The organism is Reyranella sp., assembly GCF_052439685.1.
Lineage (GTDB): Bacteria > Pseudomonadota > Alphaproteobacteria > Reyranellales > Reyranellaceae > Reyranella.
This window is the reverse complement of record NZ_JBQVQG010000033.1, coordinates 1-55503: the sequence shown is the minus strand read 5'-3', so window position 1 is coordinate 55503 and position 55503 is coordinate 1. Positions and strand designations below refer to the sequence as shown.

Below are 55503 nucleotides of genomic sequence, written 5' to 3'. Positions count from 1 at the left end.
CAGTCCGCCGCCACGAACATGCCCCACACCGACAGGTCCTTCGGCAGCACTGCCTGGGCCGGCGCCGCAGCCGGCGTTCCCGCGGGAGGGGTGATCGTCGGCGCAGCCGGATCGGCAGGCGCAGTCGTGGCCGCGGACGGCGCAGTCGGATCAGCCGATACGCCGGCGGCCGGGGTGGTCGTAGCAGCAGCAGGCGGCGCCGCGGGAACCGCCGAGCCGGCGGGAGCGGGTGACGTGGCGGCGGGCGGCGCCGCGGGAGTCGGCGTCGATCCAACCGACGGCTCTGCCGCTGGTGGAGAGGCCGCTGGCGGGGAGGCCTGCGTCGTCGTCGAGGCTTGCGCCCACGCCAGCGACGGGAAAAGCAGAAGGAGAACCAGCAGACGACGAAGCAGCATTACCCGATACCTTGAAGAGTGCGAACGACGGGACGCAGCCAGTTGGCGCGCCAGGTGAGAGTGCAGGTCACGGCGACCGCGCCGACGCTGAGCATGGTTGCCCAGACGAGCGAGCCGAAGCTCGGGCCGTCGCGCCACAGAGCGAGCGCCAGCGAGGCCAGCAGGAAGGCATAGCCCGCAATCCGCATCGGCAGGACGAGCCGGCCCGGGCAGTCGCGCCCACCGCCGGCGCGCTCCCAGTGGCGATCCTGGCTCAGCGCCAGAAGGGCAAAACCGAAATAGGAGGCGAGCGCCAGCGCGATCAAAAGAGCGGGCGCCATTTCAACCGCCCGCGGTCAGGCGCAGCAGGCCCCAGGCGCCGCTCCACGAGGCGATCCCGGCAGCGGCCATGACCAGACAGAGACGTGCCAGTCGCCGGTCTGCAAAGGCCCAGATCAGCAGCGCCAGATAAACGAGAAAGGCCAGCATCGACGCCAGGACGACCGCCTCGCTGCGCACCATAAGTCCGGCCGCCGGAAGGGCGACCGCCGCCAGCGCGGCAAGGCCCGCCGCCACGGCATAGCCACCCCCGACCGCCGCGACGAGGCGAACGAATACTGACAGACCGGTCTTGGACGGAATCACGCTGCGACTACCTCTCATTCATAAGACGAACGAGAGGGTCCGTTTTCTCCCCGGCCGGACGGCTGAGCGCGATTTATTTTCGCCCTACCCTGCCCGCAGGGTGCGTATTCTCACGGCACAGGCGAAATATTGCCTCAGGATCCGGCGTAGACGGTCGGTGTGCGCTGCCGCCAGCCGAAGTGCTTCTCCAAGGCCGCGCAGAACTGCAGCACTTTCTCGTCGGCAAACCGTCGCCCAATCACCTGCAGGCCGACCGGCAGCCCGGAGGGCGACCAGCCGCAGGGGATGGAGGCCGCCGGCTGGCCGGTCAGGTTGAAAGGATAGGAGAAGGGCGTCCATCGCGCCCAGGGCACCGGCTTGTCCATATCCATGTCCGGCGGTCCATCGGCCTCGGCCGCAAACGGCTCGATCGGAACCATCGGCATCACGAGCAGGTCGAAGGTCTCGAACGCCTCGGCCACCGAGCGATTGAAGGCCGCCCGCGCCTGCAGGGTCCGGAAATGATCTTCGAGCCTGATCGACGCCGAGCCCGCCACCATGCGGGCAAACCCCGGATCGATGCGCGCCACGTCTTCCGGCCTCAGGCCGGCATAGAGCGCGCCTCGCGCCACCCAGAGCGCGTCGAAGATGTCGATGGGATCGGGCCAGTCGAGCTTCGTGTCGACGATCTCGACCGGCAGACGCGCCGCGATCTCGCCGAAGGCCTTCGCTATCACCGCCGCGATGCCCGGGTCGACAGAAGCGCCGAACAGGGTCGGCGCGAGCACGCAGCGCAGCTTCGGCAGCTCGCCCAAGGCCTCGTGGTAGGACAGGCCCGGCGGCGGCAGCGACTGCGGGTCGCGCGCATCCGGTCCCTGCACGACGTCGAGTGCCAGCGCATAGTCCTCGACGCTGTTGGTCATAGGCCCGGCATGCGACAGATGCTCGGTCGGGCTGAGCGGATAGGTCGGCACGCGCGCCAGCGTCGGCTTCAGCGAGAAGATGCCGCAGAACGAGGCGGGCACTCTCATCGATCCACCACCGTCGGAACCGAGCGTCAGCGGCACGGTCCCGTTCGCCACGGCGACGGCCGACCCCGAGCTCGATCCGCCGGCGGTCTTCGAAAGGTCCCAGGGATTGCGCGTCACGCCATAGAGCGGTGAGTTGGATGCCGCCTTCCAGCCCAGCTCGGGCGTCGTCGTCTTGCCGACCATGACCGCGCCGGCCGCAAGAAGCCGCTCGACAGACGGGGCGGTCTCGGTCGCGACCGAATCGACGTAGAGCTTCGAGCCGCGCTGCGTCTTGTAGCCATTGACCAGGAAGAGATCCTTGATGCCGACCGGCACGCCGTGCAACGGACCGCGGAAGGAGCCGGCGCGCGCCTCCTTCTCCAGCTCTGCCGCCCGCGCCTTGGCATCCTCGGCAAAGACGGCGCTGTAGGCGTTCACCCGCGCCTCGGTTTCCTCGATCGCATTCAGTGACGACTGAACCAGTTCCACGGGCGAGACCTCGCCCTGTCGCACCAATCGCGCCATCTCGACCGCTCTCAGGGCTGCGTACTGACGCAGTTCCATCGTCTTCCTCCTGATCCTGCTTTTCCTAGAGGCGCTCGCCCGACCTGGCGTCGAACACGTGCACGTCCTTGCCCCGCACGATCACGCCGTGCTGCATGGCCTCACCCAACTCCGTGTCCGGCGGCACCGCGACCACGAACCCGCCCCTGCCATCGTCGAGATGAAGAAGCTTCACGCTGCCCAGATCCTCGACCAGCTCGACCCGGCCCCCGAGGCCGCCGGCCTGCGGCGGCGCCAGGGTGAGGGCATCGGGCCTGACGCCGATCACGACCTCCCGCCCCGGCGTGCCGATCCGCTCGCCCTCGCCCGCGATCGACGCGCCGCCCACGAGAACGATCGCGCGCCCGTCTGCGCCCACTGTGCCTTCGAAGAAGTTCATCGGCAGCGAGCCGATGAAGCCCGCCACGAACAGGGTCGCGGGCCGCGCATAGACCTCGCCCGGCGAACCCACCTGCTCCACCCGACCGGCGTTCATCACGATCAGGCGGTTGGCGAGCGACATCGCCTCGACCTGGTCGTGCGTCACGAGGATCGAGGTGGCGTCGAGCCGAAGATGCAGGCGCTTCAGCTCGGTGCGCATCTGGTGACGCAGCTTGGCATCGAGGTTCGACAACGGCTCGTCGAACAGGAAGACCTTGGGCTCGCGGATGATGGCGCGGCCCATGGCGACCCGCTGGCGCTGGCCGCCGCTCAATTGCGTGGGCTTGCGGCCGAGGAAGTCGCCGATGCCGAGGATGCCGGCGACGCCCGCCACCTTGTCGCGGATCGTTGCCTTTGAGGCGTGAGCGATCCTGAGCGAATAGGACATGTTCTCCTCGACGCTCATGTGCGGATAGAGCGCGTAGTTCTGGAACACCATGGCGATGTCGCGCTCGCGCGGCTCGAGCCGGTTGACCACCCGGCCGTCGATGGCGATCTCGCCGCCGGTGATTTCCTCGAGGCCGGCGATCATGCGCAGGAGCGTGGATTTCCCGCAGCCGCTCGGCCCCAGGATGACCGCAAACTCACCGTGGCGGATTTCGAGGTCGATGCCGTGCAGCACCTGGGACGTCCCGTAGGACTTCTCTACTTTGCGAATGTCGACGGTGGCCAAGGAATGCTCCGCTATTTTTCCGAGTCGACGAGGCCTTTGACGAACCAGCGCTGCAGCACGATCACCACCATCACCGGCGGCAGCGTGATCACCAGCGCCGAAGCCATCAGCGTGTTCCATTTCGGCACGGCCTCGGGCGCGGCGGAGATCTGTTTGGACAGGCCGATCACTGCGGTCGTCATGCTGGCCTCGGTGGTGATCAGCAGCGGCCACAGATACTGGTTCCAACCGAACACGAAGAGAATGACCGTGAGCGCCACGACGTTGGTGCGCGACATCGGCCACAGAACGTCGATCAGGAAGCGCATGGGCGACGCGCCATCGATCTTGGCGGCCTCCAGCAGTTCCTCGGGGATCGTGAGAAAGAGCTGGCGGAACAGGAAGGTGGCGGTGGCCGAGGCCATCAACGGCAGGATGAGGCCGGCATAGGAATCGAGCAGGCTCCATTTCACGACGGCTTCGATATTCCAGCCCGTCAGGCTCTCCAGCGGCCCGCGCAGGCCCGTCTCGTCGAGCAACCAGCCCAGCCCCTGCAGCGGATGGGCGGCCACGGCGTATGTCGGAACGATACGGACCTCGATTGGCAGCATCAGCGTCGCGAAGATCAGCCAGAAGGCCGTCATCCGGAAAGGAAAGCGGAAATAAGTGATGGCGAAAGCCGACAGTATGGACACTGAGATCTTGCCGACCGTGACGCCGACCGAAACGATCAGCGAATTGAGGAGTTGTCGGCCGAGATCGCCGCGCGCCATCGCCGTTTCGAGGTTGGCCAGCAGCTCGTTGCCCGGCGTGAGCGGCATGGGGACCTGCAGCACGTCGGGCAGCGTGTGCGTCGCCGCGATCAGCGCGTAGTAAAGAGGCAGGCAGACGGCCACGACACCCGCGATCAGCAGCAGGTGACAGAAGAGGTCGAGCTTGGGGGTCCGCTCGATCATTGGGCGTACTTCACACGCCGTTCGAGATATCGAAACTGCACCGCCGTCAGCCCGATCACCAGGATCATCAGGATGACCGACTGGGCCGAGGACAGGCCAAGATCGAGGCCGAGGAAGCCGTCGGCATAGACCTTGTAGACCAGGATGTCCGTCGCGCCTCCGGGCCCCCCCTGGGTCAGGGCATGGATGATGCCGAACGTATCGAAGAAGGCATAGACGACATTGATGACGAGCAGGAAGAAGGTGGTCGGCGAGATCAGCGGGAAGACGATGCTGACGAAACGCCGGATCGGGCCCGCCCCGTCGATCGCCGCCGCCTCGATCAGCGAGCGCGGGATCGCCTGCAGGGCGGCGAGGAAGAACACGAAATTGTAGCTCACCTGCTTCCAGGCGGCGGCCACGATGACCAGCAGCATGGCGTCGCTGCCGTCGAGCAGCGGGTTCCACGGAATGCCGAAGCCCTGCTTCAGCATCAGCGCGATGGCGCCGTAGATCGGATGGAAGAGGAACAGCCAGAGCACGCCCGCCAGCACGGGCGCGACGGCATAGGGCCAGATGATCATCAGCCGATAGACCGACTTGCCCCTCGCGACGCGGTCGACCAGCACCGCGAAGCCGAGGCCCGCCAGCACGGCCGACGCGGTCGTGCCGGTGCTGAAGATGGCGGTGCGGTAGATCGAATTGAAATATTCCGGACTGGTCAGCACGTCGCGGAAATTGTCGAACCACACGAAGGTCGAGTGCTGGCCGAACGGATCGCTAATGGTGAAGGCCTGGTAGAGAGCCTGCGCCGCCGGCCAGAAGACGAAGATGGCGAGGACGAGCATCTGCGGCGCAAGGAGCAGGAACGCCAGCGGCTTGTGCCGCTGGAAGTTCACCCGTTTGATCACGGCGTCAGCTCCTCGCGACGGCGCGTCACCTCAGTTGCCGCGCTGCCGCTCGAAGCGGCGCAGGATCTCGTTGCCGCGCCGCACCGCGTCGTCCATCGCCTGCTGCGCCGTCTTCTTGTTGGCCCAGACGGCCTCCATCTCCTCTTCGAGGGCGGCGACGTACTGGTTGGCATTGCCCAGCCGCACGGTCATCGTGTTGAGCGTCGGCGTCCCGCGCTGCACCTGGGTAATGGCCACCTCCTGCTGCGGGTATTTTTCGTAGTAGCCCTCGGCCTTGACCTTCTCGTACGCGGCCTTGGTGATCGGCATGTAGCCGGTATCCTTGTGCCACTTGGCCTGCTGGTCCGGGCTGGCGAGGTGCGCCAGGAAGGCGGCAACGCCCTTGTACTCTTCGGGCTTGTGACCCTTCAGCACCCAGAGCGCCCCGCCGCCGATCAGGCTGTTGTGCGGAGTCGTGCCGGCTTCGTAGGGCAGGGGCGCGGCCTCGAAGGCGAACTTGGCACTGGCCTGCAGCGAAGAGAAGACGGCCGAGGAATGGGTCATCATCGCACAGCGGCCCGACGCGAAGGCCGGCGTGGCGCTGCTACCCTGGCGGCCCGAATAGACGTAACGGCCGTCGGCGACCCACGACTGCAGCCGCGCGATGTTCTTCACCACATCCGTCTTGTTGTAGGTGAAGGTGGCAGCGAGCCCGTCGAGGCCGTTATGCAGGGTGGCGATCGGCAGGTCGTGGATCGTCGAATAGTTGTCGACATGCACCCACTGCTGCCAGCCCGAAGTGTAGCCGCACTCGAATCCTGCGGCGCGCAGCTTCGTCAGGTACTCACCCATCTCGTCCCAGGTCACCGGCGGTCGCGTGAGCCCGGCCTTGGCGAAGCCGTCCTTGTTGTACCAGAGGATCGGCGTCGAGACGCTGAACGGCAGCGACAGGAGCTTCATGTCCTTGGTGCGATAGTAGTTCAGCACCGGCTGGATGTAGTTGTCCCAGTCGATCTTGTAGCCCTCGGCCGCCAGCAGGTCCTGCACCGGATAGACCGCGCCCGACAGCAGCATGCTCTGCGTGCCCTGGCCGATCACGACCAGCAGGTGCGGGCTCTTGTTTGCCCGGAAGCCCGCGATCGCGGCATTGAAGGTCTCGTCGTAGGTGCCGCGGCCGGACGCCACGACCTTGTAGGCGGTCTGGGAATTGTTGAAGCTCTCGATCTGCTGCTTCAGCGCATCGTCGATCGGTCCCAGCGTCGGGTGCCAGAACTGGATCTCGATCGGTGCGGCCGCCGCGACCGATGCAGCAAAGGCGGCGACCATTCCGGCGAGGGCGCCGAACAACCTGTTCCTCATGACGGTTTCCTTCTCCTGATCACGGGCGGACGTGGAGGCCCTTGGATGAAACGTGCATGCCGGTGAAATCGCGGGCGCTCGAAACGATCCGCCACGACAGCATCTTCTGCGCGTAGGCCAGCATCGCGGGCGCCGCGGCGGGATCGCGCGACAGGTCGGTGAAACAGTGCGGGTCGGCTGCGAGATCGAAGAACAGCGGCGGCAAGGCAGCGAAATGGACGTACTTGAAGCGTTCGTCGCGAACGACGGCGAGCGAGCAGGCATCCATCGGCACGCCCAGCGCCGTTTCGGAATCGGCCGCGCCGAGGCCGCGGAAGTCGAACTCCCAATGCACTTCGCGGCGCCAGTCCTCGACCGCGCGTCCGTGCAGCAGCGGCAGCAGAGAGCGGCCATCGCACTGCCGCGGGATGTCGAGGCCGAGCCACTCGAGAACCGTCGGCATTACGTCGACCGCCTCGGTGAAGCGCTCGATCGCCGTGCCGCGGCTCGCATTCGCCGCCGGCCGCGGATCGCGCACGATCAGCGGCACGTTGTAGGCCTCGTCGAAATAACCCTGCTTGCCGAGCATCCAGTGGTCGCCCAGCAGCTCGCCGTGGTCCGCCGTCACGACGATCAGCGTATCGTCGTACAGTCCCCACTCCTTCAACTTGTCGATCAGGCGGCCGACCTGGTCATCGACTTCCTGCACCATGCCGTAATAGGTCGCCCGCAGCTGCGCGATGTCCGACGCGCTGAGATCGGCGACCCGCCCCCGCCCGGTGACGAAGTAGCTCGCCTGGTTCTGCGACTCGAGATAGCTCGCCAGCAGCGGATGCTGTGCGGCCTCCACTTCGACCGTGGCGGCACGGCGGGGCGGCGGCATGTCGGCCGGATCGTAGAGCGTGTTGTAAGGCTCGGGGGCGATGAACGGCGGATGCGGGCGGATATAGGCCGCGTGCGCGAACCATGATCCGTTGCGGCGCACCGAGATGTAATCGAGCAGGCGATCCGTCAGGAAGGCGGTGATGCTGTCCTGCGCCTTGAAGCGCGCCGGCGGAAAAGTCGGCCCGCGGTCGCCCGCCGGATTGGCCGGGCGGTAGATCTCGGTGACGTCATCGGCGAAGGAATAGCCCTTGGCCTTGAGGTCGGCCATCCACGGATAGGGCAATTCCGGCAGATGCAGTTCGGCCGCGAATCCGGGCATGACCGATTCGTAGGTCCGCAGCGCCGGATCGACGGGCGGCAGGCCGGTCGGGTCCGCCGTCGTGTCGGTATAGCCGAACAGCGCCGGGTCGTAGCCGGCCTTGCGGCATTCCAGGGCGATGTTGGTGAAGCGGCGCGCCAGCGGCGTGCCGTTCCGCATGACGCCGTTATTGTGCTGGTAGGTGCCGGTCAGCAGCGCCGCGCGTGACGGGCCGCAGGGGGCCGCCTGTACGAAATGGCGGCGGCAGAGCACGCCATCGGCGGCAAGACGATCGAGATTGGGTGTCTTCAGGACGGGATTGCCCGCACAGCCAAGTGCATCGGCCCGCCACTGATCGATGACGATGAAGAGGATGTTCCTCCGCGCGACCATCACTTGCCCCCTTCTCCTGCAAGGATCATCGGCGGCGCGGACTGATAGGACAATTTAATATTACTTCTGTAACTTAAAAAATATTAATACTAGACCATGTTGCACACACAGATCCGCGCCTTCGATGCCGTCGCCCATCACGGCAGCTTCTCCCGCGCCGCCGAAGCGCTCGGACTGACCCAGCCCGCCGTCACCATCCAGGTGAAGGCGCTCGAGGAGCGCTACGGTGTGAAGCTGCTCGAACGCTCGCGCCGAGCGGTGCGCCTCACCGAAATGGGCGAACGCCTGTTCCGGATGTCGCGCCGCTATTCGAGCCTCGAAGAGCAGATGCGCGAGATCCTGACCGAGTCGTCCGAGCTCGAGAGCGGCCAGCTCAGCCTGACCGCTGACGGGCCGCATATCGCCATGGGCGTGTTCGCCCGCTTCCTGGCACGCCATCCCAACATCGAGCTCTCCGTCGCCATGGGCAACACGCGTTTCGTGCGCGAGCAGCTTCTGGAGCGGCGGACCGACCTCGCCATCCTGCCCGGCGTGGAACGACACCCACAGATCCATGCCATGCCGCTGTGGCGGCATACCGCCGTGCTGATCGTGGCCAACGACCATCCCTGGGCAGGACGCGAGAGCGTGCGGCTGGCCGAGCTCCACGACCAGCCCATGATTTCCCGCGAGGAAGGCTCGAACACCCGGCGCATCACTCACGCGGCGATGGCGAAGGCCGGCGTCCGGCCCCGCACCGTGCTGGAGCTGGGCAGCCGTGAGGCGGTTTGCGAAGCGGTCGGCGCCGGCCTCGGCTTCAGCATGATCTGGGAATTGGAAGCCAGCGCTTCGACGCGTTTTCGCACCCTCCATATCCGCGACACGAAGATCACCAGCAGCGACTACGTCGCCTGCCTGAAGAGCGAGAGCATGCGCCGCAGCATCAAGGCTTTCTTCGCGGTGGCGGCGGGCCTGTCCAATCAGCGCGCGGCGACGCGGCGCGGTCTGCCCTGAGGTGCTGCGTGGCGTGCGCCATCTGATGCTACACTCTGCCCCCTCATGCTCGAACCCCACTCCCTTTTTCTAGGCTTCGTCGTCGCCCTTGGCGTCGGCCTGCTGATCGGCATCGACCGCGAGCGCAAGAAGGGCGAAGGACCGGGCCGCGGCGCCGCAGGCCTGCGAACCTTCACCCTCGCCTCGCTGGCCGGCGCGACGGGTGCCGCGGCCGGAGGAAATGTCCTGCTGGCCGCCGTCGTGTTGGGCATGGTGGCTTTCGCTGGCCTGTCCTACTGGCGAGCGCGCGACAACGATCCGGGCCTCACGACGGAGACGGCGCTGGTGGCAACCACGCTGCTGGGCGGGCTCGCCATTCGCGAGCCCACCTTTGCCGCGGGTGTGGGCGTGGTCGTCGCCCTACTGCTCAACGCCCGCGTCGCCCTGCACCGCTTCGTCCGCTCGATATTGACCGACGACGAGATCCACGACCTGCTGATCTTCGCCGGCGCCACCCTGGTCGTGCTGCCGCTGCTGCCAGACCATCCGATCGGCCCCTATGGCGCGCTGAACCTGCGCACGATCTGGCTGGTGGTGATCCTGGTGATGGGTGTCGGCGCACTGGGCTACATCGCCGTCAGGGTCGTGGGGCCACGCTTCGGCCTACCGCTGGCGGGCTTGGCCTCCGGCTTCATCTCGAGTTCGGCGACGATCGGGGCCATGGGCGCTCGTTCGACTCGCGATCCGCATCTGATGAAGCCCGCGGCCGCCGGCGCGGCGATGTCCTCCATCGCTACGGTCGTGCAACTCGGCATCCTGATCGCGGTCACCGACCTCGCCGCTTTCCGGGCGATCCTGATGCCGCTGCTGTTCGCGGGGGCGGCGGCGATCCTCTATGGCGGGGCTTTCACCCTATGGGCGCTGCAGACGGACAGCGGCAAGGTCGAGGAGGCGCAAGGCAGCGCCTTCAGCCTGCGCACGGCTCTGCTCTTTGCCGGGCTTCTGGCAGGCGTGCTGCTGCTGGCTGCTGCCCTTCAGGACTGGTTCGGCGAGGCCGGCGTGATCTTCGCGGCCGCAGCGGCGGGCTTTGCCGATACGCACGCCCCCGCCATCTCCGTCGCGTCTCTCGTTGCCGATGGCAGATTAACGCCGGCCGCCTCCGTGATCCCGGTCCTCGCCGCCTTCTCGACCAACACCGTGACCAAGACGCTGTTCGCCCTTACCGCCGGCGGTCGGCGTTTCGCGTTCTACGTCGTTCCAGGCCAACTCTTCATGCTGGCAGCAGCCTGGGCCGCCCTGCTGATCGCATGAGCCGCACGACCTTAGGGAGCAGCCACGTGAGATCCCTCGTCTTCCTGCCCGGCTTCATGTGCGATGCCGATCTGTGGAGCGACATGCTCCCGCAACTCGAGCCGTTGGGCGCCCTGCATTTCGGCAACGTCTACGAAGACGATACCCTCGAAGGCATGGCCGCACGCGTGCTGGCGGAAGCGCCGGAACGCTTCGTGCTGATCGGCTTCTCGATGGGTGGGTTCGTCGCGCGCATCCTAACGCTGATGGCACCGGAGCGCGTGGCCGGCGTGGCCTTCGTCGCTTCGTCGGCGCGCGGCTATTCGGACGAGGAGCGGGCGCGACGGATCTCGGGCTTCCGGCCCGGCGACCGGCCACCGCGCGCGGCGGGCACGGTAACGACGGCGATGGGCCTGCATCCCGACCGCGAGACCGACCCGGTGCTGCTCGACCGTCTGCGGGGCATGCAGCGGCGGCTGGGGCCGGAAGTACGCAAGCGTCAGGCCGCCCTGGTGCGCCGCGACGGCTATGCCGATCTCGAACGCATCACCTGTCCGTCCCTGGTCATCGCCTGCCGCCAGGATCGGCTGCGCACCCTGGGCGAGACCGAACGCATGGCGCAGGCGTTGCCGAACTCCCGCTTCAGCATCATCGAGGATTGCGGGCACATGGCGCCGCTCGAGAAGCCGCACGAGCTCTCGGCACGGCTCACCACGTGGATCGAGAGCACCGGTCTGTAGCGCGGCGGGGTTTCAGCACGAAGCGCCCCGACGCCTCGACCTACTCGAGCTTGAGGTTGGCTTTGCCGATGACAGGGATCCAGGTGTCGGCCTGTGTCCGCATGATCTCGTAGAACGCCTCAGGCGTGGTAAAGCGCGCCTCTGTGCCGAGTTCGTCGAACCGGCGGATGACGGCGGGATCCTGCAGCACGATCTTCATCGAGGCGCTCAGCTTCGCCAGCACCGGCGCGGGAAGCCCCGCGGGCGCGATGAGCCCGAGCAGGTTGATCGCCTCATAACCCGCGATCGTATCTGCGACCGTCGGCACATCGGGCAGCGCCGGCGCACGCTGCAGCGACGTGACGGAGAGCGCCCGCAGCTTGCCGTCCCTGATGAGCGGCAGCGCCGTCGCGATCGGCTCGAACTGGAATTGGATCTGTCCCGCCATCAGGTCGACCAGGCCGGGGGCCGTACCGCGATAGTGCACGGGCTCGAAACGCACGTCGGCGCGTTGCTCCACGAGCAGCCCGGCGAGATGCGTGAACGAGCCGGCGCCGGCCGTGCCCATCGTCATTTTGCCGGCTTCCTTCCGCGCAAGCTCGAGGAACTCGGGCATCGTCTTCGCCGGCATCGACGGGTTCACCAGCAGGACCAGCGGCTGGAACGAGACGGCGGTGACGAAGGTGAAATCCTTGCGCCAGTCGTAGGGTGCGCGGCCGAACAGGGCCGGGCTGTTAGTCAGCGAGGCCGAGGTCATCAGCAACGTGTAACCATCGGGCGCCGAGCGTGCCACGAACTCCGAGCCGATCATGGCGCCCGCGCCCGTCTTGTTCTCGACGACGACCGGCTGGCCGAGTTCGGCCTGCAGGCGCGCAGCGACGATCCGGGCCGTGACGTCGACGTTTCCGCCGGCGGCGAACGGCGCCACGATCTTGACCGGCTTGGTGGGCCAATCCTGTGCCTCCGCCGGCGCGACGATCATCTGGAGAGCCAGGACAGCGAGGCCTAACGAAAGGCAGCGCAGGACGTGCGCGAGATATGATGTTTGCATCGGCCGACTTTGCGCAAAGCCTGCGGTCCAATCCACCGGCCCTGTGCAATGGAAACCATGCAGCGGAATGAGCGTCGTCAGGCGTTGCGTCGGCGCAGACGGTCGATCAGCTCGGCCAGACGGCTGCCCTGCGGCGAGGTGGGATCTAGCAGGCGCTCGCGCGGCGTGTCGCGCGCCAGGCGGCTGATCTCGGTCAGCGCGCGGATATGCTGGCGGCGCGTCAGCCCGTATTCCGACGAGCGGTGATGGAAGAAAAGGCGCCGGAGCTGGCCATCTCCGACCAGCGCATTGAGTTCGCTGGCGGTCACGTAGATCAGGAAGCAGACGAAGATCCAGACCTGAACCGCAACGAAGCGATGCCAGGTGAAGTCGTTGAGCATCATCTGGTAGATCTGCTCCAGGCTGTGCGCCTCGAACGCGACATCCACGAGATTTTCCAGAAAGCGCGCCACCAGCACGACCACCGAATAGAAGATGGTCTTGTAGAGGATCGGCTGGATCAGCGGCGCGCCGCGGAATTTGTCGATGATGCGAACATGGTCGACGACCAGCACCACCTTGCCCACGACCAGCGCCGTCGTGCTGGCTAACAGAAAACTGCTGAGGTTGAACCAGTAGTTATGCGCCAGCAGGTTGGTGGTGAAGACGATCAGATTGAACGCGACGAAGAAATAGGTGGTCGGCGGCAGCAGGTGGCGGAACAGCGCCACCCAGCCATGGAAAAAGCGTCGCGGCAGCGTGGCAATCGTGGCGCTGTTCACACCCGGCCTCCGTCGACGACGAAATTCTGCGCCGTTACCAAGCGGCTGTCGTCGGACGCCAGCCACAGCACCATGCGGGCAATGTCGGGCGCGTAAAGCAGCTCCTTGAGACATTGCGCCTTGAGCTGGGCCGCCTTGGCCTCCGGCGTCACCCAGAGATCGAGCTGGCGCTGGGTCATGATCCAGCCCGGCGTCACGGCATTGAGGCGAATGCCGTCGACGCCGAGGTCGCGTGCGAGGCCGCGCGTCATGCCGATCACCGCCGCTTTGGCCGCCTGATAGACGGAAAGGTTCGGTGTCATCGTGTGGTAGCTGACCGAGCTGAAATTCACGATCGAGCCGCCGCCCGCCTTCTTCATGCCGGGCGCCACCGCCTGGATGGCGAAGTAGGCATGCCGCAGATTGACCGCGATGCGCTCGTCCCAGAAGTCCGGCGTCACCTGATCGAGCGTATGGCGATCATCGCGCGCGGCGTTGTTCACCAGCACCGTGATGGTCCCGACCTTCGCCGCCACGGTTTCGATGGCGCTCTGGTAAGCGGCTACGTCGCGGATATCACAGCGCACGAAAAGAGGCGCCGGATGGCCGGCCGCCCGGATACTCTCGACCAGCGCCGTCGACGAGGCTTCATCGATATCGACAAAGCCGACCCGCGCGCCCTGCGCGGCGAAATGCTCGACGATCGAGGCGCCGATACCCGACCCGCCCCCGGAGACGAAGGCGGTCCGGCCCGACAGGCTCGGATAGGAAGCGAAGGGCGGCATGACACTCCTCTAGATCTGGACCGGCCGGAAAGAGATCTCGCCGCCGAGCGTGGCGCCGGCGGCGAGCCGCGTCTGCCCGATCGCGCCGTTGGCGTGGCTCACCGGCTCGACGCAGAAATGACGTTGGCCGTCGGGAACATAGATGACCAGATGACGAAATGCCTCCGTCGCCGAAAGGACGAGCCGAAGGCCGCGCTCTGGCCAGGTGATGGTGGCCTCGCCGTCCCAGCCGTCGAAGCAGTGATCGAGGCCCATTCCGGCGACGCGGCGCGACGCGGAGAAATCCCATTCGGGCGGCACCGGCACGCGCTGCAGGGGGAGGACCTCGGCATCTGTGCGCCAGACACCCGCGAGGCGGCAGGCGAGCTCGGTATCGGCATCGCGCAAGAAGAAAGGATGCAGGCCGAGGCCCGCCGGCACCTCGCGGTCTTCGAGGTTCTCGATCGAAAGCCGGACGGTCAGGGCCGTCTCGTCGAGCCTGTAGATCTGGCGCGCGCAGTAACGGAACGGCCAGTCGACGCCTATGGCCCCGCGCTGGTGCAGATAGACGAGTTCTGCCCGGGTGCGCTCGTGGTGGAGCACCTGCCAGGGATGTCGCCATCCATCGCCATGCATCGGGTGGCGAATCCCCGGGCAGTTGCGCGCGAGCAGGAACTCCTCCCCGTCGAAGCCGAGACGGCCGTTCGCGATGCGGTTGGAGTAAGGCACCAGCGGGTAGCAGGCCGTATCCATGCCAGTCCCCGAGGCCAGGGCCGAATCGGTTGCGGGCCGCAGCAGGTCGCCGCCCTTCCCGCCGGTGCCCTCGACGGCGAAGCGCGCGATCGAGCCGCCAGCATCGGGCGCCAGATCGACGGCCAGCCGGCCCGCCCGCAGCGACAAAAGCGTCACGCATCCCTCCGTCGCTGTGTAAACTCCCCCGTTCTCAAATGACGAGGAAACGCATCGATGTCGAACATGCTGAAGAAGCGGCTGCAGGCCGGCAAGGCCTGCGTCAATGGATGGCTGGCGATCCCCGATGGCTTCGCCGCCGAGACCATGGCGCAATGCGGCTGGGACAGCGTCACCGTCGACATGCAGCATGGCGTTCAGGACTATCTCTCGATGGTCCGCTGCTTCCAGGCGATGGACAAGCATCCGATCACGCCGCTGGTGCGCGTGCCGTGGAACGAGCCCGGCATCGTCGGCAAGGTCCTGGACGGCGGCGCCTGGGGCGTCATCTGCCCGATGGTGAATACGGCCGCCGAAGCCAAGGCGCTGGTTTCCTATTGTCTCTATCCGCCCAAGGGCAAGCGCTCCAACGGCCCAATCCGCGCCGGCGCCTATGGCGAGGCGACGCCTTATCAGGCGATGGCCAACGATGAAGTGCTGGTCATCCCGATGATCGAAACGCAGGAGGCAATCGATAATATCGACGCCATCCTCGACGTGCCGGGCATCAGCGGAATCTATATCGGACCGTCCGATCTCGGCCTGTCGCTCGGCCTGAAGCCGATGCTCGACCGGGAGGAGCCGCAGATCCTGTCGATCTACGACAAGCTGCTCGCCGCCACCAAGAAGCGCGGCCAGTTCGCCGGCCTGCACAATGGCACCGGCAGCTACGCCGCGAAGATGGTCCACAAGGGCTTCCAGCTCGTCACCATCGCCAATGATGCCGGCCTGATGGCCAAGGCGGCGCGTGAAGCCGTGGACCTCACCCGCAAGGAAGGCGGCCCGACGGCCGCCAAGTAAGGCGAGGACGGGCGTGCGCTTCACCAACGCCACACTGCCCGACGGCAGCCGGCACGATATCGAGGTCGGAGGAGGGCGGATCGCCGCCCTCCTCCCGGCTTCGGCAAAGGCTGCCGCCAGCGACACCGTCGATCTCGGCGGCACGATCGTCCTGCCGCCGCTGGTCGACGGCCATATCCATCTCGACAAGACCCTGCTCGGCCTGCCGTGGGTGCCCAATCAATCCGCGGGCAACAAGGTTTCGGACCGCATCGAGGCCGAACGCCGGGTGCGCGCGGCGCGCACGGTGCCGGAATTCGAGACCGGCTCGAACCTGGTGCGACAGGTGGTGGCCAGCGGCACCCTCCACATGCGTACCCATGTCGACATCGACAACCAGCTCGGCCTTCGGAACCTCCACGAAGTTCTGAAGATCCGCGAGCATTTCCGCGACCTCGTCACCATCGAGATCGTGGCCTTCCCTCAAAGCGGCATCCTGCGCTCGCCCGGCACGCAGGAACTGCTCGACGAGGCGATCGCGCAGGGCGCGGAGCTCGTGGGTGGTCTCGATCCTGTCGGCATCGACGGCGACCTCGACGCCCATCTCGGCGCGGTCTTCGCCATCGCCAGCCGCCGTGGTGTCGGCGTCGACATCCACCTGCACGATGGCGGCGAAGCCGGTCTGGCGCAGATCCTCGCGATCGCCGAACGCACGGAAGCGGCGGGCCTGCAGGGCAAGGTCGCGGTCAGCCACGCCTTCGCGCTGGGCTCGGTCTCCACCGACAGCGTGACCCGCGCGGCCGATACGCTCGCGCGAGCCGGCGTCGCGATCATGAGCCACGGCCCCGGAGGCGCGACCATTCCGCCCCTGAAGCTTCTGCGCGAGCATGGCGTCGAGGTGTTTGGCGGCTCGGACAATATCCGCGATGCCTGGTCCCCGTTCGGCAACGGCGACATGCTGGAGCGGGCCATGCTGATCGGCTATCGCGCCAACTTCCGCCACGACGAGGAATTGGCGCTCGCCTTCGACATGGTGACGGCAGCCGGGGCCCGCGTGCTGGACCTCGCCGACTACGGGCTGAAGGTCGGCGGGCCTGCGGACTTCGTGACGGTCGAGGCGACCACGCTCGCCGAAGCCGTCGCCAGCCGCAAACGCCGCAGCCTGGTGGTCAAAGCCGGCCGGATCGTCGCGCGGGACGGCGCGCTGGTCTAGGCAGGATCGCGGTGGTAAAGGCGCGATCCCTTTCGCGTCAGGACAGACGATGGCGTCGCGTCAAGCCGTGCTCGGCATGGAGCAGGCTTCCTTCTTCTACGGCTCGGGCCGCGTCTTCGAGACCGTGTCGTTCCTGCTGGACGATGCGCGCACGGCGCTGGTCGGGGAGAATGGCGCCGGCAAGTCGACGCTGCTGAAATGCCTGACGGGCGTGCTGGAACTCAATGCCGGTCAGGTGATTCGCTCGCGCGGGCTTCGAATCGGCCAGGTGCCGCAGGATGTGCCGGAACGCCTCGCCGTCCACTCCGTCCGTGAGGTGCTGGGCGAGTCGCTGGCCAAAGTCGGCCAGGACGGCGAGGACTGGCGCATCGACGTGCTGGTCGACGAGATCGGTGTCGAGCCGGAGATTCTCGACAAGGCGTTCGGCACGTTGTCGGGTGGCTGGCAGCGGCTGATGCTGATCGCGGCGGCGGCGCGGCTCGAAGAGCCCGACATCCTGATCCTCGACGAGCCGACCAACCATCTCGACCTCGCCAACATCAACACGCTGGAGCGCTGGCTGACGGACGAGTTCGCGGTGCCGATGCTGATCGTGAGCCACGATCGCGAGTTCCTCGACCGGGTGACGGAGCGCACGCTGTTCCTGCGCAGCGACGGCGTGCACGCCTTCAAGACGCGCTTCTCGATCGCGCGCGAGGAACTGCTGCGCCGCGACGCCACCGCTGCCTCGCGCGCGCGCCAGGAGGATCGCGAGATCAAGCGGCTGGAACAGGCGGCGGCTCGCTACAAGGTCTGGGCGGTCAAGAACCCCGACCTCAACAAGCGCAAGAATGCCGTCGAAAGCCGCATCGCCCGCATCGAGAAGGAACGCACCCAGACCTATGTCGCGCGCGAGCGGCGGCTCGAACTGGCGGACGGAGACATCGACGCCAAGGTGGCGCTGCGCCTGTCCAACCTCGACATCACGGTGCCGGGATCGGGGCGCAAGCTGATCGGCATCGACCGGCTGGCGATTGCCGCGGGCGAGCGCGTGGCCCTGCTCGGAACCAACGGCACCGGCAAATCGACTCTGCTGGCCGCGCTGGCCGCCGCCTATGAGCCCGGCCGCGAGCATTATGACGGACAGGCTGCCGTGCGCTTCAATCCGGCCTGCCGCCTGGTCTATTTCGACCAGGCGATGAGCACGCTGCCAGTGGGGACGAAGATTCTCGACTATGTGGCCTCGGCCGAGGGCGTCACCGAGAAGGAGGCGATCCGCCACCTCGCCGGCGCAGGCTTCGCCTTCGTGCGCCTGAAGGAGCCCATCGGCGTGCTGAGCCACGGAGAGCGCGCGCGGCTCGTGTTCCTGAAGATGAAGCTGCTGCGGCCGAACTTCTACGTACTCGACGAACCGACCAACCATCTCGACATCGAGGGCCAGGAAGACCTGGAAGAGCAGCTCGAGAAGAGCGACGTCTCGTGCATCTTCGTGAGCCATGACCGCTTCTTCACGCGCACCGTGGCGACCCGCTTCCTCGAAATCCGCAAGGGCCGCCTGGTCGAGACCGACGACGCCGACGCCTTCTTCGACTCGCAGGCCTGATCGGCGGTCAGGCCGCGTTTCCCGCCATCTGAGCGAGGCCGAGGGCGACGGAGAGGAGATCGGAGCCGCCGGCGACGCGGGCGTCGGGCGCGGCTTGCGCAACGGCTTTGCGCACCGCGGGCACCCTGCTCGATCCACCGGTCAGGAAGATGGTCTCGATCGCATCGGGCGTGAGGCCGGCCGCGGCGATACAGGCGCGGGCCGCCTCATCCAAACGGGACGTCGCGCCGGCGATGGCCCGGTCGAACGTGGTGCGCGTCGCGATGGCCGACAGGCCGGCTTCCAGAAACGCGAGCGGGATGGCGACGCGATCCTCGGCGCTGAGCGCGATCTTGGCGTCCTCGACGGTGAAGGCCAGGCGATGGCCGAGCCCCGCCTGCAACAGCCGAAGCAGCCGCGAGACCTTTTCGGGTTCGCGGGCCAGCGACGCCAGTTCGGCGACCTCGCGCTCGTTCCTGTAGGTGTAGGCGAAGTTGATCGTCGCCCAGGTCGCGAGCTGGTGATACAGCGCGTTCGGCATCGGCAGGTTCTTCTTCACGAGCTGCGTGCCGAGCCCCAGCAGCGGCATCACCGAGGCGAGGCTGAGCGCGGTGTCGAGGTCGGTACCGCCGACGCGCACGCCGGTACTGGCCAGCACGTCGCCGCTGCGATCGGCACGCCCCCGCCGCTCCGGCCCGACCCGCACGATCGAGAAGTCGCTAGTGCCGCCGCCGATGTCGGCGATCAGCACGAGCTCTTCACGTACCACGGTCTGCTCGTAGTGATGGGCGGCGGCGATCGGCTCATAAGCGAAGGCGATGTCGCGGAAGCCGGCCTGCCGCGCCACCCGCTCCAGCACGGATTGTGCGCGGGCATCGGCCTGGTCGTCGTCGTCGACGAAGCGCACCGGGCGGCCCATCACAACGGACGCGATCTCCCGGCCGGCGAATTCTTCCGCCTTCTCCTTCAGATTGCGCACGAAGATCTCGACGACATGGGTGAGCGGCACCTTGCGGCCACCGAGGCTCGTCTCCTCGTCGATCAAGGGCGAGCCCAGGATCGACTTCAGCGCGCGCATCAGCCGGCCCTCGGTCTGCTCGACATAGGCTGCGATGGCGGCATTGCCGAGCACGACCCGGCCCTTGGTTTCGTAGTCGAAGAACACCGCGCTGGGCATCAGCGTGTTGTCGGCTTCGATGGGCGCCAGCTCGGCCACGCCGTTGCGCATCACGCCGATCGCCGAGTTCGACGTTCCGAAATCCAGTCCGCACGCGATCATGATGGTCCCCTGGAGCCGCGAAGGGGGTGTCATCTATTACGATGCGCCAAGGGTTGCCAGACCGTTTCTTCTCGCCTGCCCCCTGCGCGATAGAGGGTTAGGCGACGATCTCGCCGCGGAAGGCCCACCGGGTCATGCGCTTCTCGACCATGGCGCAGACCGCGTACATCGCCACGCCCATGATGGCGATGGCGAACAGGCCGGCGAAGGTCGTGGGTGCATCGTTGCGGGCGCTGGCCGACAGCATCAGGAAGCCGATGCCGTTGTTGCCGCCCACCGTCTCGGAGATCACCGAGCCGATGAAGGCGAGCGTGATCGCGACCTTGAGGCTGGCGAACAGGTAGGGCATGGCGCGCGGGATGCCGACCTTGGTCAGGATCTCCAGCCGCGTGGCGCCGAGGCTGCGCAGCACGTCGCGCATCTCGGGCTCGATGGTGGCGAGGCCGGTCGCGACGTTCACGACGATCGGGAAGAAGCTGATCACGAAGGCGGTGATGACGGCAGGCAGCGAGCCCACGCCGACCCAGATCATCAGGATCGGCACGATCGCGACCTTCGGGATCGCATTGAAGGCGATCAGCAGCGGATAGAGGCCGGAATAGATGAACGGCGAGGCGCCGACCGCGAGGCCGAGCAGCAGGCCGAACGCAATGGCCAGCAGGAAGCCGATCATCGTGGTCCACAGCGTGTCCCAGCTATAGGCCATCAGGATGTCGAAGCGCTGGACGAACACCGCGAAGATCTTGGTCGGCGCCGGCAGGATGATCTCCGGCACCTGGAAGACGATGCAGCAGATTTCCCAGACGATCAGCAGGGCCGCGAGGACCAGCCACGGCATGGCATGCCTGAGCGCCTCGCGCCGGAGGTCGCTCATGGCGCGTGCTCCTGGTGGATGCGGTCGCGCAGCTCGTGGACGATGTCGACGAAATGCGGTTCGAAGGTCGTCTCGAGGGTACGCGGCCGCGGGATGTCGATCTTCTTGGCCAGCACGATGCGGCCGGGCCGGCGGCTCATGACGTAGACCGTGTCGGCGAGATAGACCGCCTCGCGCAGGTCGTGCGTCACCAGCACGCCGGTGAACCGCTTCTCCAGCCACAGCGCCTGCATGACGCCCCACAGCTCCTCGCGCGTGAAGGCGTCGAGTGCGCCGAACGGCTCGTCGAGCATCAGGAGCTCGGGCTCGTGAATCAGCGCGCGGCACAGGTTCGAGCGCTGCTGCATGCCACCCGAAAGTTGCCAGGGATACTTGTCGGCGAAATCGGCCAGACCTACCGTCTTCAAGAGCTTCATCGCGCGCTCGACATACTCGGCACGATGGCTGCGGAAGCGCCGCTTGTGCGGCTCAACCACTTCCATGGGCAGGAGGATGTTGTTCATGGTAGTGCGCCACGGCATCAAGGTCGGATTCTGGAACGCCATGCCGACGCCCTTGATCGGCCCGGTCACCTTCCTGCCATCGACCACGATCTCGCCGCCCGATGGTGGCAGCAGGCCGGTCACCAGCTTCATGATGGTGGACTTGCCGCAGCCCGACGGGCCGACGACGGCAATGAACTCGCCCTTGTCGATGCCCAGCGTGGCATCGGCGAGGGCCAGAGTCGTGTCCTTGCCCAGCCGGTAGGTGAGACTGACGCTCTTGAGATCGACGAAGGCCATTGCCTTAAGCGTCGATCACTTGGCGATCATCCGGTCGGCCTTGGGCGGCAGGTAGGCGTTGCTGAACACCTTGTCCGGCGCCGGGGCGTTCGGCAGGCCGAAGGCCTCCGACACGTCCTTCACGGCGCGGGCGAAGCGGGCCGGGTCGACGTCGCCCATGCCGTTGGCCTTCACGTAGGGCGTCAGGATGTTGGTCTCCAGCGAGATCTTGAGACGCTCCAGTTCGAGCTTCTCGTCGATCAGGGGGTCGCGCTTCTTGGCGGCAGCGATGCCAAGCTGCGGGTTGGCGATGACGTCCTTCCAGCCCTTCAGCGTGGCGGCGAGGAAGCCCTTCACGGCCTTCTCGTTCTTCATCATGTCGGCCGAGATCACGACGCCGTTGCCGTAGACGTCCATGCCGAAATCGACGAAGCGCATCGCCACGATGTCCTCGAAGGCCACGCCGCGCGCCTTGAGGTCGAGCATCGACGAGAAATAGTGACCGGAGATGAAGTCGACCGTGCCCTGGACCAAGCTCTGCTCGCGCAACTGGGGCGTCAGATTGACGTGCTCCCACTTGGTGATGCCGTTTTTCTTGGCGAAGGCCGGGAACAGGCGGAAGCTGGCGTCGAACACCGGGGCGCCGAGCTTCTTGCCCTCGAGATCCTTCGGCGTCTTGATGCCGCTCTTCTTCAGCGCATAGACGCCGAACGGCGCGAAATCGTAGACCATGAACACGCAGAGCACTTCCTTGCCCGGGTTCTTGGCATTGTATTCGATGGTCGAATTCACGTCGGCGAAGCCGATCTGATAGGCGCCTGTGGCCACGCGCTGCACCGCGCCGGCCGAGCCCTGGCCGGGGTCCATCGTGACGTCGAGGCCTTCGGCCTTGTAGTAGCCCTTCTCCAGGGCCACCAGGAACGGCGAGGTCGGCCCCTGGAAGACCCAGTCCAGGGTGAATTTGATGGCGGTCTGGGCATTGGCCGGGAGGCTCCCGAGCGCCAGCGCGACCGCAGCCGCGCCGCCCAGCATCTTGGCGAATTTGCTCATTTTCTTGATCCCCCTGAGTTCCCTGTCGGCGACTCTTAGGCGGACATTTCACGCCCGCCAAGGGGATATCAGGCAGATTCTATGCCAGCCTGCTGCGTCGCCACGAGGCGTGCGAACGCCCCGCCCTGACCGAGCAGCGCCTGATAGGCACCCTGCTCAACGACGCGCCCGTGCTCGAACACGACGACCTGATCGGCATCGCGGATGGTCGACAGGCGATGGGCGATCACGAAGGTCGTGCGTCCCTGCATCAGGATTTTCAGCGCCTTCTGGATGCGCGCCTCGGTGACCGAGTCGAGCGCGCTGGTCGCCTCGTCGAGGATCAGGATCGGCGGGTTCTTGAGCAGCGCGCGGGCAATCGCGAGGCGCTGGCGTTCGCCGCCAGACAGCGTCGTGCCGCGCTCGCCGACCAGCGTCTCGTAGCCCTGCGGCTGGCGCATGATGAAATCGTGCGCCTCGGCGAGCCTGGCGGCTTCCTCCAGTTCGGCCTGGGTGGCGTCGGGCTTGCCGATGCGCAGATTGTCGGCGATCGAACGGTAGAACATGGTGCTGTCCTGGAACACGACGCCGATGTTCCGCCGCAGCGATTCCAGCTTGATGTCGCGATGATCGACTCCGTCGATGCGGATCACGCCCGACTGGGCGTCCCACATGCGGTGCAGCAGCGACAGCGCGGTGCTCTTGCCGGCGCCCGTGGGGCCGACGAAGGCCACCGTCGAGCCGGCCGGCACCTTGAGCGAAAAATGCACCAGGGCCGGGCGCTTGCCATCGTAGGAGAAACTGATGTCGTCGAACTCGACGTCGCCCCGGGCGCGCCCGATGTCGATGCCGTTCGGCTTGTCCGGCACGGTCGACTGAGAATCCAGGACGCGGAAGAAATCGCCCAGCGAGGGCATCTGGAAGAAAATGCGGCTGACGAAGCCCGAGGCCTGGTCCATGCGGCCGATCAACATGGTGGCGAAGCCCATGAAACTCACGATCTCGCCGACCGTCGCCTCGCCCCGCGTATAGAGCCAGGTGCCGAGCACGAAGATCGCGATCACCGTGACCGTCGAGGCGGCGCGCGTCATGACCGACAGGAACGCCCACCAGTTCAGTACCGGGAACTGCGCCTGCAGGGTCTGGCCGATGATACGGTGCATCTCGCTGGTCTCGGCGCCCAGCCGCACGAAGCTCTGGATGAGGCTGATGTTGCCCAGCGCGTCTCCCGCCCGGCCCGCCAGCTCGCTGTGCAGGTCCTCGACCTTCTTCTGCAGACGGTCGGTGCGGTTCACCACCCAGACGTTGGTGGCGGCGAAGAACAGGATCAGGACCAGCAGCAGGAGACCCAGGCGCCAGTTCATGAACATGCTGAGCGGCAGCATGACGAACAGCGCCACCAGGGTCGCCAGGTTCTCGCGAAAGAACGACAGCCAGATGCCGAACAGGTTGTCGACGCCGGTCAGCATGATCTTGATCAGCCGGCCGGAATGCTGGGCGTTGTGAAAGGAGAAGGGCAGCATCAGCAGATGCTGGAAATAGGTCGCCATCGCACCCAGGCGGCGGCGATGGGCCATGCGGTCGGCCTGCAGCGAGACCACCATGTTGGCCACGATCCCACCGATGCCGACCAGCGCCCACAGGCCCAGGATCTCGCGCGCGTCGTGCCACAGCAGGTCGACTGGCCTGTCGCGCGCATTGGACAGCAGGTCGATGACCTTGCCGAACAGGACGGGCTCGTAGAATTGCAGCCCGGCCACCACGATGTTCGCGATGGCCAGAGCGATGGCGAGACCCTTTTCGGCCCGGAGCAGGCCGATGACACGGCCATAGACGCGGAAGAATTCCATGCGACTCGTCCGCGTCCGTCCGTCCTAGGCCGCCTTCGGGTCGAGAAAGCGTTCGACGGTGCGCACGAAGAAGCTCACGCCGAACGGGATGGCCATGTCGTTGAAGTCGTAGCGCGAGTTGTGCAGGCTGACCGTCCCGGCACCGCCGCCATTGCCCAGCCACACCATGGCGCCCGGCACCTTCTCCAGCATGTAGGAGAAGTCCTCGGCGCCCATGCTCGGCCGCGTATTGTCCTGGACCGCATGTTCGCCGCAGACGCCGGCGGCCACATCGGCGGCGAAGCGGGCCTGCTCGACGTCGTTCACGGTCGGCGGATAGCCCGGCTTGTGCTCGACCTCGATCTTGACGCCGTGCATCCGCGCTGCCCCCTCGCAGATCTCGTCGATGCGCCGCTTCACCAGCTCGCGGTTCGCCGGCGTCGTCGTGCGGGTCGTGCCGCCGATATGCGCATCGCCCGGAATGACGTTGTAGGCGGAGCCGGCATGGAAGAAACCGACGGTCACGACGCCGGAATCGATCGGATCAATGTTGCGCGAGACGATGGTCTGCAGCGCCATCACGATGTTGGCGCCGACGACCATGGGATCGAGCGTCGAATGCGGATGGGCAGCGTGACCACCCTTGCCGGTGATGCGGATGTCCCAGCGATCGGCCGCGGCCAGAAGCGGGCCACCCTTGGTCACGATGTGCCCGACCGGGACGCCGGGCTTGTTGTGGATCGCGAACACCGCATCGCACGGGAACTTCTCGAACAGCCCGTCCTCGATCATCACCTTGGCGCCGCCACCGCCCTCTTCGGCCGGCTGGAAGATGAAGTGGACCGCGCCTTCGAAATTCTGCTGCTCGCTGAGCACCTTCGCAGCCCCCAGCAGCATGGCGGTATGTCCGTCATGGCCGCAGGCATGCATGCGGCCGGGATTGGTCGAGCGGTGCGCGAAATCGTTGATCTCGTCCATCGGCAGGCAGTCCATATCGGCGCGCAGCCCGATCGACTTCAGCGAATTACCCTTGCGGAGGGTACCGACCAGCCCGGTCTTGCCCAGACCGCGCGTCACTTCCAGTCCCCATTCCTGCAACTTGGCCGCCACCACGTCGGACGTGCGGTTTTCCTCGAAGGCCAGTTCGGGATGGGCGTGGATGTCGCGGCGGATCGCCGAGATCTCGCCCTGAATTTCGAGTGCGCGCGGCAGGACAGGCATGGGGTACTCCAGTTGGAACCGCGGGCATCTTAGACCAGAGTAGGCGGATGTTGTCTCTCGACGAGATCGAATCGGCTGCCGCCATCGTGCATGGCGCCATGCCGTCCACTGCACAGTATGCTTGGCCCCTGCTCGCGTTGCGCGCCGGCTGCGAGACCTGGGTGAAGCATGAGAACCACACGCCGACCGGGGCCTTCAAGGTGCGCGGCGGGCTGGTCTTCATGGATCGCCTCAAGCGCAGGGCGCCCCGGACGGGGGGCGTCATCAGCGCGACCCGCGGCAACCACGGCCAGAGCATCGCGCTGGCAGCGGCACGGAACGGCATCGCCGCCACGATCGTCGTGCCCCATGGCAATTCGGTCGAGAAGAACGCCGCCATGCGCGCCTTCGGGGCCGAACTGGTCGAGGCGGGGCACGATTTCGATGCCGCCAAGGAGACGGCGATGACGCTGGCGGACGAGCGGGGCCTGGTCATGGTGCCGTCCTTCCATCGCGACCTGGTGGCGGGTGTCGCCTCCTATGCGCTCGAACTGTTCCGCGCGGCGCCGCCGCTCGACACGGTCTATGTGCCGATCGGCCTGGGCTCCGGCATCTGCGGCACCATCGCGGCGCGCGACGCGCTCGGGCTGGCGACGAAGGTCGTCGGAGTCGTCTCGACCGGGGCGCCGGCCTATGCCCTCTCGTTCGCGGCCAAAAAGGTCGTGCCGACCAACAGCGCCGACACGATGGCCGACGGCATGGCCGTCCGCGGCCCCGACGCGGAGGCGCTCGAAATCATCCTCAAGGGCGCCGACCGCATCGTGCAGGTCAGCGACGCCGAGATCGGCGCGGCGATGCGGGCCTATTACGAGGACACGCACCAGCTCACGGAAGGCGCCGGCGCCGCCGCCCTGGCGGCGCTCCTCCAGGAGCGTGGGCACATGGCGGGCAAGCGGGTCGGGCTGATCCTGAGCGGCGGCAACATCGACCGTCCGGTCTATTTGCGCACTCTGGCCGATACCTGAGGGCGCGGCGCCTGGGGCGCCCACGCGAGGTCGCTCTTCACCGCCTGCATGATGAAGGACGAGCGCGTGCCGCGAACGCCGGGCATGCGCAGCAGCGCCTTCATGGCGAAGTCGCTGAAGCGCGCGAGGTCGGGCGCCAGCACGTGCAGCAGGAAATCCATGTCGCCGGTCATGGCATAGCAGGCCACCACCTCGGGGCGCGCACGGATCGCCGCCTCGAAGTCTTCGACGGTCTTCTCCGAATGATCGTCGAGCGTCACCTGCACCATCGCCTGCAGTGCCAGTCCCAGGGCGGGCGGCGAAACCAAAGCGGCATAGCGTTCGATCACCCCCTCTTCCTCCAGCCGCTTGACGCGGCGCTGGCAGGGCGTGGGCGACAGGCCCACGCGTTCCGCGAGATCCACCATCGGCAACCGGCCCTCGGCCTGCAAGGTGGCGACGATGCGTCTATCGATGTCATCCAGCTCGATCATGGAGATAATCTCTCACGCAGGCATATATTTGAGATGATATCCCTGGATTCGGCTTCTTCGAAGCCCAACTTCGCCGGGATTCACCCGCCCGGCAGCCCCATATTCACAGCATGAACACCGCACCCCTCGAGAACCTGCGCGGCGACTATGCCGGCATGGCACCGGACTGGACGGTACCGCAGCATCCCGACCTGCATTCCGACGAGGATCAGGACGTGTGGCGGCTGCTGGTCCAGCGCCAGCGCACCCTTGCCGAACGATATGCCTGCGCGGAGTTCCTGGAGGGGCTTGAGGCGATCGGGCTGGGCGACACGATCCCCGACTTCGCGGCGGTGAATGCGCGGCTCGAGCCGCTGACGGGCTGGCGCATCGTCGGCGTACCGGGGCTGATCCCCGATGCCGCCTTCTACGACCATCTCGCCCATCGCCGCTTTCCCGTGACGGTATGGATCCGCACGCTTGAGGAGATCGACTATCTGGTCGAACCCGACCTGTTCCACGACTTCTTCGGCCATGTGCCGCTGCTCACCAACCCGGTGTTCGCCGACTACATGCAGGAGTACGGCCGGCGCGGCGTCGAGGCCGGTCCGAACGTCCATCTCCTGGCTCGTCTCTACTGGTTCACCGTCGAATTCGGCCTGATCCGCACGAACCAGGGTCTGAAGGCGTATGGCGCCGGCATTCTGTCTTCGGCCGCCGAAGTGAAGCATGCGATCGAGGGCGAAGGCGTCGAGCGAGTACCCTTCAATGCCACGGTGGCGATGAATCGCCCCTACGAGATCGACCGGCTGCAGAACACCTACTTCGTGCTCGACGATTTCCGCCAGCTCATGGACCGGCCCGCCGTTGCGAAGCATTGAAACCCGCCATGAAAACCCGTCGTCTCGACCGAAGCGCCGAAGGCGCGTAGCGGAGAGACCTTCCCTCTACGAATAGCCGGCTTTTGGTTGAGGGAAGGTCTCTCCGCTACGCCTCGCTGCGCGAGGCTTCGGTCGAGACGACGTGATTTTTTAACTCAACACGACCAGCCCATCCACCGCGACGACGCCCTCGCCATCGGGCTTCACCAGCAGTGGATTGATCTCCGCCTCTGCCACCTCGGCGAACTGCCTGTGCGCCAGTGCGGAGAACGCCGCGATCGTTCTTGCGAGCGCGGCGACGTCACCCTTCGGCAGGTTGCGATAGCCGCAGATGGTCGCGAGCCCCTTCACTTCGACAATCATCTGCATCGCCTCGCCCTCGTCGACCGGCGCGAGGCGAGTCGAGGCGTCCTTGTAGATCTCGGCCAGCACGCCGCCGAGCCCGACGGTAACGGTCGGGCCAACGAGCGGATCACGGCGGTATCCCAGGATCACCTCGACGAGGCCCCGCTCCATCTTCTGCACGAGGAAGCCCTGCAACCGCGCGCCGGGCGCATGGGCCTTCACCCGCTTCTCGATCTCACGCGCGGCGACAGCGGCGGTCGGTGCATCGGGAATGCCAAGGGCCACGCCGCCCGCTTCGGTCTTGTGAGGGATGTCGGCCGACAGGATCTTCAGCACGACGGGCACGCCGACCTCGCCGACGGCGGCGGCAACGCGCCGGACATCCGGTACCGCCAGAGACTTCGCCGTCGGCACGCCGAGCGCGGCGAAGAAGTCGGCGGCGCGGCGTTCATCGAAGCCGGACGCACGACCTGCTTCCAACGCGGCGAGCGCATCGATCGACGGTTCGGCGAGACGCGGCACGGGTTGTGGAGGCGTGCGCAGCAGGCAGAGCGCCATCGCCTCGGCGCAGGATTCGGGATGACGAAACGCCGGCACGCCCGCCGCCGTCAGCAGTGCCAGTGACTTCTCGGCCGAGGGCGTGAGTGCCACGGCAAAGGGCTTGCCCGATCCCGCGAAGCGCAGCAGCGGTTCGACGGCAAGCTCGGGATTGAACTGCGCCGAGGAGCCGACCACGAAGATCGCCGCATCGTTGCCGTCGTCGGCCAGCAGCCGCTCGATCGTGCCCGCCACGATCTCGGGCTTGGCGCCGGCCAAGGTGAGATCGACCAGCGTGCCGTCGCCGGCCGCGATGCCCAGCGGCTTCAACCATTCCACGAGGTTCTTCGGCGGGCCCACGATGTCGAGACCGGCCATCGCCATGCTGTCGACCACCATGGCCGCACCACCGCCCGTCGTGGTCGCCACCGCCACGCGTCGGCCGCCGCTCCTCGACTTTGCATGGCCGACCATCAGCGACGGCACGTCGATCAGCGATTCGAACATCGAGACGCGGGATATGCCGTGTCGACGGCAGAAGGCATCGAAGGTCGCATCTGACCCGGCGATGGCGCCGGTATGCGATTTCGCGAGTTCCTGGCCGATGTCGGAACGACCGAGCTTGTAGGCGATGACCGGCTTAGCAACCTCGTGCGCCCGCCGTGCCGCCCGCGCCAGCCGCTCGCCGTCGCGCAACGTCTCCATGAAAAGCAGGATGGCTTTGGTCTTCGGATCGTCGACCAGCAGGTCAGCAATCTCGCCCACCGCGAGGTCGACCTCGTTGCCCACGGAGATCAGCCGCGAGAAGCCGATACCGCGTGCGTCGGCGCGCGACAGCAGCGCGCCGATCAGGCTGCCGCTCTGGCTCACCACGGCCCAGTTGCCGGTGCGAAGCCTGTCGACGGCAAAGGCGGCATTGGCCGTCAGCGCCATGGCGGGATCGGTGCTTACCGTGCCGATGCTGTTGGGACCGACGAGGCGGATGCCGGTCTCGCGCACGACCTTCGCCAACTCGTCCTGGAGCGAGGCGCCCGCGGCACCCCCGTCGGCGAAGCCGCCGGCCAGGATCGACGCCACCTTGACGCCGCGCCGGCCGCAATCGGCCAGGGCCCGCACCGCGGCCGCGCCGTTCAGCAGGATGTAGGCGTGGTCGATCTCGCCCGGAATCGCGTCGAGGTCCTTGTAGGCTGCCTCGCCGAGTATTTCGCTGCGCGACGGATTGACGGGCAGGACTTCGCCGGTGAAGCCATGCTTGCGCAGGAAGCGCTGAGGCCGCGATGTCGTTTTGGTGACATCCGACGAGGCACCGATCAGCGCGACGCGTCGCGGTTCGAAAAGGGCGGAGAACAGAACCTTGGGATCACTCATCGCCCGAGTATACTCCGCGCATGCTCAACCGCCGCTCCTTCGTCGCCGCGACCCTCGCCGTCGCCGCCACCCCCGCCGCCGCGCAAACGGCGCCGTGGCCCAGCAAGCCCATCAAGCTCGTCGTGCCCTATGCACCCGGCGGCACCACCGACGTCGTGGCGCGCATGGTCGCCGAATATCTCGGCCAGAAGCTCGGCCAGAACATCATCGTCGACAACAAGCCCGGCAAGGGCGCGATGGTGGGCACCGCGATCGTCGCCAAGGCGGCCCCCGACGGCTACACGCTCCTGATGTCGGTGATCTCCGGCCTGTCGATCTCGCCCACGCTTTATGGCGGCGGCGACTTCGATCCGATGGGCGACTTCATCCACGTCTCCATCGCCTCGACCAATCCCAGCGTGCTGGTCGCCACCCCGAACTTCCAGGCCAAGACGTTCAAGGAGTTCGTCGACTATGCGAAGGCCAACCCCGGCAAGGTTTCCTACGCAACCTCGGGCGCCGGTTCGAGCAACCATCTGCTGGGTGCGCGTCTTGCGCAGGTGATCGGCGCGGAGATCGTCCACGTTCCCTATCGCGGTGCCGGTCCGGCCATGATCGACACGATCGCCGGCAACGTGCCGGTGATGTTCGATTCGTTGCCCTCAGCCGCGCCGCACATCAAGGCCGGCAAGGTTCGCGCGCTGGCGGTGAGCGGCGAGACGCGCAGCCCCGCTTTCCCCGACGTGCCGACCATGAAGGAACTGGGCTATCCCGACCTGATTTCCTATTCCTGGTTCGGCATCTCCGTGCCCGCCAAGACGCCGCAGCCGATCGTCGATCGCCTCGCGACGGAGATGCAGGCCGTGCTGAAGGAGCCCGCCGTCATCAAGCGCTGGGAGGAGATCGGTGCCGAGGGCAGCACCATGACGCCGGCCGAGGTGACGCGCTTCATCCAGGCCGAGATCGACAAATGGACCCCGGTCGTGAAATCTTCGGGAGCCAAGCCCGAGTAGGCAGAAGGAGACGCCATGACCATCCGCCGCGTGACCTCGCCCGACGTCGCCGAACCGCCGCCCGAGCGCTGGTCGAACTGCCTCGTGGTCGATGGCGTCGCCTACGTCTCCGGCATGACCGCGCGCGGCGGCGATCCCGGATCGCTGGCCAGGATGGACGAATACGCCCAGGCCAAGGTGATCTTCGGCAAGATCAAGTCGCTGGTCGAAGCCGCCGGCGGCGCCATGTCCGACGTCGTGAAGATCACGGTGTTCCTCACGCGGATCGCCAACAACACCAAGGTGTGGGAAGCGCGGCGCGAGTTCTTCACCGGCGACTTTCCGGCCTCCACGCTGGTCGAAGTCAGCGCCCTCGCGGCGCCCGAAATCCTCGTCGAGATCGAGGCCATCGCCCATATCGGCAAGGGCAGGCGATAGACTCCAAACAGACCTCACCTTGAGGAGCGGCCCCGTGGGCCGCGTCTCGAAGGGTGGGCACGCGCACCACACCCGTTGCCCATCCTTGGAGACGGCGCTTCGCGCCTCCTCAGGATGAGTTTGTTTGGCGCCGCGCTAGCTCAGTTCGATATCGTAGCGAATGAAGCCGCGGTTCACGGCGACCTTGTCGTAGAGACGCCGCGCGGTCGCGTTGCTTGCGTGCGTCTGCCAATAGAGGCGCGGGCAGCCGCGCGACTTCGCCCAGACTGCAACGGCCTCGATGAGCGCGCGCGCCACGCCCTTGCCGCGCACATCCGCCTCGGTGAACAGGTCCTGCAGATAGCAGACATCGTCGGAGGAGGTGTTGGCATGAACGAGAAAGTGCGTGATGCCCACCAGGCGTCCGTCGAGCCGGGCGCCCAGCGCGTGCATGCGCGTGTCCTTGGCGAACTCGTTCCAGGCCCGGTCGTACATTTCCGGCGGCAGCGTGCGCTCGTAGAAATCCATGTAGGCGCGGAACAGCACTTCCCATTGCGCGCGGTCGGAGGGTTCGAGTTTGCCGATGGTGAGCATCAGGCGTGACTGAACATGGTCTTGCCGGGCACCGGCATGGTCGCCTTGAGGATGGTGCCAGCCGCGATCTTCTCGCTGCGGCGCGACACCACGACGTAGAGATCGTGGCCGGAGAAGGCGACGTTCGTGCAGTAGATGTCGTCGCCGCAATCGACGTGATGCGTCGGCCGGCCGAGCGCATCGAAGCGCCAGGCCGTGGTGCTGGGATGCGCAATCACCAGCCCGCCCTCCTCGTCCAGCGCCATGCCGTCCGGACCGGCATGGCCGCCGCTCATCTGGATGAACAGGCCGACCTTGCTCGCCGTCCCGTCCGGCATCAGCGGCAGCCGCCACACCGCGTTGCCGCGCGTCACGCCGACATAGAGGACGGTCTCGGCCTTGTTCATCACCAGCCCGTTCGGGCTGGGTGCGGTGTTCACCAGCATGGTGAGCCGGCCCGCCGTGTCGTAGCGATAGACGCGGCCGGTCGGATCGTGCAGGCCGGTCTGGCCCTGGTCGGTGAAATAGAGATCGCCGTTCTGAGCGAAGAACAGATCGTTGACGCCCTTGAAACTCTCCGACCCGCGCGTCTCGAGCAGCGGCGTCACCTTGCCGCTCTCGGGATCGAGCAGGACGATGCCGCGCTTGTAGTCGGTGATGAAAAGGCGGCCGTCCTTGTGGATCTTCAGCCCGTTCGGCCAGCCGTCATATTCCGTCACCAAGGTCCATTCGCCCGCCGGGGAGATTCGGAAGACGCGCCCGAACGGAATGTCGGTGACATAGAGATTGCCTGCGCGGTCGAAGCTCGGCCCTTCGAGGAAGGAATCGAGCAGCTGTCCCACCGCGTTGGTATTGCCCCACGACGTTCGCCCAGGCTTGCGGAACTTGTCCGGCAGCCGCGTGAACTCCGTCGCCTGAACGGGCTTCGTCATTCCGTACATAGTTCTCTCCCCCTGGGGGCGCGCCACTCCAGGTGGCGCGATCATCGTTTCTTTGAAGAAGACGCGCGACTGGAGTCGCGCGTCCCCAGCCGCCTAAGCCGCCTTCACTTCGCGTTCGGCCTTGAGCGCGCGGACGGTCTGGCGCAGGGCGTGAACCGTCTTCTCGATCTCCGCGCCGCCGTGCATGGCCGAGACGAAGCCGCCGGGGGAGCCCATGACGTCGACGCCGTGGGTCATCAGGCCCATGCGGATCTTGCCGGTGAGCGGCCCCGCGGCGCGTGCGCCCTTGAGCTTCTCGATCGGCACCTTCAGCGGATCGAAGGTCGCGGGATCGAGCGGATCGCCGAACGGATTGGGATAGATCAGGAAGGTCGAGCTCTGGCCGTAGATGCCCCACGGCACGCCTTCCTGCACCAGCACCTCGGTCAGTGCCGCGCGCAGTTCGGCGGCGGTCTTGTTGGCCTTCTCGGCGAGATCCTCGTCGCGCACCAGCGACAGCGCGGTGACGGCGGCGGCGGCCGACAGTGGGTTGGCGTTGAAGGTGCCGGGATGGAGGATGCGCTCGATCTTGCGGGCCGCGGTCGCGACGTGATCGATGCGGTCCATGATTTCACGCTTGCCCGAGACCGCGCCGCCCGGCAGGCCGCCGGCCACGATCTTGGCCTGGATGCAGAGATCCGGCGTGATGCCGAACGCCTTCTGCGCGCCGCCCGACGACCAGCGATAGCCGGTGATGACCTCGTCCATCAGCATGACGACGCCCTTCTTCGCCGTGGCGTCGCGCACCGCCTGGATGAAGCCCGGCGGCAGCGGCACCTGGCCCCACGACGCGCCCGACGGCTCGAACATGACGGCGGCGATATCGTCGCGCTCCTCGATCACCTTCACGACCGCGGCAACGTCGCTGCTGGGCATGACGATCGACAGCGAGCTCACCTCCTGTGGCACGCCGGGCGTGGTGCCGCCATCGTAGGTCGCGCCGGCGCCCGCCGTCACATGATCGTGCCAGCCGTGGAAGTGGCCGAGGAAACGGAGGATCTTGTCCTTGCCCGTGTGGGCCCGCGCGAGGCGGATCGCCATGTGCGAGGCCTCGGTGCCGGACGCGGTGAAGCGCACACGCTCGGCGCAAGGCGTCAGCTCGCACACCAGCTCGGCCCAGCGCACTTCGAGTTCATGGCTGGAGCCGTAATGCGTGCCGAGTTCGATCTGGCGCTTCACCGCCTCGACGACAGCGGGATGCGAATGGCCGAGCAGCATGGCGCCGTGGCCGCCGAAGTAATCGACATACTCGTTGCCGTCGACGTCCCACTTGCGCGGGCCCGCGGCACGGGAGACGTGGATCGAATAGGGGTCGAGGTAGCGCGCGTCGTGGGTGATGCCGCTCGGCAGCACCTTGTGGGCGCGCTCGAACAGAGCCGCCGATTTGCCCGTCTTCGCTTTGTAGTCGGCGACGACGGCCGAATTCGTCTGCGATGAATCTTTCTCTTGTACGGTCATACTTGCCCTCAACCCAGCTAATGGCTGAGCATCGCTTGTCTCGCTTGTTTCGCCAAGGGCCTCGCGTCACAGTCCGCCGTCTCAAGGTGGAGGAACGCCGTGAACGCCAAGCCCCGTGGCCGTCAATTCTTCAACAATCCCGGCCCGACCAACATTCCCGACCGTGTGCTTCGGGCCATGGACCGGCCCGTAATCGATTTCATGTCGGATGAGTTCGTCGCCATCCATCACGCCTGCCACAACGGCGTGAAGCGCGTGCTCAAGACCGACCAGAACCTGTTCATGTATTCGTCGACCGGCCATGGCGCCTGGGAAGCCGCATTGGCCAACCTGTTCTCGCCCGGCGAGACCGTGCTGATGGTCGAGACCGGCTACTTCTCCGAGAGCTGGACCGAGATGGCGCACCATCTCGACATCAAGGTCGAGCTGATCCCCGCCGACCAGCGCAAGGGCGCCGACATCTCCAAGGTCGCCGAGCGCCTCGCCGCCGACAAGGAACACAAGATCAAGGCTGTCCTGACCGTCCACAACGAGACCGCGACCGGCATGGTCCTGCCGCTGGCCGAGGTGCGCCGCGCGATCGACGAGGCCAAGCACCCCGCCCTGCTGCTCAGCGACACGATCTCCTCGCTCGCCAGCATGGAATACAAGATGGACGCCTGGGGTATCGACCTCACGGTCGGCGGCAGCCAGAAGGGCCTGATGCTGCCCACCGGCATGTCGATGACGGGCGTCAGCAACAAGGCGCTGGAAGTGTCGCGCAAATCCAAGACGCCGCGCCACTACTGGAGCTGGGAGATGATGAGCGGCCGCGCACCGCAGAAGTTCGTCGGCACCGCGCCCGTCCACATGTTCTTCGGCCTGCAGGAATCGCTGAAGATGCTCGAGGAAGAAGGCCTCGACGCCGTGTTCCAACGCCATGCCCGCCTCGCCGAGGCGACTCGCGCCGCCGTGCGCGTGTGGGGGTCCGACGGCAAGGGGCCACAGCTCTTCTGCCAGAACGAGGACCGGCTTTCGAACTCGGTGACCGCGGTCGTCATGCCCGAGGGTGTCAGCTCCGATCCGATGCGCAAGGCCGCCGTCGATCGCTTCAACCTGTCGCTGGGCGGCGGGCTGGGCAAGATGATGGGCAAGATGTTCCGCATCGGCCACATGGGCGACCTCAACGAGCCGATGCTGCTGGGCTGCCTCGCCACCACCGAACTCGCCATGAAGGCCGTGGGCGTGCCGTTCGTGCCGGGCGGCGTCGACGCGGCGATCGAATCGCTGTCGGCTTAGATTCTTCTCAAAGACTCGTTCTGACGGCCTTTGGCCGTCAGAACGCCGGCTTCCTGCCGGCGAGCGCTGCCGCGAAGGCTTCCGGCTTGAGGGCAGAAAGCGGCGTGCTCCCGGTCACGGCGGCGTCCAGCTTGACGCCGACCACCGCTGCGAACTTCAGCGTTTCGGGATCGAAGGCATAGAGCTGGCCGACCGTCAGGTTGAACCACCAGGCATGCAGGGTCAGCGTGCCGGCCTTCACCCGCTCATCGATCCAGCGATAGCCCAACAGGTTGCGGACGCTGTTCACGACGGCGGCCTGCTCGACCGCGCGCACGACCTCGTCGCGCGGCCGGCCCTTCAGCTCTTCGACGACGAGGTCCCGCGTGTCCTGCGCGATGCTGGTCCAGGTCGAGAGATAGTCGTAATGCGCATAGGCGCCGCGGCTGCCGTCGACCAGCGCGCCGATGCCGCCGCACAGCGCATGGCCCAGCACGACGATATGCTCGACGCCGAGGCCGCGGACGGCGAACTCGATGGCGGCCGAGGTGCCGTGATGGCGCTCGTCAGGCGGTATCTGGGCCGGCGGCACCATGGCCGCCACGTTGCGCACGGTGAAGATGTCACCGGGCTGTGTCTGGGTCAGGATGCCCGGATCGACCCGCGCATCGGAACAGCCGATGATCAGGATCTTGGGCGACTGGCCTACCGTCGCCAGCTTCTCGAACAGGTCGAGATGCTCCTGATAGTAACCGACCCGGAAATCCGCGAAGCCCTTGAGAAGCCTTTCGAGTGCCATGACCTTGCCTATGCCCGTTTGCGGCCCAAGGCGACATAGACGATGATGTCGCGGCGCACAAATCAGCAACATTGGATGACATGACCGAAGAACTGCTTTTCGAGAAGCGCGGCGAAATCGGCTGGGTGACGTTCAACCGGCCCAAGGCCCGCAATGCCCTGACCTTCGCTATGTACGAGGGTCTGGCCGAGATCTGCGCCCGCGTGGCCAAGACCGGGGAGGTCCGCGCCCTGGTGGTGACCGGTGGCGGCGACAAGGCCTTTGCGGCCGGCACCGACATCGCCCAGTTCCAGAGCTTCGAGAGTGGCGAGGACGGCATCGCCTACGAACTCAAGATGGACCGCATCCTGGGGGAAATCGAGCGCTGCCCCGTCCCGACCATCGCGGCGATCAACGGGTTCTGCACCGGCGGCGGCGCGGCGATCGCAGCGGTCTGCGACCTGCGGATCGGGTCGGCCAGCGCCCAGTTCGGCTTTCCGATCGCGCGCACCCTCGGCAACTGCCTGTCGATGGCCAACTATGCCCGCCTGGCGGCCCTCATCGGGCCTCAGCGCGTCAAGGAAATGGTGCTGCTCGCCAAGCTGATGGACGCCCCGGCGGCGCTGTCCTGCGGCCTGATCAGCGAACTGCTGCCCGACCAGGCGACGCTGCTCGCCCGGGCGGAAGAACTGGCCAGCACCGTTGCCGGCCATGCCCCGATCACGATGCAGGTCACCAAGGAGGCGCTGCGGCGCCTGCAGGCGCGCCTGGGCGACGAGAACATCGACGATCTCGTCAGACTGGCTTACGGTAGCGCCGACTTCCGCGAGGGCATGGCGGCCTTCCTGGGGAAGCGGGCACCCAAATGGTCAGGCGCCTGACAGTGGAATGTTACGGAGGACGTGAATGAAGCGGATTGCCATACTCTCTCTGGTTCTTGGGATGGGCGCTGCCGTCGCCGCCTGCCAGAACCCGCAGCAGGTGATCGCGAACAAGGAAGACATGATGGTGGCGGCGGGCTTCAAGTTCGTGCCCGCGAACACACCGCAGCGTCAGGCGGCGTTCAAGACCCTGCCGCCGCACAAGTTCTCACGCGAGATCAAGAACGGCCAGGTGTTCTACGTCTATCCGGACCCGACCGTCTGCGTGTGCATCTATGTCGGCAATGCCAAGGCATACGGCACCTATCGTAACAACATGTTCCAGAAAAACCTGGCCGACGAGCAGCAGATGACGGCCGACGAGAATGCGATGAACGACTGGGATTGGGGCCCCTGGGGCGGCTACCCGTATCCCGGCTGGTACTACTAAGTCTTTCTTCCGACGAGGAAGAGTGCGATCGCGGCCGCCTGGATCAGGGCGGCCGCGGCGAACACCAGCATTCCTTCCGCTGGTGACAGCGTCCGCAGCCAGCCGAATGCCGCCGGCGCGAATGCATAGGTTCCCTGACCGATCGCCACGATCAACGGCACGACACGCTGAACGTCGGCCTTGCTGAATTCGACCTGCGCGATCAACGGCGGCAGCGACGTCGTGTTGCCGATACCGGCGCCGAACAGCAGCACACCCGCCACCAGCAACACCACATCCGTTTCAGCGGCACACAGCAGCGCCAGCGATCCGGCGATCTGCACGACGTGGCTCGCGCAGGCGACCAGCCGCCGGTCGCTGCCTTGCGGCATCAGCCATCCGACCATCGTCCTTCCTGCGATCGCCGCCGCCGTCGCCAATCCCATGAGGATGCCTGCGGCCGGTCCACCCAACACCGGCACGAGCAGCGAGAAGAGATGGGCGATCAGGCCGATCTGCGCGAACAGGCCGAGCGCCATGGCCGCGGCCAAAGTGAGGAAACGGCGGTCACGCCATAGCAGCGCGCCCGGCAGGGTGCGCTCGACGGGCGCGCTCGTGCCGGCAACGGGCGTCAGGATCTCGCCATCCTGGACCTGGCCCAGCGACTGTGGCGTATGCGCGAAGACGCGATCGGCGAGGAACCAGACGGTGACGATCATGATCGCGCCGATGACCGCCGCCGCGACGGGAAAGCCGAACGCGGCGATGGCCGCAACCCACAACGGAGAAAAGACGACACCGCCGATGCTGGCGCCGTTATAGGCCATCGACAGGGCCGCCGGTCGCCGCACCGCGTACCAGGGCGCGACGATGGCGTTGACGGCAGCGGCGCCCATCGCCACCCAGCCGGCCCCGCTCAGGAAGGTCGCGAGCAGGAGCTGCCACGGCTCTCGCGCCACCGCCCAGCCGACGATTCCCAGCGCCAGGAGGACGGCGCCGGTCTTGGTGACCGCTGGCAAGCCGAACCGGCGATAGAGCGATGGCAGGTTGGCGACCACGACCGCTCCCACCAGGAAATGCAGGGTGACGGCGGACGAGACCAGCACGACCGACCAGTCCCGCGCCTCGCGCACGGACTGGAGATAGACGGGCGGCCCGTAGAAGCCGAGCCCCCAGCCGAACACGGCGAGCACGAAAGCCGCCGCGACGACGCGGCGGCCAAAGAAGGGCGCGGGAGAAGCGAGACTTGTCATGCGGCGGACACTGCCGCCGGCAGACGGGCCGTTGTTACGGCTGCGGCCGAAGCTATCCCGTCGTCCTGAGCTCCGCGAAGGACCTAGCGGACCGACCAGCGCACTCCCTGGCGGGCGTGAGATCCTTCGCTGCGCTCAGGATGACAAGAATTAGAAACTCGCCTCGACGACACCGAGGCCCACGAACTCGCCGCGCGCGTGCGAACCCGGCGGGAAATAGAGAAGACCGGTCCATGAGCCGGTGGTGATCGCCTGGCCCGCGCGAATGCCATCTCGATGGCGCACCGCGTGGTCGATCATCCAGACGAGCGGACGCACGGGATCGATGGCGCCGAGGCCGCCCTTCTGATCAACGATCGTCTTGTCGTCGACGACAAGACTCACCTGCAGTTTGGGCCAGTCGAGCGCCTTCCAATTGCCGATCGGATCGCCCACGACCAGCGCGTGGTTCATCTGATTGTCGGCCAGCAGCCACTCCGGATCGGCGTTCTTGAAATCGGCGAGGCGCGTGTCGACGATTTCCATGCCGACGAAGGCATCGCCCACGGCCGCGAGCGCCTCCTCGCGCTCGACCGGCGCGGCACGGGCGCCGATATCACGCACGATGTGGAAGGAGATCTCCACCTCGACGCCGATCATGTGCATCGTATTGCCGTCGAAGCGCGCCGGCGACGGCACCAGCGCACCGGCCAGCAGCGGCGCGGGATTGGGCTCGGCGGTCGGTGTCCGCGCGCCGACCTTCCAGCCCGCGACCGGGCCGGTGGCCGCGGCCACGGCGTCCTGGATCGCATAGACCGTCGCGCGGTCCTTCAGGGCGAAGGGCGGCTTCGCCTGGCGGCTCGTGCGGCGCGCGTCGAGGAGGGTCTGCACCGCATGGGAAATGTCCTGGCTCATGATAAGCTCTCGCAAAACGACAAGGAACTGGAGGAGACGATGCCCTACGCCAGCGGCCGCGTCATTCACGACGCCGATGCGCACATCATGGAAGTGCCCGGCTTCCTCGAGGAGCACCTGGAGGCCCGGCATCGCGCCGCGGTCACCGACCAGGTCCTGTTCCCGCGCCACGAGGGTTTCCATAGCACGCGGCTCAAGGCTGATCCGGGCCAGGCGTTCGACGACGCACAGATCATGCTGCGCAAGAACTGGGAGGCGCTGGGCGCGTCGAGTCGCCAGGACCGGCCGCGCTCGATCGACCTGCTGGGCTTCGCCAGCCAGCTCATGTTCACCACGGCGCTGCTCAATTACTCCTCGGTGCTGGAGGGCGGCCGCGACGTCGGGCTGACCTATGCCGTGGCGCGCGCCCATACGCGCCACATGGTCGAGTTCTGCTCGATCGACCACCGCCTGCTGCCGACCGGCTATGTGCCGCTGGTGGACTTCGAACGCACGGCGAAGGCCGCCCGCGAAGCGATCGAGATGGGCGCCAAGGCGCTGATGATCCCGTCGCGCTGTCCCGACGGCCATTCGCCGAGCCATATCGGCCTCGATCCGCTGTGGGCGGTCGCGCAGGAGGCCGGCCTGCCGATCGTTTTCCATGTCGGCGGCGGCGGCAAGCTGCTGGAGGACGCCTACTTCAACAATGGGCTACCGCCGGTCCCCGACTTCCATGGCGGCGACGACAACTTCAAGTCGATCGACTACATGGCGATCGCCTATCCGCCGATGAAGGCTCTGACGGCGCTGGTCGTCGACCGAGTGCTCGACCGTTTCCCCGCGTTGAAATTCGGCGTCATCGAACAAGGCGCGTCCTGGGTGCCGGGCTGGATGCGCAACATGGATAGTGCGCACAACGCCTTCTATCGCAACGAGGAGCGGCTGCAGAAGATGTCGCTGAAGCCCAGCGAGTTCGTGCAGCGGCAGGTCAGGGTCACGCCCTATCCGCACGAGGATACCGGCTGGATCATCGCCAACACCGGCGACGAGGTCTGCCTCTTCTCCTCCGACTACCCGCATGTCGAGGGCGGCCGCCATCCGATCAAGCGCTTCGAGGCGTCGATGGAGAAAGCCGGCATCGGCGAGGCGCAGAAGCAGCGTTTCTATTGTGACAATTTCATCGACCTGATGGGCGCCGGTCTCGCGCCCGAACTCCGCCATCCCGTACAGGCAGCCGCATGACCTATTCGACGCTTCTTACAGAACGCACCGGACCGGTGCTCAAGATCACGACCAACCGGCCCGATGTGCTGAACGCGCAGAGTCGGATCCTGCTCGAGGAACTCGACCATGCTTTCCTGGCGGCGGTCGACGACAACGACGTGCGGGTGATCATCCTGGCCGGCGCCGGCAAGCATTTTTCGGCCGGGCACGATCTCGGCAGCCCGCAGGAGATGGAGGACCAGAGGAAGACGCCGCTGGAGCCCGGCTTCAAGGGTGAGTATCGCCGCCTGTGGGAGCGCTTCTTCGAGAACACGATGCGCTGGCGCGACCTGCCGAAGCCCACCATCGCGCAGGTCCAGGGCTACTGCATCATGGGCGGCATGATGATCGCCTCGGCCTGCGACATCATCATCGCCAGCGAGGACGCGCAATTTGCCGACCGCGCCGTGAAGTGGGGCGGCAGCCACGTGCAGTATTTCTCGATGCCGTGGGATTTCGGCCCGCGCAAGACCAAGGAGTATCTGTTCACCGGCGATTTCATCAGCGCCGCCGACGCGGAGAAAGCGGGCCTCGTGAACCGCGTCGTGTCGCGGGACAGGCTCGAAGCAGAGACGATGGCGCTCGCCCAAAGAATCGCCGAGCGCGACCCCTACGCGCTGAAGCTCGCCAAGGCCTCGGTCAACGAGACCCAGGATGCGCAGGGCTGGCGGCAGGCGATGGAGAACGCCTTCAAGAACTACATGCTCACGATCCCGCATCGCATCGAGATGGGAACCTACGGCGCGGCCGCCCGCGAGAAAGCGCCGAAGGATCGCTTCGGCGTGCTCAACAAGAAGCCGGGGTGAGCGCTCGGCGCTTGGACGTCACGACGGGCGCGCGCGGGTCCTGCAAGTCCGTCGGGTACCCTGAAGGTGAGGATTTTGGGATCGCTCCACAGACTATTCGCTTGTCGTCGAGTCTAGTTGTTGGCAACGCTGTACACGCGCCTGAGAAAATCCGTGTGTGTCACTTGACCGGTGTTGAGATCCACGATCGTCAACTCCAGGGGAATCCTTCCACGCCCCAGGCTGAGCACAGCCTCCACCGGCCCTGTGTGAAGCCCGAAGGCTGCCGTGGACCCGTCGTCCGAGATGGCACAGTAAGCCATGTAGTTTTCCAGGTGCGTCACTTGACGCACGTGCCCGTGCTCCATGACGAAGAGGTCGTATCGAGCGACGCCTCCAGACAAATAGGCCTTACGCGCGCTCTCGCTCCCGGATAGGCCGATGAACGCGATACGTTCTCCGTTGCGGGAAGCCGGCATGAGCGAAGGCAATCCCCCGTACCGATCGGAAAGCTGGCTCTTCACGAAATCGGGATACGCAACTTCTGGCTTCGATCCAACTCGAAGAACATAAGGTATGGAAATGAAAGTCGATTTTGCACCAAGCCTCTTCACCGTCTCCTTTCGCTCCGCACTCCTAGGCCCCATTCCAACAAAAAGGACCGTATCGGTGCTGATGAAGCTTGGTGTGTCGATTGAGGCGAAGCCGTCCTCGGCCGAAAGAAGCGCTATTGAGTTCCGCGTTTTCAAGTCGAACAGGAACAGGGTCCCTGATTCCACATACAGGACGGCTCTCCCGTCCGGCCGAAACACAGGGCTTCGAAAGACACCCGGGCCCGAATAAAAGGAATAGGTAACGGTCTTCTCAGTCGCCAGATCAATGATCCCAAGCTGCATCCAGGGCGTCACCTGAGGATGCTGCCGCGCCATTCCTGCGACGCCAACAAGATTCTTGCCGTCAGGAGAATAACTCCCCCAGCCGAAGCCATCGAAGCCCGGAGGAAGCGGGACGTAGCGCATTTGGCCAGTGCGCCAGTCATATAATCCTGCTCCCTTGATTCCTCCGTTGACCACAATCGTTCCACCATCCGGAGACAGGGCAAAGTGATGAGGCAGGTTCTGTTTCATCGGTGCTCCCACGCTTGGCGCACAACCGGACAGCATAGTCGCCAGCCCTGCAGTGCCAGCGACCGCAACGAAGTGTCTCCGGGTTCGCCTCGTATGAGTCATCGAAATCTTCCTCTTTCGACTGAAGGCGTGACCTGCCCTGGTTCTTCGGAACACGGTTAAGTTGGAAGAACCGGCGTCTCCTGGTTGTTCGATTGTCCCTTCAAAGACGGTGTTGCAACGAGCCGGGGCGCGGAGGCCCAACGTCGCTCGTCTGCGCCGCTGTCCCCGTCGCAGCAACTGTAGCCAGCACCCCGAAAATTACGCAAAAGCCGAACTGCATGATCCCTCCGAGGCTCACTCTCGCTTGACCCTCAACACCCGGCAAGTGGCGAGAACGCTGTCTAATACCACCTGGTCGAGCGGGGCTATCCGACGACGCGGCGGCCGCCCGCGGATCGTGGGTGATCAGGATGACTGTGCGGCGTTGCGTGGCAGCGCGCAGGGAGGCGATGAGCCGGCGCGCGGTGGCGGCGTCGACATTCTGCGTCGGCTCGTCGAGGATCAGGATGCGGGGATCGCGGAGGAGCGTGCGGGCGAGGACGAGGCGTGCCCTGTCCGGCCGACAGGCGGGCGCGATCCTTATGCGCTGAAGCTCGCCAAGGCCTCGGTCAACGAGACCCAGGATGCGCAGGGCTGGCGGCAGGCGATGGAGAACGCCTTCAAGAACTACATGCTCACCATCCCGCATCGCATCGAGATGGGAACCTACGGCGCGGCCGCCCGCGAGAAAGCGCCGAAGGATCGCTTCGGCGTGCTCAACAAGAAGCCGGGCTGATCGTTCAGCGCTTCGGCGTCACGACCGGCGGACGGGCCGGTGCCGCGAGTCCGTCCGATACCTTGAAGGTCAAGGTCGTCACGAAGCGCATCGTGTCATAGGGCGCCGCGCCATGAGTGCCCGGCGTGGCGTCGACGACGGCCACCTCGACGGCGTAGGTCCCCTTCCACGGTAGTTCGACCTCGAAGGCGCCGGCTTCGTCGGTCTTCAGTTCCTTCGTCCAGCCGAACTCGGTGACGACCTCCGCCTTGGCCTTGGGCAGCGGCTTGCCGTCGTAAAATACCTTGAAGCTGCCCGGCTTGCCGGTCGGCACGATGTCGAGCGGGATCAGCGGCTTGCGCTCGCTGAAGTCGGCGACGTAACGCGCGGAGAGGCGGCCGAGCGTGCGCGTGACCTTGTCGTTCTGCTTGCGCTCGGTGACCCTCGCCAGTTCGGCCACGACGCTACCCGTTCCATCGGGCGCGCCCCCGAACTGAAACGAGGTCGGCTTCTTCTCGACCTTCAGCGCCGTGTCGCCCGATGCACCGAATGCCTTGGCGGCCGGCATCGGGTCGAAGCGATCGAGCAGACCGGGCGATCCCTCCCGCAGGTTGTCGCCGAATTCGCCGTAATAGAGCTGGTAGCCGCCGGCGTCCGGCTCCAGCCAGAGCGCGTGGGCCGCGGCGGCGCCGGTGAAAGAGAGCCACAAAAGGGCGGCGATGGCGAAACGCATGGGTCGATGTCCTCCGAGGGCGAACATCTAACATGATCGCAATTAATTACCAGTCGCAATCCAAATCGTGGTGCATGAAGCGGGCATCCGGGCGCGGCTCGGCGTCCCGGCGTCCGAATTGCGGGCGTTCACCCGCTCGATGATCCCGCTGATCTGCCGTTAGGAAACGCGCCCGGTTGCCATTTGAACGATCTCATCCGTGAACTGTGCCGCCGCCCGCGGATCGTGCGTGATCAGGATGACAGTGCGACCTTCCGTTGCCGTGCGCAGGGAAGCGATGAGCCGGCGCGCGGTGCCGGCGTCGAGATTCTCGGTCGGTTCGTCGAGGATCAGAATCCGAGGATTGCACAGGAGCGCGCGCGCCAGCACGAGGCGGCGGGCCTGACCGGCGGACAGGCGCGCGCCCGCCTCGCCGATCCAGGTGTCGATTCCGTCCGGCAGGCCGCGCACGAAGGCGGCGAGTTGAACGACCTCCAAAGCTCGCTCCTGTGCGGTCGCATCCGCGTCTGGCGCTGCCATCAGAAGATTGTCGCGGACCGTGCCGTTGAAGAGTTGCGCGTCCTGAGTGGCGATGCCGACGAGACGACGCAGGTCGTCCGGGCGATAGCGGCGCAGATCGTGCCCGCCCAGCCGGATCTCGCCTTCATATTCCCAGAAGCGCACCAGCAGCCGGCCGAGCGAGCTCTTGCCCGCACCGCTCGGTCCGAGGATGGCGACGTGGCGGCCATCGGCAATCGCGAGATCGAGCCCGTCCAGCGCGGGCGGCAGATCGGGCGCGTAACGCAATCGCACCGCGCAGAAGACGACGCTCGCGTCGAGCGGTGCGGGAGACGGGTCGGGTCCGGCGACGATGGCCGGGGTCCGATCGGCGAGCGCGAAGATGCGGCGAGCCGCTGCCCTCACCTCGCCCCAGCGCTCCATGGCGCCGGGCAGCGGCGCCACCGCTTCGAAGGCCGCGAGGGCAGCGAGCGCGAGCGCTGGAACGAGGGCGGGCGCAACCTCGGGCAAAAGACCTCCTGCCGTAACGCTCGCCGAGGCCAGCACGGCGGCGGACCACAGGGCCAGGCCGGCCGAAAAACCGACCGCCGCCTCGGCCATCACACCGGCGTTCGCGGCGCGCGACTGATTGTCGACCAGTCGTTGCCCAAGACCGTCGAGGGCGGTGAGGTGACGCTCGACCGCGCCCGCGACCCGGAGATCGGTCAGGCCCTGCAGCAAGTCGACCGTCGCGACACGCAGCGCGGCGCGCGCAGCGACGGCTTCCGCTCCGGGGGGCGTGGCGGCGCGGCGCGCCAGCGCGGGGACGATGCCCCCGGCCACGATCAGAAGGACGGCGAGCGCCAGCGCCGTCGGCGGATGCAGGGTGGCGACCACCAGAACGATCGTGATGCCGCACACCAGCGCCACGGCGACCGGCGAGCCAAGACGCAGATAGGCATGCTGCAGGGTGTCGACATCGGCCTGGAGGCTGCCCGCGAGATCGCCGCCGCGCCGCGACTGGAGTTGCCCTGCCGACAGAGGGATGAGTCTTCGGAACAACCAGAGGCGTAGACCTGCCAGAAGCCGGAAGGTGGCTTCGTGACTGAGCAGCCGCTCGCCATAGCGTCCGCCGGTACGGACGATGGCAAAGAAGCGGATGCCGGCCGCCGGGAGGAAATAGTTCATCATCCCGGTGGTGACGCCGGCGATTCCCATGGCGGCGATGAACCAGCCGGCGATTCCCATCAGCGCGACGCTCGCCAGCACCGTGGCGCAGGCAACGAGGACCGCGAGCCCCATCCAGCCGCGCCATGGACGGGCGAGCCCGAGCAGGCGGCGAACGAGCGCGATGTCGCTCATGGCGCCAGCCCCGCGTCACGCAGAAGGCGGGCGAAGCGGCCATCGTCCGCCTGCAACGCCGCGCGCGCCCCCTGCTCCACGATGCGGCCCTCATCGAGGAACACGACGCGGTCCGCGAGGTGCACGGTGGCAAGGCGATGGGTGACGATCAGCGTGGTGCGGCCTGCCGCGAGTCGACGGATGGCGTCGGCCACCGCGGCTTCCGTGCCACGGTCCAGTCCGGCCGTCCCCTCGTCGAGCAGCAGCACGCGAGCCTGATCCTTGAGGAAGGCGCGTGCCAGCGCCAGACGCTGGACCTGACCGCCCGACAGCGTCTCGCCATGCTCGCCGAGCGGCGTGTCGTAGCCTTGCGGCAGCGCGCCGATGAATTCGTCAGCCGCAGCCAGTCGGGCCGCGGAACGCACGCGCTCGAGATCGGCGTCGGGATCGCCCAGCCGGATGTTGTCGAGCACGCTGCCCTCGAACATGTGCGGCCGCTGTGGAACGACCGCGACATGGCCGAGCCAGTGCGCAGGATCGAGGGTGGCGAGGTCGTGCCCGTTGACGAGCACCCGACCCGATTGCGGGCGCAGAAGGCCCATGAGCAGCGAGAGCAACGTGCTCTTGCCCGCGCCGCTCGGCCCGACCAGCGCCACGATCTCGCCCGGCACGAGGCGCAGGGAGAAGTCCTGGAGTGCAGGCCTTCCCGGCGCCCAGGCGAAGCTCACGCCTTCACACTCGAACGTGAGGCTAACCCCGAGGCCGGGCCGTTCCTGCCCGGCCGCCATCGCTGGTTCGGCCTGCAGGTCGAGGATACGCTCGGCCGCCGCCAGGGCTTCCATGCGGGCGTGATAGTCGAGGCCGAGCTGGCGCAGCGGAGCATAGAATTCGGGCGCCAGCAGCAACACGAAGAAACCCGCCTCGAACCCGAGCGTGCCATCGAGCAGACGGAATCCGATCAGCACCGCGACCAGGGCGATGCCGACGGTCGCGAAGAATTCGAGCGCGAGCGCCGATAGGAAGGCGACACGCAGCACCGCCATGGTGCTGCGTCGATAATCTTCGGCCGCTTCCGCGAGCCGTTCGGCCTCGCGGTCGCCGGCATTCAACAGCCGCAAGGTCGTCAGCCGCTGCAACCCGTCGAGCAGCCGGCCGGACAGGCGCAGCAGGCGCAACCACTGCCGGCGGTTCAGCTGCTCGGCACCGAGCCCCAGCAGGACCATGAAGACCGGAATGACCGGCGCGGTCACAAGCAACACCAGTCCGGAGATCCAGTCGCGCGGCAGGACGACGACCAGCACGAGCGGTGGCAGGACGACGAGCACACCGAGATGGGCCAGGAAGCGCGACACGTAGGCGTCGAGCGCGTCGACGCCTTCGAGTGCCACGGTCGCAGCCTCGCCCGTGCTGCGGCCCGCACTCGTCGCAGGTCCCAGCGATGCCAGATGGCGCAGCAGCGCCGAGCGGATGCGGGCCTTCACCCGGCCGGCCGCCGCAAGCGCCGCCCGGCCCGACGCGGTGGCGAGGACGAAGCGCAGCACCAGCAGCGGAAGCACTGGCAGCAACCACACCAGGGCTGACGAGACAGGCGCCTTCTCCATGACGACCGGGGCAATGGCGTGCGCCAGCAGCCAGGCCTGCGGGACGGCGAGGGCTGCCGCGAGGGCGCCCAGCACGATCGCGCGCCGCACGCCGCTCCTGGCCACTTGCGCGATCTCGGCACGCAGCCAGCGCTCGACGCCGGCACGTCGACGGCCAGGCGCCTCCGCCTGGGTCCCTGTCATGGCAAAGCGATCGTCAGATCAGCGCAATGGCCGTTGCGCAGACGCGGGCGCATCGACGGCGCTGGTGACGTCCAGCGGCTCGCCAAGCCCGCGGGCCGCCTTGGCCGCGTCTTCCTGCGCCTCGAACAGCACTCCCGCCGAGACGGCGACCAGCACCATGAAGCCCGTCCCGAGCAACCACGACAGGTACCAGGGGCCGTAGTCACCGAGGATGATGGCGAACAGGATGGCCAGCGCCGCGAGCGCCATGGCGATGATGTAGCGCACGAACATGTCCGGCCTCCCCTAGTAAGCGTGGTCCGAGGTCTCGACGTGCTTCACGCCAACCTTGCCGCGCATCACCCAGAAGGCCCAGCTCGTGTACCAGAGGATGATCGGCATGAAGATCACGACGAAGCCCACCATCCAGGTCAGCGTCACGAGGCTCGAGCCGGAGTTCCAGAGCGTGAGGCTGTGCGCAGGATTGCTGGACGACGGCATGATGAAGGGGAACATGGCGGCCCCGACCGTGCCGATGACGCCGATCCAGGCCAGAGCCCCCAACCACCAGGCGAGGATCGGCCGCCGGATCGCATGGGCCAATGCGCCCAGCAGAAGCCCGGCATAGACCAGTGCCGGCAGCAGCCACAGCGCGGGGTGCGTGGCATAGTTGGCCAGCAGCCCGCCCGGCACCCGCGTCACCTGCTGATGCAGCGGCGTCTGCGGCACGCCCGGATCGGGGCCCGCCACAAGTTTGAAGCCCTCCATCGTGGAGACCCAGAAGCCCGCGACCGTGAAGATCACCAGCGCCGCCAGGCCGCCGGCGATTGCGGCACGCCGGGCGCGCGCACCGACCGGGTCTTCAGCGCCGCTGGCGAGGCAGGAGCCGCCCATGTAGACGGCGAGCGCGACCGACATCAGCCCGCACAGGACGGCGAAGGGATTGAACAGCCACAGGAAGCTGCCGGTGTAGAAGGACGTCAGGCGCCAGTCGAAATGGAACGGGACGCCCTGCAGCACATTGCCGATCGCTGCGCCGAACACCACCATCGGCAAGAGGCCGCTCAGGAACAGGGCCGTGTCCCAGACACCGCGCCAGACGGGCGACGGCAGCTTGCTGCGATACTCGAAGCCCAGCGGCCGCAGGATCATGCTCCACAGCAGGAGCAGCATGACGATGTAGAAGCCGGAGAAGGCGGTCGCATAGACCAGCGGCCAGGCGGCGAAGATCGCGCCGCCCCCCAGGATGAACCACACCTGGTTGCCGTCCCAGTGCGGCCCGATGACGTTCAGCGCCACCCGTCGCTCGGCGTCGGTTCTCCCGACATAGCGGAGCAGGGTACCGACGCCCATGTCCATGCCGACCATGGCGCCGATGCCCGTCAGCAGCACGCCGAGCAGGACCCACCAGACGACGAGGAGAATCATGTAGGTTTCCATGATGCGTCTCCTTTACTGGGCCGCGAGCTTGCGGCCGGCCGACGGAAGGCCCGCGGCAGCGGCATGACCGGCGCCGTGCTCTTCCGGTCCCTTCCGGATGAACAGGAGCATCAGGTAGATCTCGACGATCGCAAAGGCGGTGTAGAGCAGGATGAAGCCCGACAGCGAGAACACCATGTAGGCGACGCTGTGAGTCGACGCCGAAAGCCACGTTGGCAGCATGTCGTTGACCGTCCAGGGTTGGCGGCCGACCTCGGCGACCAGCCAGCCGAACTCGCAGGCGAGGAATGGCACCGGCACCATCAGCAGGGCGGCCCACTGGAACCAGCGCTGCCGCTCGACCTGGTTGGCGAGGGTCATCAGCGTCGCCAGCACGAGATAGGCCAGCATCAGCAGGCCGAAGGCCACCATGATGCGGAAGGACCAGAAGACGATCGACACGTCAGGAATCGTGTCGCGCGCGGCGCGGACGATGTCGGCATCCGTGATCTTCGTCAGGTCGCCCTGGGGGGCATAACGCAGCACGAGTAAGCCGTATCCCACGTCCTTGCCGTGCTCCTTGAACTGGTCGAGCGCGGCTTCGTCGCGAGGATTGGCGCTCAATTTCTCCATCGCCTGGACGGCCGGGATACCGTTACGGATGCGCTCCTGCGCCTGGACCTCGAGCTGGTCGATCGCCGGCACCACACCGTCGAGAGAATGCGTGACCAGGATCGACAGCATCGCGGGAATGCGGACCGTGAAATAGTTTTTCTGCTCGGCCTGGTTCGGGAAGGCGATGGCGTTGAACGCCATCGGCGCCTTCTCGGCCGTCCACAAGGCCTCCATCGCGGCGAGCTTGGTCGGCTGGACCTTGGCGCCCACGTAACCCAGCGCATCGCCCAGCGTGATGACGCCGCCGCCGCCCAGCATCCCGAACACCGCCGCGACGCGGAACGAGCGCCGCGCGAGATCGAGATGGCGCCCCTTCAGCATGTACCAGGCGCTGATGCCGCAGACGAAAATGGCCGCCGTCACGTAGCCCGCGAGCACGGTGTGGACGAACTTGGACTGGGCATCGGAGTTGAAGAACAGCGCGCCGAAGTTCTGCAGTTCCATGCGCATGGTGATGGGATTGAACTCGGCCCCCTGCGGATGCTGCATGAAGCTGTTCGCGACCAGGATCCACAGCGCCGAGAAGTTCGATCCCAGGGCGACGGCGTATGTCACGATGAGGTGCTGGGCCTTGGACATTTTGTCCCAGCCGAACACCATCAGCCCGATGAAGGTGGATTCCAGGAAGAAGGCCATCAGGCCTTCGATCGCCAGCGGCGCGCCGAAGGTGTCGCCGACGAAGCTCGAATAGAAGGACCAGTTGGTGCCGAACTGGAACTCCATGGTCAGACCCGTGGCAACGCCCAGGGCGAAGTTGATCAGCAGCAGTCGGGTCCAGAACTGGGCCATCTGCTTGTAGATCTCGCGCCCCGTGGTCACATAGATGGTTTCCATCACCGCCAGCATCACGGTGAGGCCCAGAGTCAGCGGCACGAACAGGAAATGGTAGAGGGCTGTGGCGGCAAACTGAGCGCGCGACAAATCCACTACGAAATCATTCACCATCGATCAGACCCTCTCCCCCGTGCTCCCCGACCTGGAGAGTACGGCCAGGCACGGTGCGAGGAAGGATACCTCATTCACGTGTCAGAATCACTTGACCCGGATCAAACCGCCGCCCGTCCGCTGCAGACGTTCTCGCGCTGTTGTCGTGACATCTCTGTCCGCGCGTGCGCCCTCACCTCGCCGGCAGGAAAAGTGCGCGGCACCTCGAAAGCAACGCTCATGATCTTTCCCGTGTAGGTGAAGGGGGCCGTATAGTCGGCATTCACGGGTGACAGGCTCCGGCCGATGTCCATGCCTTGCGTCGAGATGATGAACAGCAGCCGCGGCAGGTGGCCCGCCCCCACCTGGATCCCATCGACCGACAGTCCTACGCCAGCGCCGCCATCGGGCGGGCGCGCGTCGCGACCGCGTCGGGAAGAAGCAGATCGACCCTGCCGGCGGCGAGATCGGATTCTGCGGCCGCCCGTCCCATGGGAAGGATGACGATGCCGAGATGGGCGCGCTTGGCCGCTTCCTGGAGAATCCGGAGGTCGACCGGCGCAAGTCCCCTCCCCGGTCCTGCACGGGAGGAAATTGGCATGGCGCCTGTCGCGAGAGAAAGGGAAAGCAGCATGGCCGGCCGGTCAGGCTCCGAGCGGCGACGGCAGGGCGGGGACGGAGCATTGCAGATCCCCGTGTGTTTCTGTACGTTCCGTACAGTATATATGAGGGACCCTCGATGAGCTTCGACGCGACGGCCCGGACCGTGCGGATCGACGCCAGGCGCCTGCGCGAGCTCTCGGCACGGCGCGACGGTCCGGCCGTGATCCGGATGGCGACACACCTCGGCTTGGTCCTTGCACTGGCCGCAGCGGGCATTGCGGTTTCCGAGGCCTGGGGATTCGTCTGGGCCCTGCCCTTCATGGCAACACAAGGCCTCCTCACGGCATTCCTGTTCATGCCGCTGCACGAGACCGTGCACCGGACGGCGTTCAGGACCGAAAGATTGAACACCGTGTTCGGCCATCTGTGCGGCCTCGCGATCTGCTTTCCCTGGGAATATTACCGAGTCTTCCACTGGGCTCATCACCGGCACACGCAGGACGAGGCCCACGATCCGGAACTCGCCGTCATGCCGTCCGCCGGCTCGCTGTGGCAGCGCCTGCTGGCCTTCTCAGGCGCCCTTCAGATCTACGGCCGGTTTCGTGTGCTGTTGCGCCATGCGCTTACGGGGACCAGCACGCTGCCGTGGGTTCCTGCCGACAAGAGGGCGCTGATCGTGCGTGAGGCGCGTCTCTATCTTGCGGCCTACGCGGGACTCGCGGTGGCCTCACTGCTGTTTCGCTCTCCGCTCATCCTGACGGTCTGGCTCGGCCCGCTCCTGATCGGCCAGTTCGCGCTGCGTCCCTATCTCTATACCGAGCATACGGGATGCGGCCGCAGCCGGTCTGCCCTGGAGAACACACGAACCACCTACACCAACGCCATCGTCCGCTGGTTCGCGTGGAACATGCCTTACCATGCCGAGCATCACGCCTATCCGTCGGTGCCGTTCCACGCCCTGCCCGCAGCAAATGCGCTCGTTGCAGCAGGACTTCGGCACACCGAAGCGGGGTATCCGCGCTCGATGACAGCGGCCTGGCGTGCGCTGCGATTGCAGGCCTAGTCGAGCGGCCGGAGCACCCGGTCGACCAGCCGGCGCGCCGCCCCGGCCGTGAGCCGCTTCAGCCCGAAACTCGATTGATAGAACAGCGTGCCGTAGATCATGTCGTAGAGATCGGCCGGCGGATCGGCGGCCCGGATGAGGCCTTCCTTCTGCGCCCGCCTGAGGATGGCGACGCCTGCCGCGCGGCGTTCGCCGAGATAGCGCTCGCCGAAGGTCGTCGCCGTCCCCGTCGTCCCGATACATTCGGCGATGACGGCGAGCTGGACCCTGCCGAAGGCGCCGTTCAGGGCCGCGACGTAGGCTGCCGCATGGGCGCGAACGATCGAAACCGGGTCACCCTGCAAGGGCAGCGGCAGGAACGAGCGGGCCTCGTCGAGGAAGGCATCGACGAGGAGCGCTTCGCGGCGAGGCCACCATTTGTAGATGGTCACTTTTGAAACGCCGGTAGCGGCCGCCACGCGCTCGTAGGTCGTCGCGGACAGGCCCTGTGTCGCCATCAGACGATAGGCCCCCTTGAGGATCGCCTGTTGCGCCGCCGTCGAACGCGGCCGGCCGGGACGACGGGCAGCGGTCCCTGAACTGGACGCGGGCGCGGCGGAAATCATCGGTCTACCTATGCGGGCCCGGGGAGCCTCGGCAAGCGGCGAACGACCAGGCTCGTGTTCTCCCAGGCGGCGCGGCCCGAAACCGAAGGCTGCGCAACAAATGGCTCGTTGGGGAATTGGAATGTGATGCCTGCGCCGCAACTCACCAGGAGTGGACCATGAACGTCAGCCGCCCCAAGGACGACATCGCTTCCAGGACCACTGGCGATAAGGCTCCCGGACGCCGATATGGGCTGGGCACGTGGCTGCTCGTGCTATGCCTCGTCGGACTCCTCGCGCTCGCCGTTTGGTTCGGGGTCTCGGGATGGCAGACAGCGGGCGACCCTGACTTCGGGGAAGTGACGGGTCTCGGTTATGGTGCCATGGCGCTCGGGATCATCGCGACGCTGGGCTTGGGCATCGGCTTGATGCTGCTGGTCTATCGCAGCGAACGCCACTGATCGTTGCTGCTGGCCGCGCGGCACTATCGGCCGCTTTTCGTGCCGGGCGTTTCGCCGTCCCCTGTCGAATGCCCCGGCCCGCGTCGAGTGACCTCTTCTTCGTCGATCAGCCGCGCCCCACGCTCGAACGTTACATAGCGCCAGAGCCATTTCAGCCCGACCTGGAGACGCTTTTCGCCTCCCACGAGAAGATAGATATGGACCAGCGCCCACAGGAGCCAGGCGACGCGGCCGCGCAGATGCCAGCGCCCGGTCTCGAAGACCGCGGCATGCCTCCCGATGACGGCGGTGTCGCCGCGCGACACATAGTGAAAAGGACGCGTCGTTCCGGCCAGAAGCGCTTGTCCAAGATGCGTACCCTGCTGACGCGCCACCTGCGCCAGCGCCGGCAGCGGGCGATCGGCCTGACAGAAGCTCGCGGCATCGCCCAGCGCGAAGACGCCGGCCAGACCCGGCACCGAGAGATCCTCCGCCACCTCGATGCGACCCGCGCCGTCGACCTCGAAGCCGAGCGACGCGGGCTCGAGCGCGCGAATGCCAGCGGCCCAGATGAGATTCGCCGCCGCGATCTGCTGGCCGTCGATCATGACCGCCCCTTCGGAGACGTCCGTCACTTTGGCGCCCAGCCTCACCTCGACGCCCAGACCGCGCAGGCGGGCTGCGGCATAGTCGGAGGTCTCCTCCGAGAAGGACGCGAGCAAGCGCGGCCCGGCCTCCACCAGAATGATCCTGGCCTCGTGCGAATCGATCCGTCGGAAGTCGCGGCGCAAGGTGAAGCGAGCGAGCTCGGCGACGGCGCCCGCCATCTCGACGCCGGTCGGACCGCCGCCGACGATCACCGTGGTGAGCAGGGCTGAGCGCCGCCCGGGACAAGCATAGCTTTCGGCCTCCTCGAAGCTTCGGAGCAACCCGGCACGCAGCCGGCGCGCGTCGCGAATCGATTTCAGGCCGGGCGCATGGCGCGCCCATTCGTCGTGGCCGAAATAGTTGTAGGCGGAGCCGGTGGCGAGAACGAGCGTACCGAACGGGACGTGGCCGCCATCCGCCAACAGCAGGCGACGCCTGGCGTGATCGATGGCTCGGACTTCCCCCATCACGACGTCGATGTTGCGGGCGCGCGAGAGAATGCTCCGTACCGGGCTCGCGATGTCGGCTGGCGACAGGGCAGCCGTCGCGACCTGATAGAGGAGCGGCTGGAACAGATGGTGATTGCGCCGATCGATCACCGTGACGCGGACCGGGCTGCCCGCGAGTTCCTGCGCGCAGGCGAGGCCGCCGAAGCCCGCTCCCACGATCACGACATGCCGTGCGTCGCCGACGGCCGCGGGCGTCCGGTCTACCGAAGGCGCTGGGCCTCGCGGGGTCCTTGGGTCGGGCATTGGCGCTCCTGGGCTGCTCGCCCTGCCAATGCTCCGTCGCGGCATGGGTTGCGGACTGTTCGGACGGCCCGGGAACTCCGTCTGCTCGTGCGCTTACGGGCACAGGCGCCAGACAAGAAAAAACCGACATCCCATCGGCAGGCGCCGTAAGAATGTCGGTTTGCATGGGTGCGCTGAGCGCGCGTTTTGTCGGAATGTGTACCTTAGCGTTCGGAAGATCCGGCAGCGACCTACTCTCCCGTGCCTTGAGACACAGTAC

Annotated in this window: 55 protein-coding genes and 1 pseudogene; 18 read left to right on the top strand and 38 right to left on the bottom strand. The window is 66.5% G+C overall.

Going from position 1 to position 55503, the window contains the following annotated elements; genetic code table 11:
* The 9 genes and pseudogenes from ACT6UX_RS26665 to ACT6UX_RS26625 form a co-directional block, all read right to left on the bottom strand.
* Positions 1-395, bottom strand: a pseudogene (locus ACT6UX_RS26665) (tonB-system energizer ExbB); the annotation flags it as partial.
* The gene (locus tag ACT6UX_RS26660; protein ID WP_444778185.1) at positions 395-715 is read right to left on the bottom strand and encodes a DUF3325 domain-containing protein; all 321 of its coding nucleotides are present in this window, start codon (positions 713-715) and stop codon (positions 395-397) included. The pseudogene ACT6UX_RS26665 and the gene ACT6UX_RS26660, both read right to left, overlap by 1 nt.
* Before the next feature lies 1 nt (position 716).
* Positions 717-1019: a hypothetical protein gene (locus ACT6UX_RS26655; protein ID WP_444778184.1), complete on the bottom strand. Its 303-nt coding sequence runs from the start codon at positions 1017-1019 to the stop codon at positions 717-719.
* Between the two features lie 134 nt (positions 1020-1153).
* Positions 1154-2572 carry an amidase family protein gene (locus ACT6UX_RS26650; protein WP_444778183.1) on the bottom strand — a complete coding sequence of 473 codons (1419 nt, stop codon included), beginning with the start codon at positions 2570-2572 and terminating at the stop codon, positions 1154-1156.
* A 25-nt stretch (positions 2573-2597) separates the two neighbouring features.
* The gene (locus ACT6UX_RS26645) at positions 2598-3665 is read right to left on the bottom strand and encodes an ABC transporter ATP-binding protein (protein ID WP_444778182.1); all 1068 of its coding nucleotides are present in this window, start codon (positions 3663-3665) and stop codon (positions 2598-2600) included.
* An 11-nt stretch (positions 3666-3676) separates the two neighbouring features.
* A complete protein-coding gene (locus tag ACT6UX_RS26640) occupies positions 3677-4600 on the bottom strand; it encodes an ABC transporter permease subunit (RefSeq protein ID WP_444778181.1) in 924 nt (307 codons plus the stop codon).
* Positions 4597-5490, bottom strand: a complete 894-nt coding sequence (gene ugpA, locus ACT6UX_RS26635; RefSeq protein ID WP_444778180.1) for a sn-glycerol-3-phosphate ABC transporter permease UgpA — start codon at positions 5488-5490, stop codon at positions 4597-4599. Before ugpA ends, ACT6UX_RS26640 begins: the two co-directional genes overlap by 4 nt.
* Before the next feature lie 30 nt (positions 5491-5520).
* Entirely contained in the window at positions 5521-6828 is a 1308-nt protein-coding gene (gene ugpB / locus ACT6UX_RS26630; protein WP_444778179.1) for a sn-glycerol-3-phosphate ABC transporter substrate-binding protein UgpB, read from the bottom strand.
* A 19-nt stretch (positions 6829-6847) separates the two neighbouring features.
* Positions 6848-8383: an alkaline phosphatase family protein gene (locus ACT6UX_RS26625; protein ID WP_444778186.1), complete on the bottom strand. Its 1536-nt coding sequence runs from the start codon at positions 8381-8383 to the stop codon at positions 6848-6850.
* A gap of 96 nt (positions 8384-8479) precedes the next feature.
* On the opposite strand from ACT6UX_RS26625, the gene ACT6UX_RS26620 reads away from it, so the two are divergent.
* From ACT6UX_RS26620 to ACT6UX_RS26610, 3 genes are read left to right on the top strand one after another with little or no spacing between them, the layout of a single operon-like run.
* On the top strand, positions 8480-9376 hold the full coding sequence (locus tag ACT6UX_RS26620) for a LysR substrate-binding domain-containing protein (protein WP_444778178.1): 897 nt from the start codon (positions 8480-8482) through the stop codon (positions 9374-9376).
* Positions 9377-9421: 45 nt separating this feature from the next.
* Positions 9422-10666: an MgtC/SapB family protein gene (locus ACT6UX_RS26615; RefSeq protein ID WP_444778177.1), complete on the top strand. Its 1245-nt coding sequence runs from the start codon at positions 9422-9424 to the stop codon at positions 10664-10666.
* Between the two features lie 26 nt (positions 10667-10692).
* The gene (locus tag ACT6UX_RS26610; RefSeq protein WP_444778176.1) at positions 10693-11385 is read left to right on the top strand and encodes an alpha/beta fold hydrolase; all 693 of its coding nucleotides are present in this window, start codon (positions 10693-10695) and stop codon (positions 11383-11385) included.
* Between the two features lie 40 nt (positions 11386-11425).
* Here the strand turns inward: ACT6UX_RS26610 and ACT6UX_RS26605 are convergent, their stop codons facing one another.
* The 4 genes from ACT6UX_RS26605 to ACT6UX_RS26590 all read right to left on the bottom strand — a co-directional run bounded on the left by ACT6UX_RS26605 (position 11426) and on the right by ACT6UX_RS26590 (position 14828).
* Positions 11426-12346, bottom strand: a complete 921-nt coding sequence (locus ACT6UX_RS26605) for a Bug family tripartite tricarboxylate transporter substrate binding protein (RefSeq protein WP_444778175.1) — start codon at positions 12344-12346, stop codon at positions 11426-11428.
* A gap of 146 nt (positions 12347-12492) precedes the next feature.
* Positions 12493-13176, bottom strand: coding sequence for a hypothetical protein (locus tag ACT6UX_RS26600; protein WP_444778174.1), 684 nt, complete (start codon positions 13174-13176; stop codon positions 12493-12495).
* Complete coding sequence (locus ACT6UX_RS26595) at positions 13173-13940, bottom strand: SDR family NAD(P)-dependent oxidoreductase (protein WP_444778173.1); 768 nt, start codon at positions 13938-13940, stop codon at positions 13173-13175. Before ACT6UX_RS26595 ends, ACT6UX_RS26600 begins: the two co-directional genes overlap by 4 nt.
* 9 nt (positions 13941-13949) lie before the next feature.
* Complete coding sequence (locus ACT6UX_RS26590) at positions 13950-14828, bottom strand: aldose 1-epimerase (protein WP_444778172.1); 879 nt, start codon at positions 14826-14828, stop codon at positions 13950-13952.
* Positions 14829-14885: 57 nt separating this feature from the next.
* Between ACT6UX_RS26590 and ACT6UX_RS26585 the strand changes: the two genes are divergently transcribed.
* From ACT6UX_RS26585 to ACT6UX_RS26575, 3 genes are read left to right on the top strand one after another with little or no spacing between them, the layout of a single operon-like run.
* Positions 14886-15668: an HpcH/HpaI aldolase family protein gene (locus tag ACT6UX_RS26585; protein ID WP_444778171.1), complete on the top strand. Its 783-nt coding sequence runs from the start codon at positions 14886-14888 to the stop codon at positions 15666-15668.
* 13 nt (positions 15669-15681) lie between these two features.
* Entirely contained in the window at positions 15682-16860 is a 1179-nt protein-coding gene (locus ACT6UX_RS26580) for an amidohydrolase family protein (protein WP_444778170.1), read from the top strand.
* 49 nt (positions 16861-16909) lie between these two features.
* Entirely contained in the window at positions 16910-18442 is a 1533-nt protein-coding gene (locus ACT6UX_RS26575) for an ABC-F family ATP-binding cassette domain-containing protein (RefSeq protein ID WP_444778169.1), read from the top strand.
* A 7-nt stretch (positions 18443-18449) separates the two neighbouring features.
* On the opposite strand, the gene ACT6UX_RS26570 is transcribed toward ACT6UX_RS26575, so the two are convergent.
* The 6 genes from ACT6UX_RS26570 to ACT6UX_RS26545 form a co-directional block, all read right to left on the bottom strand.
* Positions 18450-19700 (bottom strand): Hsp70 family protein, encoded by a 1251-nt coding sequence (locus tag ACT6UX_RS26570; protein ID WP_444778168.1) that lies wholly within the window; start codon positions 19698-19700, stop codon positions 18450-18452.
* Between the two features lie 97 nt (positions 19701-19797).
* A complete protein-coding gene (locus ACT6UX_RS26565) occupies positions 19798-20574 on the bottom strand; it encodes an ABC transporter permease (protein ID WP_444778167.1) in 777 nt (258 codons plus the stop codon).
* Complete coding sequence (locus tag ACT6UX_RS26560; RefSeq protein ID WP_444778166.1) at positions 20571-21356, bottom strand: ABC transporter ATP-binding protein; 786 nt, start codon at positions 21354-21356, stop codon at positions 20571-20573. The genes ACT6UX_RS26565 and ACT6UX_RS26560 overlap by 4 nt, the downstream gene beginning before the upstream one ends.
* 15 nt (positions 21357-21371) lie before the next feature.
* Positions 21372-22385 carry an ABC transporter substrate-binding protein gene (locus ACT6UX_RS26555; RefSeq protein ID WP_444778165.1) on the bottom strand — a complete coding sequence of 338 codons (1014 nt, stop codon included), beginning with the start codon at positions 22383-22385 and terminating at the stop codon, positions 21372-21374.
* Between the two features lie 68 nt (positions 22386-22453).
* On the bottom strand, positions 22454-24214 hold the full coding sequence (locus tag ACT6UX_RS26550) for a glucan ABC transporter ATP-binding protein/ permease (protein ID WP_444778164.1): 1761 nt from the start codon (positions 24212-24214) through the stop codon (positions 22454-22456).
* 24 nt (positions 24215-24238) lie between these two features.
* Positions 24239-25414 (bottom strand): M20 aminoacylase family protein, encoded by a 1176-nt coding sequence (locus ACT6UX_RS26545; protein WP_444778163.1) that lies wholly within the window; start codon positions 25412-25414, stop codon positions 24239-24241.
* 47 nt (positions 25415-25461) lie between these two features.
* Between ACT6UX_RS26545 and ACT6UX_RS26540 the strand changes: the two genes are divergently transcribed.
* Positions 25462-26418 (top strand): threonine dehydratase, encoded by a 957-nt coding sequence (locus ACT6UX_RS26540; protein WP_444778162.1) that lies wholly within the window; start codon positions 25462-25464, stop codon positions 26416-26418.
* On the opposite strand, the gene ACT6UX_RS26535 is transcribed toward ACT6UX_RS26540, so the two are convergent.
* The gene (locus tag ACT6UX_RS26535; protein ID WP_444778161.1) at positions 26391-26891 is read right to left on the bottom strand and encodes an Lrp/AsnC family transcriptional regulator; all 501 of its coding nucleotides are present in this window, start codon (positions 26889-26891) and stop codon (positions 26391-26393) included. The two genes, ACT6UX_RS26540 and ACT6UX_RS26535, sit on opposite strands and share 28 nt — an antisense overlap.
* A gap of 110 nt (positions 26892-27001) precedes the next feature.
* On the opposite strand from ACT6UX_RS26535, the gene phhA reads away from it, so the two are divergent.
* Positions 27002-27751, top strand: coding sequence for a phenylalanine 4-monooxygenase (phhA, locus tag ACT6UX_RS26530; RefSeq protein WP_444778160.1), 750 nt, complete (start codon positions 27002-27004; stop codon positions 27749-27751).
* Positions 27752-27901: 150 nt separating this feature from the next.
* Here the strand turns inward: phhA and ACT6UX_RS26525 are convergent, their stop codons facing one another.
* Entirely contained in the window at positions 27902-30001 is a 2100-nt protein-coding gene (locus tag ACT6UX_RS26525; RefSeq protein WP_444778159.1) for an acetate--CoA ligase family protein, read from the bottom strand.
* 20 nt (positions 30002-30021) lie between these two features.
* Between ACT6UX_RS26525 and ACT6UX_RS26520 the strand changes: the two genes are divergently transcribed.
* Together ACT6UX_RS26520 and ACT6UX_RS26515 are read left to right on the top strand one after the other, a co-directional pair.
* Positions 30022-30993: a Bug family tripartite tricarboxylate transporter substrate binding protein gene (locus ACT6UX_RS26520; protein WP_444778158.1), complete on the top strand. Its 972-nt coding sequence runs from the start codon at positions 30022-30024 to the stop codon at positions 30991-30993.
* Positions 30994-31008: 15 nt separating this feature from the next.
* Complete coding sequence (locus tag ACT6UX_RS26515; protein WP_444778157.1) at positions 31009-31410, top strand: RidA family protein; 402 nt, start codon at positions 31009-31011, stop codon at positions 31408-31410.
* A 135-nt stretch (positions 31411-31545) separates the two neighbouring features.
* Here ACT6UX_RS26515 and ACT6UX_RS26510 read toward each other — a convergent pair whose 3' ends face one another.
* The 3 genes from ACT6UX_RS26510 to ACT6UX_RS26500 form a co-directional block, all read right to left on the bottom strand.
* Positions 31546-31983, bottom strand: coding sequence for a GNAT family N-acetyltransferase (locus ACT6UX_RS26510; protein ID WP_444778156.1), 438 nt, complete (start codon positions 31981-31983; stop codon positions 31546-31548).
* Complete coding sequence (locus ACT6UX_RS26505; protein WP_444778155.1) at positions 31983-32903, bottom strand: SMP-30/gluconolactonase/LRE family protein; 921 nt, start codon at positions 32901-32903, stop codon at positions 31983-31985. Before ACT6UX_RS26505 ends, ACT6UX_RS26510 begins: the two co-directional genes overlap by 1 nt.
* Before the next feature lie 93 nt (positions 32904-32996).
* A complete protein-coding gene (locus ACT6UX_RS26500; RefSeq protein WP_444778154.1) occupies positions 32997-34400 on the bottom strand; it encodes an aspartate aminotransferase family protein in 1404 nt (467 codons plus the stop codon).
* A gap of 99 nt (positions 34401-34499) precedes the next feature.
* Between ACT6UX_RS26500 and ACT6UX_RS26495 the strand changes: the two genes are divergently transcribed.
* Entirely contained in the window at positions 34500-35678 is a 1179-nt protein-coding gene (locus tag ACT6UX_RS26495) for a pyridoxal-phosphate-dependent aminotransferase family protein (protein ID WP_444778153.1), read from the top strand.
* 37 nt (positions 35679-35715) lie between these two features.
* Here the strand turns inward: ACT6UX_RS26495 and ACT6UX_RS26490 are convergent, their stop codons facing one another.
* Positions 35716-36456, bottom strand: coding sequence for a carbonic anhydrase (locus tag ACT6UX_RS26490; protein WP_444778152.1), 741 nt, complete (start codon positions 36454-36456; stop codon positions 35716-35718).
* Between the two features lie 80 nt (positions 36457-36536).
* Here ACT6UX_RS26490 and ACT6UX_RS26485 point away from each other — a divergent pair, with 80 nt between their 5' ends.
* Together ACT6UX_RS26485 and ACT6UX_RS26480 are read left to right on the top strand one after the other, a co-directional pair.
* Positions 36537-37316, top strand: coding sequence for an enoyl-CoA hydratase/isomerase family protein (locus ACT6UX_RS26485; RefSeq protein ID WP_444778151.1), 780 nt, complete (start codon positions 36537-36539; stop codon positions 37314-37316).
* A gap of 25 nt (positions 37317-37341) precedes the next feature.
* The gene (locus ACT6UX_RS26480) at positions 37342-37746 is read left to right on the top strand and encodes a hypothetical protein (protein WP_444778150.1); all 405 of its coding nucleotides are present in this window, start codon (positions 37342-37344) and stop codon (positions 37744-37746) included.
* On the opposite strand, the gene ACT6UX_RS26475 is transcribed toward ACT6UX_RS26480, so the two are convergent.
* Complete coding sequence (locus ACT6UX_RS26475; protein WP_444778149.1) at positions 37743-38978, bottom strand: MFS transporter; 1236 nt, start codon at positions 38976-38978, stop codon at positions 37743-37745. The genes ACT6UX_RS26480 and ACT6UX_RS26475 overlap by 4 nt on opposite strands.
* Positions 38979-39128: 150 nt before the next feature.
* Positions 39129-39872: a 2-keto-4-pentenoate hydratase gene (locus ACT6UX_RS26470; protein WP_444778148.1), complete on the bottom strand. Its 744-nt coding sequence runs from the start codon at positions 39870-39872 to the stop codon at positions 39129-39131.
* A gap of 39 nt (positions 39873-39911) precedes the next feature.
* Here ACT6UX_RS26470 and ACT6UX_RS26465 point away from each other — a divergent pair, with 39 nt between their 5' ends.
* A complete protein-coding gene (locus ACT6UX_RS26465) occupies positions 39912-41093 on the top strand; it encodes an amidohydrolase family protein (RefSeq protein WP_444778147.1) in 1182 nt (393 codons plus the stop codon).
* Positions 41090-41920 (top strand): enoyl-CoA hydratase, encoded by an 831-nt coding sequence (locus ACT6UX_RS26460; protein ID WP_444778146.1) that lies wholly within the window; start codon positions 41090-41092, stop codon positions 41918-41920. Before ACT6UX_RS26465 ends, ACT6UX_RS26460 begins: the two co-directional genes overlap by 4 nt.
* A 113-nt stretch (positions 41921-42033) precedes the next feature.
* Here ACT6UX_RS26460 and ACT6UX_RS26455 read toward each other — a convergent pair whose 3' ends face one another.
* A complete protein-coding gene (locus ACT6UX_RS26455; RefSeq protein WP_444778145.1) occupies positions 42034-43026 on the bottom strand; it encodes a hypothetical protein in 993 nt (330 codons plus the stop codon).
* 346 nt (positions 43027-43372) lie between these two features.
* On the opposite strand from ACT6UX_RS26455, the gene ACT6UX_RS26450 reads away from it, so the two are divergent.
* A complete protein-coding gene (locus ACT6UX_RS26450) occupies positions 43373-43843 on the top strand; it encodes a hypothetical protein (RefSeq protein WP_444778144.1) in 471 nt (156 codons plus the stop codon).
* 4 nt (positions 43844-43847) lie between these two features.
* Here ACT6UX_RS26450 and ACT6UX_RS26445 read toward each other — a convergent pair whose 3' ends face one another.
* The 8 genes from ACT6UX_RS26445 to ACT6UX_RS26410 all read right to left on the bottom strand — a co-directional run bounded on the left by ACT6UX_RS26445 (position 43848) and on the right by ACT6UX_RS26410 (position 51755).
* Positions 43848-44555 (bottom strand): DUF4198 domain-containing protein, encoded by a 708-nt coding sequence (locus ACT6UX_RS26445; RefSeq protein ID WP_444778143.1) that lies wholly within the window; start codon positions 44553-44555, stop codon positions 43848-43850.
* Positions 44556-44714: 159 nt separating this feature from the next.
* Positions 44715-46394 (bottom strand): thiol reductant ABC exporter subunit CydC, encoded by a 1680-nt coding sequence (cydC, locus tag ACT6UX_RS26440; protein WP_444778142.1) that lies wholly within the window; start codon positions 46392-46394, stop codon positions 44715-44717.
* Entirely contained in the window at positions 46391-48157 is a 1767-nt protein-coding gene (cydD, locus tag ACT6UX_RS26435; RefSeq protein ID WP_444778141.1) for a thiol reductant ABC exporter subunit CydD, read from the bottom strand. Before cydD ends, cydC begins: the two co-directional genes overlap by 4 nt.
* Positions 48158-48175: 18 nt before the next feature.
* Positions 48176-48430, bottom strand: coding sequence for a hypothetical protein (locus ACT6UX_RS26430; RefSeq protein ID WP_444778140.1), 255 nt, complete (start codon positions 48428-48430; stop codon positions 48176-48178).
* Positions 48431-48442: 12 nt separating this feature from the next.
* Positions 48443-49576, bottom strand: coding sequence for a cytochrome d ubiquinol oxidase subunit II (gene cydB, locus ACT6UX_RS26425; protein ID WP_444778139.1), 1134 nt, complete (start codon positions 49574-49576; stop codon positions 48443-48445).
* A 12-nt stretch (positions 49577-49588) separates the two neighbouring features.
* Positions 49589-51175: a cytochrome ubiquinol oxidase subunit I gene (locus ACT6UX_RS26420; RefSeq protein WP_444778138.1), complete on the bottom strand. Its 1587-nt coding sequence runs from the start codon at positions 51173-51175 to the stop codon at positions 49589-49591.
* A gap of 101 nt (positions 51176-51276) precedes the next feature.
* Positions 51277-51519: a hypothetical protein gene (locus ACT6UX_RS26415; protein WP_444778137.1), complete on the bottom strand. Its 243-nt coding sequence runs from the start codon at positions 51517-51519 to the stop codon at positions 51277-51279.
* Positions 51520-51542: 23 nt separating this feature from the next.
* Positions 51543-51755: a hypothetical protein gene (locus ACT6UX_RS26410; protein WP_444778136.1), complete on the bottom strand. Its 213-nt coding sequence runs from the start codon at positions 51753-51755 to the stop codon at positions 51543-51545.
* Between the two features lie 138 nt (positions 51756-51893).
* On the opposite strand from ACT6UX_RS26410, the gene ACT6UX_RS26405 reads away from it, so the two are divergent.
* Positions 51894-52820, top strand: coding sequence for a fatty acid desaturase (locus ACT6UX_RS26405; protein ID WP_444778135.1), 927 nt, complete (start codon positions 51894-51896; stop codon positions 52818-52820).
* Here ACT6UX_RS26405 and ACT6UX_RS26400 read toward each other — a convergent pair.
* On the bottom strand, positions 52817-53425 hold the full coding sequence (locus tag ACT6UX_RS26400; RefSeq protein ID WP_444778134.1) for a TetR/AcrR family transcriptional regulator: 609 nt from the start codon (positions 53423-53425) through the stop codon (positions 52817-52819). The two genes, ACT6UX_RS26405 and ACT6UX_RS26400, sit on opposite strands and share 4 nt — an antisense overlap.
* Before the next feature lie 158 nt (positions 53426-53583).
* Here ACT6UX_RS26400 and ACT6UX_RS26395 point away from each other — a divergent pair, with 158 nt between their 5' ends.
* Positions 53584-53865, top strand: a complete 282-nt coding sequence (locus tag ACT6UX_RS26395; protein WP_444778133.1) for a hypothetical protein — start codon at positions 53584-53586, stop codon at positions 53863-53865.
* Between the two features lie 23 nt (positions 53866-53888).
* Here ACT6UX_RS26395 and ACT6UX_RS26390 read toward each other — a convergent pair whose 3' ends face one another.
* Positions 53889-55244, bottom strand: coding sequence for an NAD(P)/FAD-dependent oxidoreductase (locus ACT6UX_RS26390; RefSeq protein ID WP_444778132.1), 1356 nt, complete (start codon positions 55242-55244; stop codon positions 53889-53891).
* Between the last annotated feature and the right edge of the window lie 259 nt (positions 55245-55503).

Excerpts from the sequence above, each read along its gene's own strand:
- ACT6UX_RS26535 (WP_444778161.1), bottom strand. The coding sequence starts at position 26,891 with ATGATCGAGCTGGATGACATCGATAGACGCATCGTCGCCACCTTGCAG.
- ACT6UX_RS26525 (WP_444778159.1), bottom strand. The coding sequence starts at position 30,001 with ATGAGTGATCCCAAGGTTCTGTTCTCCGCCCTTTTCGAACCGCGACGC.
- ACT6UX_RS26445 (WP_444778143.1), bottom strand. The coding sequence starts at position 44,555 with ATGCGTTTCGCCATCGCCGCCCTTTTGTGGCTCTCTTTCACCGGCGCC.
- ACT6UX_RS26575 (WP_444778169.1), top strand. The coding sequence starts at position 16,910 with ATGGCGTCGCGTCAAGCCGTGCTCGGCATGGAGCAGGCTTCCTTCTTC.
- ACT6UX_RS26405 (WP_444778135.1), top strand. The coding sequence starts at position 51,894 with ATGAGCTTCGACGCGACGGCCCGGACCGTGCGGATCGACGCCAGGCGC.
- ACT6UX_RS26595 (WP_444778173.1), bottom strand. The coding sequence starts at position 13,940 with ATGCCGCCCTTCGCTTCCTATCCGAGCCTGTCGGGCCGGACCGCCTTC.
- ACT6UX_RS26390 (WP_444778132.1), bottom strand. The coding sequence starts at position 55,244 with ATGCCCGACCCAAGGACCCCGCGAGGCCCAGCGCCTTCGGTAGACCGG.
- ACT6UX_RS26460 (WP_444778146.1), top strand. The coding sequence starts at position 41,090 with ATGACCTATTCGACGCTTCTTACAGAACGCACCGGACCGGTGCTCAAG.
- ACT6UX_RS26555 (WP_444778165.1), bottom strand. The coding sequence starts at position 22,385 with ATGAGCAAATTCGCCAAGATGCTGGGCGGCGCGGCTGCGGTCGCGCTG.
- ACT6UX_RS26430 (WP_444778140.1), bottom strand. The coding sequence starts at position 48,430 with ATGTTCGTGCGCTACATCATCGCCATGGCGCTCGCGGCGCTGGCCATC.
- ACT6UX_RS26545 (WP_444778163.1), bottom strand. The coding sequence starts at position 25,414 with ATGCCTGTCCTGCCGCGCGCACTCGAAATTCAGGGCGAGATCTCGGCG.
- ACT6UX_RS26500 (WP_444778154.1), bottom strand. The coding sequence starts at position 34,400 with ATGACCGTACAAGAGAAAGATTCATCGCAGACGAATTCGGCCGTCGTC.
- ACT6UX_RS26455 (WP_444778145.1), bottom strand. The coding sequence starts at position 43,026 with ATGAAACAGAACCTGCCTCATCACTTTGCCCTGTCTCCGGATGGTGGA.
- ACT6UX_RS26585 (WP_444778171.1), top strand. The coding sequence starts at position 14,886 with ATGTCGAACATGCTGAAGAAGCGGCTGCAGGCCGGCAAGGCCTGCGTC.
- ACT6UX_RS26400 (WP_444778134.1), bottom strand. The coding sequence starts at position 53,425 with ATGATTTCCGCCGCGCCCGCGTCCAGTTCAGGGACCGCTGCCCGTCGT.
- ACT6UX_RS26550 (WP_444778164.1), bottom strand. The coding sequence starts at position 24,214 with ATGGAATTCTTCCGCGTCTATGGCCGTGTCATCGGCCTGCTCCGGGCC.
- ACT6UX_RS26510 (WP_444778156.1), bottom strand. The coding sequence starts at position 31,983 with ATGCTCACCATCGGCAAACTCGAACCCTCCGACCGCGCGCAATGGGAA.
- ACT6UX_RS26410 (WP_444778136.1), bottom strand. The coding sequence starts at position 51,755 with ATGCCAATTTCCTCCCGTGCAGGACCGGGGAGGGGACTTGCGCCGGTC.
- ACT6UX_RS26505 (WP_444778155.1), bottom strand. The coding sequence starts at position 32,903 with ATGTACGGAATGACGAAGCCCGTTCAGGCGACGGAGTTCACGCGGCTG.
- ACT6UX_RS26475 (WP_444778149.1), bottom strand. The coding sequence starts at position 38,978 with ATGACAAGTCTCGCTTCTCCCGCGCCCTTCTTTGGCCGCCGCGTCGTC.
- ACT6UX_RS26395 (WP_444778133.1), top strand. The coding sequence starts at position 53,584 with ATGAACGTCAGCCGCCCCAAGGACGACATCGCTTCCAGGACCACTGGC.
- phhA (WP_444778160.1), top strand. The coding sequence starts at position 27,002 with ATGAACACCGCACCCCTCGAGAACCTGCGCGGCGACTATGCCGGCATG.
- ACT6UX_RS26470 (WP_444778148.1), bottom strand. The coding sequence starts at position 39,872 with ATGAGCCAGGACATTTCCCATGCGGTGCAGACCCTCCTCGACGCGCGC.
- ACT6UX_RS26640 (WP_444778181.1), bottom strand. The coding sequence starts at position 4,600 with ATGATCGAGCGGACCCCCAAGCTCGACCTCTTCTGTCACCTGCTGCTG.
- ACT6UX_RS26465 (WP_444778147.1), top strand. The coding sequence starts at position 39,912 with ATGCCCTACGCCAGCGGCCGCGTCATTCACGACGCCGATGCGCACATC.
- ACT6UX_RS26620 (WP_444778178.1), top strand. The coding sequence starts at position 8,480 with ATGTTGCACACACAGATCCGCGCCTTCGATGCCGTCGCCCATCACGGC.
- ugpB (WP_444778179.1), bottom strand. The coding sequence starts at position 6,828 with ATGAGGAACAGGTTGTTCGGCGCCCTCGCCGGAATGGTCGCCGCCTTT.
- ACT6UX_RS26605 (WP_444778175.1), bottom strand. The coding sequence starts at position 12,346 with ATGATCGTCGCGCCGGCGGAGGCACAGGATTGGCCCACCAAGCCGGTC.
- ACT6UX_RS26490 (WP_444778152.1), bottom strand. The coding sequence starts at position 36,456 with ATGGCACTCGAAAGGCTTCTCAAGGGCTTCGCGGATTTCCGGGTCGGT.
- ACT6UX_RS26660 (WP_444778185.1), bottom strand. The coding sequence starts at position 715 with ATGGCGCCCGCTCTTTTGATCGCGCTGGCGCTCGCCTCCTATTTCGGT.
- cydD (WP_444778141.1), bottom strand. The coding sequence starts at position 48,157 with ATGACAGGGACCCAGGCGGAGGCGCCTGGCCGTCGACGTGCCGGCGTC.
- cydB (WP_444778139.1), bottom strand. The coding sequence starts at position 49,576 with ATGGAAACCTACATGATTCTCCTCGTCGTCTGGTGGGTCCTGCTCGGC.
- ACT6UX_RS26565 (WP_444778167.1), bottom strand. The coding sequence starts at position 20,574 with ATGAGCGACCTCCGGCGCGAGGCGCTCAGGCATGCCATGCCGTGGCTG.
- ACT6UX_RS26485 (WP_444778151.1), top strand. The coding sequence starts at position 36,537 with ATGACCGAAGAACTGCTTTTCGAGAAGCGCGGCGAAATCGGCTGGGTG.
- ACT6UX_RS26520 (WP_444778158.1), top strand. The coding sequence starts at position 30,022 with ATGCTCAACCGCCGCTCCTTCGTCGCCGCGACCCTCGCCGTCGCCGCC.
- ACT6UX_RS26650 (WP_444778183.1), bottom strand. The coding sequence starts at position 2,572 with ATGGAACTGCGTCAGTACGCAGCCCTGAGAGCGGTCGAGATGGCGCGA.
- ACT6UX_RS26615 (WP_444778177.1), top strand. The coding sequence starts at position 9,422 with ATGCTCGAACCCCACTCCCTTTTTCTAGGCTTCGTCGTCGCCCTTGGC.
- ACT6UX_RS26540 (WP_444778162.1), top strand. The coding sequence starts at position 25,462 with ATGTTGTCTCTCGACGAGATCGAATCGGCTGCCGCCATCGTGCATGGC.
- ACT6UX_RS26570 (WP_444778168.1), bottom strand. The coding sequence starts at position 19,700 with ATGATCGCGTGCGGACTGGATTTCGGAACGTCGAACTCGGCGATCGGC.
- ACT6UX_RS26625 (WP_444778186.1), bottom strand. The coding sequence starts at position 8,383 with ATGGTCGCGCGGAGGAACATCCTCTTCATCGTCATCGATCAGTGGCGG.
- ACT6UX_RS26560 (WP_444778166.1), bottom strand. The coding sequence starts at position 21,356 with ATGGCCTTCGTCGATCTCAAGAGCGTCAGTCTCACCTACCGGCTGGGC.
- ACT6UX_RS26420 (WP_444778138.1), bottom strand. The coding sequence starts at position 51,175 with ATGGTGAATGATTTCGTAGTGGATTTGTCGCGCGCTCAGTTTGCCGCC.
- ACT6UX_RS26480 (WP_444778150.1), top strand. The coding sequence starts at position 37,342 with ATGAAGCGGATTGCCATACTCTCTCTGGTTCTTGGGATGGGCGCTGCC.
- ACT6UX_RS26515 (WP_444778157.1), top strand. The coding sequence starts at position 31,009 with ATGACCATCCGCCGCGTGACCTCGCCCGACGTCGCCGAACCGCCGCCC.
- cydC (WP_444778142.1), bottom strand. The coding sequence starts at position 46,394 with ATGAGCGACATCGCGCTCGTTCGCCGCCTGCTCGGGCTCGCCCGTCCA.